This window comes from Kribbella ginsengisoli, assembly GCF_039537185.1.
In the GTDB taxonomy this organism is placed as follows: domain Bacteria; phylum Actinomycetota; class Actinomycetes; order Propionibacteriales; family Kribbellaceae; genus Kribbella; species Kribbella koreensis.
Map to the genome: position 1 here is coordinate 1 of NZ_BAABAA010000024.1, position 51964 is coordinate 51964.

Genomic DNA, 51964 nt, shown 5'->3' on the forward strand with positions numbered 1-51964 from the left:
CATCAGCTGGCAAGACGGCGGAGTCACCAGCCTCACCAACCTCGTCCTGCTCTGCCGCGTCGACCACAACTCACTCCACGACGGCCACTGGACCATCACCATCATCAACAACCAGGTCCAGGTGACCCGCCCCACCTGGGCCAACCCACCACCCCGAAACACCAGCCGAAAACCCGACCAGCCCAGCACTGCCGCCACCGCACCCGCGCCGACGGCCACTACCCCCTGGCCGCCATCGATCACAACAGCTGACCGACCACCCACAGCGACCACCACCGCCCCCTTACCGCCACCATCCACCACGGACACCCAGCCACCATCCGACACGGACAGCCGAGCACCATCCACCACGGACACCCAGCCACCATCCGACACGGACAGCCGAGCACCATCCGGCACGGGCGCCCGGCCACCATCGGGCACGGACGACCTGCCACCATCCGGCACGGATAGTCGAGCACCATCCGGCGCGGACGCCCTGCCACCATCCGGCGCGGACGGCCTGCCACCATCCGGCACGGACGGCCGACCACCGAGGGCGACGGACAGCTGGCCAGCGGCGGCGACGGATGCTGACCCCTGGGGGTCATTGGCTGGTGCGGTGGTGGGTGGAAGTACCGATCCCATGCCAGCAAATACACCCATCCAGCCCGTAGCTACCGTGACGACCTCGGGTTCTGCTCATGTACCGGGAGCGAACTGGCCCTACGACGGCGATGCCGCCTGGATCACCACCGAGGAGACGGCAGCGCTCGACCCGTGGTGCGACAACCTCAAGAGCCCAGGAACCTCGCGCTCCAGCTCCAGCTCCAGCTCCAGCTCCGGACCCGAGCGCGAGCGCGAGCGCGAGCCCGAGCCCGAGCCCGAGCCCGAGCCCGACCGCGAGGCCGAGCAGACGACTATCCCCACACGCGATGGACTCAGCGCTGCTCCGTGGACCACGCCCGAAGAAGCGGCCGTTCTTGACCCGTGGGGTGACAGGCCCGGGGGTGCGGTGGCTTGATGTGGAGCCAGGTCCAGCGCGCCGAGGCCCGAAAGGTGCAGGCAAGACAATGCTGCTCGCTTGGTCTCGGCCGGCTGGTAGGGCTTTGCGGGTCGGTCCGGTATCGCCGACACAACGCAGAGGGTGGTCTGGGCACCGAGGCAGGTGTGCTCGCGACGGCCGGCGTCTGGTGTGCCGTGCCCGAGCCGTGCCCGTGCCCGAGCCGTGCCCGTGCCCGAGCCGTGCCCGAGCCCGAGCCGTGCCCGTGCCCGAGCCCGTGCCCGAGCCCGTGCCCGAGCCCGTGCCCGAGCGCGAGGCCGAGCCCCAGCCCGAGTGCGAGCGCGAGGCCGAGCCGACGGCTATTCCCGCACGCGATGGACTCACCGGTGCTCCGTGGACCACGCTCGAAGAAGCAGCCGCTCTCGACCGGTGGGGCGAGATGTCTGAGGGTGAGGTGGCTTGAGGTCGGGCCCCGTCCGATGCCTCTTGGCGTTGGACGACGACCTCTGGCCCCTAACCGGCGGTGCCCGGGGTATTCAGCGCAGACGGCCGCTTCACCCGGACTCGCCACCCGAGACAACCGATGCTGCGGCTTGGTCGCTAAAGCTAGCCGCCGCTTCCGATACGGCAATGCCTGAAGCAGTGGCCGCTCTCGATCCCGGGGTTATGGGGCCGGGGGTGCGGTGGCTTGATGGCAGGCCCGTCCGACGCCACTCGACGGAGGGCGGCGAGCTCTGGTGGGTGAGAAGGCCGACCATGGTGCGCTGATCACCGGCGACCTCACTGGTGGCGCTTCGGGTGTTCAGCACCGACAGCCCCTCACCCGGATTCGCCACCTGAGACACGCAGTGCTGCGCCTTGGTTGTTAGCGATCGGCGCCGCCTCGGATACGGCGCATTTGGTGGTGGAGGGGTCTAGTGATGCCAAGCTGGCTGGAGCGGCTGCGCGGCCGGAGCGGCGGCGGTGGCTTCGAGTTCTGCTCACGTACCGGGACAGAACTAGCCCCAGGCCAGTGATGGCGGCTGCATCACCGTCGAGGAGACGGCTGCGCTCGGTGCCTGGCGCGACAACACCACGAGCGCAGTCACTCCACGCTCCAGGCCCGTGCTCGGACCTCAGCCCGAGCGCCGAGCCCCGATCCTGAGTGCGAGCCCGTGCGCGTGCCTGAGCCTGAGTGCGAGCCCGAGCCCGAGCCCTGAGCCTGAGTGCGAGCCCGAGCCCGAGCCCGAGCCCGAGCCTGAGCCTCAGCGCGAGCCCGTGCCCGGGCCTGAGCCTGAGCCTGAGCCTGAGCCTGAGGTGACAGTTGTGTCCACGCGTGCCCGCGCGGGTGCTCGGTCAGTTGGTTCCCGACGGTGAGGTGGACAGGCTGGGGGTGACCGACTTACTGACGCACCCCGTGGGCCACCCTCGATGATCGCTTGCTGGATGGTGAATCGCGCCGACATCGGTGGGACCGCGACGAAGTGGACGTTCTCGGCCCGCGGGGTGACAGGCCCGGGCGACGCGGTCTGGGCTTGGGTCTGCCGGTGCCAGTCGAGCATCACGCCGACGTCGGCGGTTTGAGGCCTTGGTGGGTGGTTGGCGTCGGTCGATTCGGATGGGGCGGTGGGGCGCTACTCGGGTTGTAGCGGAGGAGGACCGTGCGCTGGTTGATGGCGGTGGCTTCGAGCAGGTCAGGTCTGGGGGCTCGAAGATGGGTTTCCCTGGGGGCGAGTTGTCGGCGATTTGTGGTCGAACGGTTCGGCCGAGATGAGGCTGAGGCCGCCGGTTCCCCGGCGGTGATGTTGTCGCCGGTGACGCATTGCTGAGCGATCGCCAAGGGGAAAATCGGCTGACGTATGCCGGGGGTGCGACCTACTCTGGAGGCATGGCTACTTGCCTCTGTGTCTAGCTGCGGACTCGCTTTCACGCCAGGAGTCTGTCCAGTAGTCATCACAGAAAGTAGTCACCATGATCACCGTTCGCGGTGTGGATATTCGTGTCGGGGCACAGTTGTTGCTGGCCGGCCTTTCGTTTCATGTCAGTCCGGGGGATCGGGTCGGTCTGGTCGGGCGTAATGGGGCCGGTAAGACGTCGTTGATGAAGGTGCTGGCCGGGGAGGATCGGCCGGCGGCGGGGACGATTACGGCCACTGGGTCGGTGGGGTATTTGCCGCAGGATCCGCGGGCGGCCGATCCCGCAGTCAGTGTGACCGCGCGCATTTTGTCTGCTCGGGGGCTGGACCTTGTGGTGCAGAGGTTGCGGAAGGCTGAAGTCGCCATGAGCACCGCTACCGGCGAGGAGCAGGAGCGGGCAATGGCGGCGTACGCGCGTGCCGAGGCGCAGTTTCAGGCGGCCGGTGGGTATGCGGCGGAGGGTGAGGCGGCGCGGTTGGCGGCTGGGGTTGGGTTGCCGACGCGGGCGCTCGAGCAGCCGGTCGGGGAACTGTCGGGTGGGCAGCGGCGGCGGGTTGAGTTGGCTCGGGTTTTGTTCGCTGAGCACGAGACCTTGTTGCTGGATGAGCCGACCAACCACTTGGATGCCGATTCGGTGGGGTGGCTCCGGTCGTTTCTGCTCGGGTACTCCGGAGGGCTCGTCGTGATCAGCCACGACCGCGACCTGCTCGCCGCGACGGTCAACCGTGTGTTCCACCTCGACCCGCACCGGACGACGATCGACATCCACAACACCGGCTGGAAGAAGTACCTCACCCAGTTGGAGCTCGACGAACGCCGTCGTACCCGCGAACGCCACACCGCCGAGCGCAAAGCCGCTGTCCTCAACGCCCAAGCCGACAAGATGCGCGCCGGCGCATCGACCGCGATGGCCGCCAAGAACATGGCCAGGCGCGCCGAGAAGCTCCTCACCGACCTCGAGCCGGTACGCCGTACAGCCCGAGTAGCCAAAATCCGCCTACCCGACCCGGTCCCCTCCGGCCGCACCCCACTCACTGCCAGCGGGCTGACCAAGTCGTACGGCGCATTGCAGGTGCTCAACGGTGTCGACCTGGCCGTCGATCGCGGCAGCCGACTGGTCATCCTCGGCCTCAACGGCGCGGGCAAGACGACCCTGCTCCGCATCCTGGCCGGCCGGGAACAACCCGACAGCGGCCAGGTGGTGCACGGTCATGGGCTGCGACTCGGCTACTTCGCGCAGGAGCACGACACGCTCGACCTGGCCAGTACGGTCCGGCAGAACCTCTCGACCGTCGCACCCGCCCTGACCGACGGCGAGGTCCGCAACGTCCTCGGCTCGTTCCTCTTCACCGGGGACGACGCGGACAAGCCTGCCGGCGTACTGTCCGGCGGCGAGAAGACCCGGCTGGCGCTGGCCGGCCTGGTCCACTCCGGCGCCAACGTCCTGCTCCTCGACGAACCGACCAACAACCTGGACCCGGCGTCCCGCGGCGAAGTACTAGGTGCTGTCAGCAACTACCCCGGCGCCATCATCATGGTCACCCACGACGAGGGTGCGATAGAGGCGTTGAGGCCGGACCGGGTCCTGATCCTGCCGGACGCCACCGAGGACCTCTGGACCGACGACTACCTCGAGTTGGTGTCACTCGCCTAGCCCAAAATGAAGGTGTCACTCACCTAGCCCAAAGTGAAGGTGTCACTCGCCTGGCCGAAGACACACAGAGGGCCCGCGCCGACCAGAGGCGCGGGCCCTCACCAAACCTCAGCGACCTTGGAGAGACTTCACGTTGTCGCCGAAGGTCCAGTTCTTCGAGCCGTCCCAGTTGATCGACCAGGTCATCAGACCCTTGAGCTGCCCGTTGAAGCTGTTCCACGACTGCGATACCAGCGACGGAGCCATGTACCCGCCACCCGCGCCGTTCTGCGCCGGCAGCCCAGGCACCTGCTTGTCGTACGGCACGCGGATCGTCACGCCCTGAACGACCAGCCCGGTGTTGAGGCAGGTCGTCTGGGCGACGAAGCCCTGCACGGTTCCCGCGGAGTACGAGTCGCCCGAGCAGCCGTACATGCTGCCGTTGTAGTACTGCATGTTCAGCCACCACAGCCGGCCGTTGTCGGCGTACTTCTTGATGATCGGCAGGTACGAACCCCAGATCGACCCGTAGGTGACGCTGCCGCCGGTCACGTACGCCGTCTCCGGCGCCATCGTCAGCCCGAAGTTCGACGGCATCTGCGCGAGCACCCCGTCGATGATCCGGATCAGGTTGGCCTGCGAGGTGGAGAGCTGGCTGATGTTGCCGCTGCCGGTGAGGCCGGTCTCGATGTCGATGTCGATGCCGTCGAAGTTGTACTTCTTCAGCAGCGGCACCACGGTCGCCACGAACTTGTCGGCGACGGCCGACGAGCTCAGGTCGATCCCGGCGGCAGCACCACCGATCGACATCAGGATCGTCTGCCCGGCAGCCTTCGCCGCGCACATCTCAGCCGGGGTGGCGACCTTCACGCCCGCGTCCATGCCGTCTTCCCACTTCACCGTGCCGTCGGACAGGATCACCGGGAACGCCGCGTTGATCACGTTGTACCCGTGCTGCGCGATCCGGGAGTCGGTGATCGGCGTCCAGCCGAACGGCGGGTGGACGCCGTTGGACGAGCCGTCCCAGTTCTCCCAGTAGCCGTGCAGCACCTTCCCGGCCGGCCGCGACTTCACCGGGCAGGTCGTCGACCCAGGCGGCGGCGTAGTAGGCGGGGTAGTGGGTGGCGTCGTCGGCGGAGTGGTCGGAGGTGTCGTAGGAGGGGTGGTAGGCGGCGTTGTGGGCGGCGTGGTCGGGGGAGTGGTCGGCGGCGCGCCATCACAGGCGCCGAGGTCGAGCCACAGGGAGGCAGCCGCGACCGGGTTCCAGCCAGAGCCCGGCGGCGCGGTGTGCGCCTGCCGGGCCTGGTACGTCCTGTTCTGGTAGGTCACCTGGGCACCGACGGCATAGGCGACTCCCTCGGCCCACGCGGGCGCAGTACAAGCCGCCTGTACCGCGGCCTGAGCCGACTGGCCGGCTTGGACCGCCACCACTCCGGCCCCGGTCAGGAGTAACCCCGTAGTGATGGCACCCGCGAGCAAACTGCCGAGCCGTCGGTTCATGGCCACTCCGATCTAATACGCAAGGACCTTTCTTTTAGTCACGGTAGGGGCTGGGCCGACTGCCTGCTACGACATGTCGGAAACCCGCCATCAGCGCAGGCCGAGCTCGGCGCCGACCCAGGCGAGCCGGTCTTCCTTGGCCTGCTGGGTGAGGAAGTGGTCGGACTTCTCGTAGAGGCTGACCTTCGCGCCCGGCTTCGCCGCGCTGAAGGCGGTCCGTACCTCCGGCGTGACGAAGATGTCGCGGCCGGCCCACTGGAAGTAGACGTCGTGAGCGCGTGCGACATTGTCGACCGGATCGAGGCCGGCGAAGACCTTGCGGTAGGCAACGGCCTGGTCGGGCTCGAGCCCCAGCCAGTAGGTGTCGAACCAGTTGGCCCAGGTGGCGTCGCCCGCCATGAAGACCATCGCGTGGGCGCGTTTGCCGATCAGCGACGCATACATTGCGCCGTAGTCGTGCCCGATGACGGCAGTACGCCGTGAGTCGACCCCATCCTGGGCAAGCAGTGCCTGGTACGCCGCCTCGACCGCCGCGAGCTGATCCGTCACCTTCACCCGATCCGTCTTGTCGCCGATCGGATCGCCGGCCCACGGGAACGTGAGCTGCGGCAGGATCGCGACCGCGCCCTTGCTCGCCAGCGCGATCGCCTCGGACAGGAACTCGGTCCGGTTCTGCGTCGAGCTCGGCGGCTCGAACCAGTGCAGGTAGAGCGCCCCCGCCAGCTGCTGATGCTTCTTCGCCACCGGCCTGACCAGGTACGCCGTGACCGGCGCCTGCCCGTGCACCGGGATCTGGATGTCCGTCACCACCACCGGCTGCGGCTTGCTCGAATCAGTCACCGCCGACGACGCCCCGGCCGCTGCCACCCCCAGCAGCAAGGCCCCGATCATCGTCGCCACCGCGAGTCTTCTCATCGCTCACCCCTCCCAATCCATCAGTTGATAAACTCTATTAACAACTGACGACCGTAGAGCGGCTGGGCCGGACGGTCAAGACGGTGGAGGATGTGCGGAATGAGCAGCGTGCCGGCGACCGACCCCTGGCTGGGGTTCGTGCTGGACCTCTGCAACACGTACGACCTGCTCGAGGACCCGCCCGACCAGCTGACCATCCCGCTCGTCACCCGCATCGCTGCCCGTCACGAGCTGGCCGATCCCGGGCTCACCGACGCCGACCTCGAGCCGGTGCGCGGCGTGCGCGACCGCCTCTACCGGGTCTTCGCCGAGGCGGAGAGCGACGCGCAGTACGGCGTACTCAACGAAATCTTCACCCGGTACGGCGCAACGCCACGCCTGGTCCCCGGCCCGCGCCTTGCGGCGACAGGTGGCGGCGATGCCGTCGCGCGACTGGCCGTGTCAGCAGCCGATGCCTTGGCCCGGGCAGTCGCGGATGGAGCTGCCGACCGGCTCCGGACCTGCGCCGGCGACCCCTGCCGCTGCGTCTACGTCGACCGCACCAAGGCCAACCGCCGCCGCTACTGCTGCGAACTCTGCAACGACCGAATGGCCTCCGCCGCCTACCGCAGCCGCAAGGGGTAGGGCGACCCAACCCGGTCGGCCCGACCCCCACCTCGGGGCACCAACGGGCGGCCGTCTCAACCCACGGGTTGAGAGCGGAGATCCATCCGGGTCACACCTGAGGACCGACGTACCAGCGACCGATTCCGACGACTCTGGAGACATCCAGAAAGTGTCATCCAGAAGGGCGCCGGAACCCACCGGCCATCGTCGGAAGGACAGTGCAATGTCGGTCAACCTCCTGCTGGGCATCCTGATCGGGATCCTGGTCGTGGTCCGCGTGATGGGCCGTCAGCTGCTTGGCTCGATGGTGACCCAGCGGTCGCTGGTGGTGATGCCGCTGGTCCTCGTGATCGTCGGTCTGCTGTCGGCCCGCGACGCTTTCACCACCGCCTCGCCCGGTGAGCTGGCCTTCTTCGTCTTCGACGTCGCCGTGCTGATCCTGATCGGCTTCGCCCGTGGCGCCAGCACCAAGCTGACGGTCCGCGACGGCGGCCTGCACCAGAAGGGCACCGCCGCGACCTTGGGACTGTGGCTGCTGACCATCGGCATCCGCGTCGGCGCCGGCTTCGCCGGTGCGGCGATGGGCCTCAACGGTTCCCTCACCACCGCGGCCCTCCTGCTGACCTTCGGCCTGAGCATCGCGGCCCAGAACGTCGCCGTCTACCTCCGCGCCCAGCGCCTGCACATCCCACTGGCAGCCGAACGGGCATGATGTTGCCCATGACCGTCCCGGCCCGATCGACCCCCGAACGCCCTGCGGGCACACGGGGGCCCCAGGCGGATCGCCGCGGCACCTCGAGGACGGTGCCGCGGTTGCTTTCTGCCGGCCGGCAGGCGGCCGTCGACATCTGGAGATCACCCGGCTTCACTACGTTGCTGCGGCTGGTTCCGGCGGTGCTGGTGATCGTGGCGGTGACCGTCGCCTGGGATTCACCCGAGGACCGGAAGTTGCCCTGGGCCCTCATCTTGGTACTGGCGGCGATCATCGTCGTCGGCGCCTTCGTGATCATCCGGTTCGACGAGAGATCGACCGAACGCACCGCCGGACTCCTGGTGTTCGTGGTGGTGGGATCGCTGCTCTGGTACGCCCTGCCGAACAGCGTGCTGATCGTCCTGCCGTTCTGGGCGGTCCGGGCCGCCGTGAGGTATCACCGGCCAGGGCGTGGCGAGACGGTTGTCATCTTGCTCGGCATCGCCGGCGCCAGCCTGCCGTCCTTCGCGGCGACGGGTTCGCTGAGCGGCGCGATCGGTATCGCGGTCGGCGTTATCGCCCTGCTGCTGGCCTCCACCAACCGCCGTGCCCGGGAGGAGCAGCTGGACGAGTTGCAGGTGTCGCTCGCCCGCAAGCAGGCGGCGATCGAGGAGCACAGCCGGGCGGCCGCGTTGGCCGAGCGGGCAAGGATCGCTCGCGACGTGCACGACGTACTGGCGCATTCGCTGGCCGGGTTGTCGCTCAATCTGCAAGGCGCGCGGCTGATGCTGGTGCGGGATGGTGCGTCGGAGGAGGCGATCGAGCAGGTGACCCGGGCGCAAGGGCTGGCGGCTGATGGGTTGGCCGAGGCCCGTCGAGCGGTGGCGACGTTGCGGGAGGATTCGGTGCCCGACGCTAGGGCGATGGCCGATCTCGTGACGGCGTACAGGTTGGAGGTGGGGAGCGAGGCAACCTTCGACATCGAGGGGCAGTCACGCGAGCTTCGGCCCGAGGCGATGGCGGCGCTTTATCGCGCGTTGCAAGAGGCTCTGACGAACACCCGCAAGCATGCGCCGGGAGCCCCGATCAATGTCGTACTCCGGTACGCCGATGCCCGCACCGTCCTCACGGTCGCCGACCACCCCGGCAGGCCGCCCGCCCGGGCCGTCACCGGGGGCTACGGTTTGCTCGGGATGCGCGAACGCGCCGAACTGATCGGCGGCACCCTCGAGGTCGGACCGACGAACGACGGATGGCGGGTTGAGCTGGTGGTGCCGGGATGAGTGATCTGCGGGTGGTGGTCGCCGATGACCAGACGGTGGTGCGGGACGGGCTGGTGACGTTGTTGCGGTTGTTGCCGGGGATTGATGTGGTCGCCGCCGGGTCGGATGGGGTGGAGGCGGTTGAGCTCGTTGCGGAGTACAAGCCGGATGTCTTGCTGGTGGACCTGCGGATGCCGCGCTGCGACGGGGTGGAGGCGACGCGGCGGGTGCGCACGGAGTACCCGGGGACTGAGGTGGTCGTGCTGACGACCTACAGCGATGACGATTCGGTGCTCGGGGCTTTGAAGGCCGGTGCGCGAGGGTTCCTCACGAAGGACGCCGACGCGGAGTCGATCGGCCGGGCGTTGCATGCGGCCGCGGCGGGGCAGTCGATCATCGACGGCGAGGTGCAGCGACGGTTGATCGAGGCAACGACCGCCGTACCGGTGCCGCAGGAGTCGGACGGCCTCACCCCGCGCGAGCTGGACGTGTTGCGGCTGATCGCGGCCGGCCTGTCGAACACGGAGATCGCCCGCCGCCTGGTGGTCAGCGAGGCAACGGTCAAGACCCACATCAACCATCTCTTCGCGAAGGCCGGCCTGCGCGACCGGGCCCAAGCAGTCGCCTACGCCTATCGTCTCGGCCTTGGTTAGATGGTGAAGTGAAGATTCGGCGTGGTGAGCTCAGCGACGTACCGGCGGTGCTGGGGCTGCTCGACAAGGCGACGGAGTGGCTGGTTGCTGCCGGGCGGACCGATCAGTGGGGGACCGAGGCGCATTCGACCAATCCGCGGCGGATCGCGCAGATCGAGGAGTTCGCGTCGGGCGACGGGCTCTGGGTGGCCGAGCTTGATGGACGGGTGGTGGGCGCGCTGGCCGTGGGCGACGCCATGTCCTACGTCCCGCCGGCGACCGAGGCGGAGCTTTACATCCGGCTGTTGGTGACGGATCGCGCGTTGCAGGGCAGTGGCATCGGTACGGATCTGCTGGATCATGCGCGGATGCTCGCACGCGGTCTTGGCGTCGAACTGCTTCGTGTCGACTGCTTCGGCGGTGGCGACGGGGCTTTGATCCGGTACTACGAGAAGCAGGGGTTCACTCGCGCGGAGCCTTTCGGCGTACCGGTCAGTGACTCGGTATGGCCTGGTCAGGTGCTGTTCCAGCGCCTGTGATCTCGACCGGCCGATGGACGACGCCGTGCGCGTCGCTGCAGTGGGCATCCTGTACGTCGCCTGACGCGTGGTCGACCTGGAGCGTCGAGTGGGTCAGGTGATGCCGGTCAGCGAGCAGCGTCTCGATCTGGCTGCGGATCAGGTGGCAGTCGAGCCCTTCGCTGACCAGGATGTGCGCCGACGCGGCCGGCTCGCCCGACGTGATCTCCCAGACGTGCAGGTCGTGCACCTCGACCACACCCGGTACTGCGCACAGCTCGGCGCCCACAACAGCCGGGTCGATGCCTGCCGGGGCAGCCTCGAGGAAGATCCGCCCGGAGTCGCGAACCAGCCCGATGCCCGCCTTGAGCATCAGCGCGGCGACGATCAAGGCGGCGATCGCGTCCGCGCGGGCGAAGCCGGTGAGCAGGACGACGAGCCCGGCGATCGCGGTCGCGACGAAGGCGAAGAGGTCGTTGAGGATGTGCTGGAACGCGCCTTCGACGTTCAGGCTGGAGCGGTTCGCCTTGCTGATCAGCCAGGTGGCGATCAGGTTGACCACGATGCCGACGACGCCGGTGATCAGGACGAGCGCGCCCTGGACCTCTGGCGGGTGGATCATCCGGTTGACCGACTCGTACACGAAGAACGCGGCGAGCAGCAGCAGGGTGATCCCGTTGGCCTGCGCCGACAAGATCTCGACCCGCTTGAGCCCGTACGTGTAACCACCGGCCGGCGGCCGCGCCGACAGCCGAATAGCAATCAGCGCCAGCGCGATCGCCGCCGCGTCCGTGAGCATGTGCGCCGCGTCGGTGATCAGTGCCAGCGACCCAGCCGCAAACCCCACAATCACCTCAGCCGCCATGAACGCCAAAATCAGCGCCAGCGCCCCACCCAACAACTTCCGATCCGCATCAGCGCTGACCCCATGCCCATGCCCGTGGCCGTGTCCCGCAGCCTTACCCGGCGCAGTACCGTGCTCCGCCACGAGCCCCTCCGCCTTGCCGTGGTCGGCGCTCACTGGGTGCGCTCCGGGTGGATGGCGTCGGTGTGTTCGGTGTGGGCGACGGCGAGGTCGACGAGCATGCGGACGTGGGCATCGTCCAGCCGGTAGTACGCCATCCGGCCGTCCCGGCGTACCGAGACCACCCGGTGCGCCCGCAGCAAGCGCAGAGCGTGCGAGGTAGCGGACTCACTCATCCCCGTCACCGCGGCGAGGTCGCAGACGCACAACTCCCCGTCCAGCAACGCCACCAGCAACTTCAGCCGGCGCGGATCACCAAGCAGCCCGAACACGTCAGCCGTGTCGACCACATCGGCTTCAGAAGGCATCCTGGCGTGGACGGCCGCCACCCGCTCCGGATCGACCAGCCGGACATTGCAGCTGTCGATCACGGCAGGAGCTTGCACATCTGCAGAACTCTTCATATGTTCACTGTAGGCCACGCCCCCGCCCACTGACCACTTCCGAGTGTCGGAAGGCGCTCAGGCGACGTGGGCGGCCGGCGGCTCGGCGAGGGTGAAGAGGCGGTCGAAGACCGCGACCCGGTCGAACTGCAAGGCGTACGCCCGGGCTTGCTGTTCGGCTGCCGCTCGCTGTTCGGGGGTCCAGTCGCAGACGACCTCGTCGAGCACGGTCCGTAGCGTGGCCGGATCGCGCTGCGGTACGAGCAGGGCCGTGTCACCGACCGCCTCGGGTACGCCGCCGGTCGCGCAGGTAATGATCGGACCGCCGCCGGCGAGCGCCTTCTCGACCAGTGCGATCCCGAACGTCTCGACGAACTCGGGCTGCTCGCGGGTCGGCAGCACGAATGCCGCGCTGCCGGCCATCAGGGCCGGCTTCTCCGCATCGTCCACGTCGGTCAGCACCTGCACCCGCTCGCCGAGGCCCGCGGCCGCCACCCGCGCGACCACCTCGGCCTCGTGCGGCCCGCGCCCGGCCAGCACCAGTCGCACCCGCTCGGCCGACCGCGACCCGGCGTACGCGTCGATCAGATCGTCGATCCCCTTCGCCGACGCGATCCGGGACAGGAACAGCACGTACCCGTCCCGCGAAAGGCCGCGCCGGGCGAGTGTTTCGGTGACGGTGTCGTCGGTGAGAGAGAGGTAGGCCCAGGAATCGACGGCCGGGTAGGAGATGGCGATCCGCTCCCGGCACCGCTGCGCGAACGTCGTGCCGTGCATGCCGTCGAGGGTCGCCGCCGAGGCCACGATCAGATCTTTGGTGTACTCCGAAACGGCCACGCAGTGGTCGGCCTCCAGGTAGACCGACAGGATGTGCGCGGCCGCCCCGAACCGGCCGGTGGTCACGCATTCGCGCACCACGTTGGTGATGTCGGAGCCCACTGCCTCGGCCACCGTGGTGACCCGGGCAGGCCCGATCCGGCGCGCCACCTGGACGGCCTCCTGGACGGCGATCGCATGCGGGCTCAGGTACAACGACATCGCCACCGTGGGCACCCCGTCGCTGAACAGTTCGACCAGCCGCCCGATGAGTCCGGACAGGTAGCGTCCGTCCGGAACCCGGTAGTCGCCGACGGGATCGGGTCGCTCCACGGTGATACCGGGGCTGTACGGCAGCACGCGGTCGAGTGGTTTCATCGGCAGCCCGGCCGCCTCGAGCGCGTCTAGCGGCCAAGTCACGATCCGTACGTCGTCGAAGCCGCGGGTGAGCGCCACCTCCGCGAGGCACCGTGCCTCACCGGAGTGCCCGCAGATCACCGGGTCGGCGCGGACGACGATGACCAGACGGCGGTTGGGTGCGGACGGGACAGGCGTGTCGTCGATGCTCATGCCTCACCTCCAGCGGTGTGCAGCGGGTCGGATGTGGATGGTGGTCTGATCTTGGCGCCCCAGCCGGATGGCCGTGGGCCCAGCTCGATGTGCAGGTTGCGGATGCGGCGCAGTTCGCGGCCGGAGACCCAGGGGCGTTCGAGTGTCCTGCCGTTCACCGCGATGGACTGGACGTAGGAGACCGGTCCGCCTGGCTCGACCGGCTCGAACCCGGTGGTGGTGATCGACAGGTCGCCCTCCGGCAGCCGGATCGTGGATTCCGCCACGGCCGGCGCACTCACCAGGAACAGGTTCTGCCCGGCGACCGGGAACAGCCCGAGCGTCGCCCACACATACCAGGCAGACAGCCCGCCAGAGTCGTCGTTGCCCGGCAACCCACCCCGGCCGGTGCCGAACTGATTCGCGACGGCTGCGTGCACCACCTCGGCGGTTCGGTCCGGCCGTCCCGCGTAGTGGTAGGACCACGGTGACTCGTAGTCCGGTTCGTTGTTCAGTCCCTCGAACCGGCGCAGGGCGTACCCGGCGTCCATCTCGGCCACGCTCGGCCGTACGCCAGGCTGGGTGACCGGTGCGGCCTCGTACCCGAAGAACCGGTCGAGCAGCCCGATGAAAGCCTCGTCGCCGCCGGCCAGCGCGATCCGGGCCCGCATGTCGTGCAGCAGCCGGAAGGAGTAGTTCCACCGGCCGCCCTCGTAGAAGGTCGAGTCGCGCAGCAGGCCGGTGCCCGGGTCGTACGCTGCCCGCCAGCCCTGGGCGAGGTCGCGCATCTGCTTGGCCAGCGTCCGGTCCCGGAGTTTGTGGGCGATGGCAGCGGTGCAGTGGTAGGCGTACGCCAGGTCCAGGGTGTGGCTGATCGGGTGCGCAACACCATGCACCAGATAGTCCTCGCCGTAGGTCCTGCGCAGGTCCATCTCCAGGTGCACCATCGCCCAGTCCCAGTCGATACCGGGCAGGTCCAGCTGGCACAGGTCGGCGAAGAAGGTGTGCGCCAGAGCGCTGCCCTGGCGGGAGAACCGGTCGGCGCCCTTGGCCATCCGGTAGCCGATCGGCAGGTTGCCCTCCTGCTCGGCGATCGACAGCAGTGCGCCGGCCAGCGCGACCGAACGCTGCGGGAACAGGGTGGTCATCAGCGGCAGCTGGGTCCGGTAGATGTCCCACATGGTGCAGATGTCGAACGCGTACGGGCCTTCGGTCGTCCACGACGGGCTCTCGTCCGGGGCGAAACACGGCTTGACCAGCGAGTGGTAGAGCGCGGTGCCGAAGACCGTCGCCTGGTCATCGGACTCCGCCATGATCTCGACCTTGCCGAGGTGGTCACGCCAGCTGGCCGCCGTCTGGTCGCGCCGTCCGGCGAACGTGGCCTGGGATCGGCCGACGTCCGTGTGCAGGTTCTCCCGGGCCTTCTCACACCCGCGCAGGGAGAACCCCAGCCGCACCTCGATGGTCTGTTCGGCCCGCGAGGGACCCATGAACATCAGCCCGAACGGCCGCAGAGTGGTCGGCCGGATGTAGTCGAAGTCGAGGCGGGTGCCGCCGGGCATCAGGCGCCGGTCGTACCAGAGCAGTTGCCGCCAGCCGGGGGCGTCGACCTCCAGGTGCACGGCCAGCGGCACACCCTCGACGTGGATCTCCCCTTGAGCCACCCCAGGCTCGAGCATCGCCAGATGCGCCTTCAACGGCACGGTTCGGCTGTGCGGGATGGCCAGGCCGCCGGTCGAGGCGTCGATGACGATCCGGGCGGCGTCATTGGCCGGGAAGGTGTACCGGTGGACGGCCGATTTGGGGCCGACCGTCACCTCGCAGTGCACCCCTGAGCTCAGCGTCGCTGCGTAGTACCCGGGCTCGGCCACCTCGTCCAGCAGGTCCCATGTGGTGCCCAGGTCGTCAAGCGGGCCCAGCATGGGCGTGACCCGGAAGTAGTTGTAGTACTTGCGGATCGCGCCGGTGCCGGACTGCTGGAAATGGGTGAAGCCGGAGGCGACCGGGCGGTCGTACAGCTGGTCGGGCACACCCTCGGTGTTGAAGTCATACAGGCCGTAACCGGTCGGGTAGGCCCCGGAGTACGGGCAGGCCGACACCATCCCGAACGGGTGCATGGCGCCCGGGTGGGTGTTGCCGGTCTGCGGCTTGGGCCACCACCAGGTCGCTGCCAGGCCCTTCGGCGTGGGCAGGTCGGTGGCGCCGGTCCCGATGAACGGGTCGACGTGCTCGTACATCGGCTCACCGCCTCATGCGGCTGACATGGACCCTCAAGGTAGGCGGACCCCAAGGTAGGAGGGGCATGTTTCAACTGCGGTAACCGGAGAAGACGCGCAGGTTACGAGCGGACCGGGGCCACGCCGATAATCTGTGGTGCATGCCCTCCCGCGTCCTGAGTCCTGATGCCGTCGAGCCCGTTGCTTGGCGCAACGGGGCCGGGGCTACCCGGCAGCTCGTCGATGATCCGGGTGGGTGGCGGCTCAGTGTTGCGGACCTGGAGGTGGATGCGGCTTTCTCGGACTTCACGGGGCTGGACCGGGTGTTTCTGCCGCTGGTCGACGTGGTGCTGAGCATCGACGGGGAGCGTCGGGCGGTGGCGCGGGGTACGGCGGTCGAGTTCCGGGGTGAGGCGAAGGTCGCGGTGGAGCTGGTCGCGGGGCCGGGGCGGGCGGTCAATCTGATGACGGTCCGGGGGCGGTGCAGCGGTGGACTCGCAGCGATCCCGCGCTCGGAGTGGGAGGAGCAGACGGCGCGGTCGGAGTGGGATGAGGGTCAGCCGGGGGTGTTCGTCGACTTGGGTGAGGTGGTCGTCGAGGTGCGGATCTCGTACTCGACCTGATCGATCGGCTCGCCGTCGCCGAAGTCGCGGGTGGTGGTCTCACCGGTCTCCGTGAAGCCCGATTTCGTGTAGAAGCGGCGGGACTGGGGTGTGTCGCGCAGGGTCCACAGGTGGACGCGGCCGAAACCGTCGGCTCGCAGCCGGCGCAGCGTCTCGCTCATCAACGCTCCCGCCACGCCGGTGCCCCAGCCGTCCGGGTGCCCGTAGAAGCTGTTGATCTCGGCGAAGCCCGGCCGGCTCGGCGACGGTACCGACCAGGAGAAGGCCAGGACGCGCCCGTCGACGGCCGCGACCAGCACCAGCCCTTCCGGCGAAGCGACCCGCTCATGCCAGCGGTCCAGCCGGGACTTGATCTGCTCCGCCGCGAACGCTTCGTCGAAGAACGGCGAGTAAGCCGCCTCCCACGAGGCCGCATGCACGATCCCGACCCCCTCACCATCAGCCGCCGTAGCCTGCCGTACCTCGATCATCTGCCCACCCATCTCAGCTCGCGAGCGCCTTGAGTGCGAGCGACAGTCGCTCGGTCATCCAGTCCAGCTCGTCGGTCGTGATCACCAGCGGCGGCGACAACCGGATGGTCGAGCCATGGGTGTCCTTCGCCAGTACGCCGTACTCCGCCAGCTTCTCGCACAGCTCCCGCCCGGTCCCCAGCGCCGGATCAAGATCCAGCCCGGCCCACAATCCGTGCACCCGTAGGCCGACCAGCCCCTGCGCCCGCAACGGCTCCAACCGCTCGCGCAACTCCGGCTCCATCGCCAGCGCGTGTGCCTGCAACTCACCCGGCTCGAGCAGCTTGATCACGGCCCGCCCGATCGCCACCGCCAGCGGGTTGCCGCCGAACGTACTGCCATGCGTCCCAGGCGTGATCACGTCCATCACCGGCCGGTCGGCAACGACGGCCGACAACGGCATGATCCCGCCACCGAGCGCCTTCCCGAGCACGTACACATCAGGCACCACACCGGCCCGCGAGCTGGCGAAGGTCGCCCCCGCCCGCCCCAGCCCGGACTGAATCTCATCCGCCATCATCAATACCTCGTGTCGGCTGCATGCCGAGCGAACCGCCGCCAGGTACCCGTCCGGCGGCACGACGACGCCGGCCTCACCCTGCACCGGCTCGATCAGCACGGCGACGGTCGTCTCGTCGATGGCCGCCTCCAGCGCGGCCGCGTCGCCGTACGGGACCGAGCGGAAGCCAGGCGTGTACGGCCCGAAGCTGTCGTGCGCCTCGGCGTCGCCGGAGAAGCTGATGATGCTGATCGTCCGCCCATGGAAGTTGCCATCAGCAACGATAATGGTCGCCTGCCCGTCCGGCACGCCCTTGACCAGGTACCCCCAGCGGCGGGCCAGCTTGAGCGCCGTCTCGACCGCCTCGGCGCCCGAGTTCATCGGAAGGACCGCGTCCTTACCGGACAATGCGGCCAGTTCGGCACAGAACGGGCCGAGCTGGTCATGGTGAAACGCGCGACTCGTCAACGTCACCCGCCCGAGTTGCTCGACTGCCGCAGCGATCAGCGCCGGATGCCGATGCCCGAAGTTGAGCGCCGAGTAGCCGGCCAGACAGTCCAGGTACCGCTCACCCGACGTGTCGGTGATCCAGACACCCTCCGCGGTCGCGACGGTCACCGGCAACGGATGGTAGTTGTGCGCGCCGTAACTGTTCTCCAGCGCCATCGGATCAGTCACGGATCAACCTCTCGCTCGTAGCTACCTTCCCTGTGCTGCTCACGGTAGTTCCAGTAGCAGCCGCGGCCGTGCCCAACTCACCCGGCCACGCGGCGGCAGCAGGCCCACCCGGGTGGCGCCCATCGCGAGGTAGAACCCTTCGGCCGGCGGATGGGACACGATGTGGATCCGCCGGAGTCCGAGCGCCGCGGCCTCGGTCCGCAGATCGTCCATCAGCATCCGCCCGATCCCGGATCCCTGCCGGTCGTCGGCGGCGAACAGGTAGTCCAGCTCGCCCTCGCCAGGTCCGCCGAGGCCGGGGATCAACAGCGTGTAGAAGCCGGCGACGCCGCGGTCGTCCTCAGCCACCCGGGCCGGGTTGTCCGCCAGGTAGGCGGCGTCGATCGTCTGCTCCACGATCACCGCCCGGTAGTCACCGCCGTACGCCGCGGAGGTCCTCGTCAGCTGCGTGAGCACCGGTCCGTCTGCTGCGACCGCGGCTCTCAGGGTCAACGTCACCCAGGCATCATATGCGACCCAGTCGCACCAAGGGCAAGGCGTCCAGGACCGCGGCCGGCCGCGTGATGGTGGTGCCGAGCCTGTTCGAGACCTTTGCCGAAGGCGGCGTGCAGTCCGGCGCTTTTGCGGACGCGCAGAAGCCCACCGACCAACAGATGGTCGATGGGCTGACGGTGAGGCCCATGCCGGCTGTCGGGGAACTTTATAGCCCGAGCCCTTGTCGGTGACAGCGGAGTGTGCAGCAATGTAACTGCACGTAACGACCGCTGAGCTGTGGGGGCGAATGGGCAATGGTCGCGGTGGTGGGGGAACCTGTGGTGCAGGCAGTGGTGGAGGAGGCGCCGGAGCCTGCTGATTTCCGGTGGGTGGGGGCGATTCTGGCCGGGCTGACGGCAGTCTGGCTGGCGATGAACGAGATCAGCCTGCTGGCGGCGGGGTTCCTCGCCGAGGGCGGCTCGTCGTGGGCCTTCAACGGGATGAGCGGACCGCTGGCCCTGAAGCAGTACAGCGGCTGGCACGACAAGCTCACCGGCGAACAACTGGACGGCTGGTTGCCTTTGCTGGCGATCTACCTGGTGCTCGACCTCGTCTTCATCGCCATCTATGTGCCGGCCCTGCGACGCTTCATCGCCACCGGCCCGGTGCTGGTACTAGCCGGAATCGACGTGGTGGAAGACCTCCTCATGTACTGGCTGGGAAGCCGGCGCTGCGGCGCGGGTGACTGTGTGCCGGCCGCGTCCGCGGTCATCCTGGCAGTGGTCACGACACTGAAATGGCTGGCGTTCCTTGCCGTGCTCTTCCTCCTGGTCCGCGACCACTGGTCGACGATCAAGGCAGCCGTACCGCGGATCCGCCGCGCACTGTGGATCCAGCGCTTCAGCCTGCTCGCGTTCCTGCCACTCGGCCTGCTCGCGATCGTGCCCGGTACCGACGTCCTCGACCAGCTGCCGGACGTCCAGCGCAGATGGCTCGACAACGGCACCGGCGTCGGCCAGGCGCTCATCGCCGCCTTCCTGTACTACGCGGTGCTGCTGCCCGCGATCTTCCTGCTCGGCCGGCTCCGCGCCGACTGGGCCGTCCGGCGGGTCCGCGGTGAGGACCACGAATGGCCCTTCTACAACCAGAACGGGGACAAACGCCGGCACAACTTGATGCTCTGGCTGATCGGGCCGATCCTGTTGCCGGCCATCGCGGTCGTGATCGCGGTGTCCGGTCAGGGTGAGGTGTTCAAGCGGCGGCTGATCGTGTTCTGCCTGATCCCCCTGCTGGTGCTGGGGCTGTCGCAGCTTCTCCGGGACAGGCCTGGCGTGCATCCGAAGGCGTTGCGGCCGGTCGGCAGCTGGTTCCCGCGCGACGTGATGATCGCCGGCGACATGATCTCGGTGACCGCGGTCTCGCTGGGCGGTCTGGGGATGGTCCGCGCGTTCGCCGCGCTGGCGGCAGGCGATGCGGTGGGTCTGTTCGATTCGTCGTACGCCGTGCATCCGACGGTGGCGCTGGTGACCGGTGTGGTGCTGGCGATCGGTACCTGGCTCGTCTCCTGGCCGGTGCTCAAGGCAATCAAGAGGTGGGGGCAGCCGGAGACCACGGGAGTGCTCGGCTGGTACGGGCGGATCGCGACGCCCGGCGTGAATCCGAGTGGTGCGACCGTGGTCGACGTGGCGCCGCGGAGCAAGATCCGGGTCGGGTTCGTGCTCGGTGCGAGTGCCGCGATGCTGTTGCTGGGGTTGTTCCCGCGGCGGTTCGCCGACGCTCTCGGCGTACTGGCGTCGACGCTGCTCGCGCTGGCGACGCTGGTGATTCTGGTCGGGGTGATCGTCGCCTACGCCCAAGAGCGACAGCCGCCGGAGGTCTTCCAGACCAAGTGGTTGCGGATGCGTGCGACGCCGATCATCAGCCTGCTGGTCTTCGCGATGGTGGCGACTGCGCTGATCGGCGGCAAGACCGAGGTCCATCCGTTGACGGGCACTGGCGCGCTGCCTGATCGGCCGACCATGCAGAAGGCGTTCGACGCGTGGGTGGCTCAGGCGGGATGCACGGTGCCATTGGATGGTGGGCTCAGTCTGCGGCCGATGATGATGGTGGCCGCGGAGGGTGGTGGCATCAGAGCGACGTACTGGACTGCTTCCGCGCTCGAGACGCTCAGTAGCTCGGGCACTGGGTGTGCGAAGAAGTCGGTGCTGTTCTCGGGTGGGGCGAGTGGTGGCGCGTTCGGGCTGACCGTTGCGCGGTACACGGACAAGCCGTTGGCGGCGGTCAAGGCGATGGCGGGGCATGAGGCTCTCGGGGCCGCGACGATCTCGTTGCTGTCGAGCGATCTGCTGGCCAGTACGGTGGGGCTGCGTTTCGATGCTGCCGCGGAGTACCGGACACCGTCGCGCCAGCCGCTGGACCGGGCCGGGCTGATGGAGACGGCTTGGGAGCGGAAGGTTCCTGAGCTGCGTCGGCCCTTCCTGCCGGACGACGGGAATGCTGACGGGGCGATGACCGGGCAGCTGATTCTGACTACCTCGGCTGTTCGCAATGGGTGCCGGGCGCTGGTCAGTCAGGTGGATCTGAGCGAGGGGGCCCGGTCCGCGGATGGCGCGCCGGTGTGTGGAGCCGGGGTGGCTGGGGCACACGACTACGACCTCTTCGCTTCGTACGGCCGTACTGCGGAACGCTCCGACGCGGGCTGTCTCGGCAACCCGCAAGCGCTGACTGCTGGGTTGCTGGCCTCTCGCTTCCCGTATGTGACGCCGTCCGGGGTAGTCGGCAGCTGTGGTGAGCTCAAGCCGGCGCAGTTGGTGGATGGTGGGTACACCGACAACACGGGGATCGGGACGATCGTCGATCTCGCGCCGTCGTGGGGTGCTCTCGTCCGCGCGCACAACGACAAGGTGCTTACTGCCGGTACTGGCGAGGTCATCGTGCCGCTGGTCATCTACATCGAGAACGGCACCGGCAAGGACTACAGCGTCGGCAACGACGACCCGGTCGACGGCATCGGCAACACCTTCAAGCCCGGTACGAATCTGCCGGCCGTACCGGAGCTGTTGGTGCCTCCGGCAACCAAACTCATCTCGGCCAAGGAGGACGGCACGAACGACCGGGCCTTGCTCCGAGAGGCTCGGACGGCCGCGGCCGCCCAGCTCTGCTCGGAGTCATCCGCCTGCGCGACCCTCCGTGGCGACCTGCCCAACCTCGTCTACGTCATCAGCCAAAGCACCCAGCCGTCCTTGTCCGCGCCACTCGGCTGGACCCTCTCGCAATCCAGCCAGAACGACCTCGACCAGGACCTGGCCCTGCAACGGCAGAACCAATGCGGTCCCACCTGCCCCGGCTACGGAACCCTCAAAGACCTCCTCACCACCCTGGGCCAGGACCCGCACGCGTAATCGGCACCCTCGTCCTCGGAGCCCCACGCACGCACAACCCTCGCCAGTCGCCCCGACACGCCGGGGTAAGCGGTTGCCTGCCGAGTTGTGTGTGCGTGGCGCTCCGGCCGTTGTCCCAAGCAACCAATCCCAGCGCCGGTCGCCCGACGCGAGGTTGGGGAGGATCGTCACCGAGACCGGGGAGGCAAATCTCCCGATTCGGGGGCAAAATCCGCCCCAGCCCCCGCGAAGGGGTCCGCCCATCGGAGTGGTCGCGCGGGGCCTAGCTGAAGATGGGGGTGAGGGCTGGCCAGCGGTCGGCTCGGCAGTAGACGGGGACGAGGTCCAGCGGGACGTCTCGGGTGACCAGGCCGGGCTGGACCGGATCGCCTGTCCAGGCGTCGATCCAGTCGCCTGCCGGGAGGTAGGTGGTCCAGGTGGTGGCGCCCGGGTCGAGCACGGGGTTGATGAGGAGGTCGTTGCCGAGGAGGTACTGGTAGGGGTGGTTCCAGATCTCCTCGTCGGTGGGGTGGTCGAAGAAGAGGGGGCGCATGAGCGGGCGGTCGGTGGTGATGGTGAGGGCGGCTTGTTCGGTCAGGTACGGGACCAGGCGCTCGCGGAGTTCGGCGTACCGGCGGAAGAGCGGGACGATGCGGTCGTCGCCGGTGGTTTCGGCGACGTGCCACGGGGTGCGGTCGCGGAGGGGGAGCTGGTGGTGATTGAACTCCGAGTGGTACTGCATGATCGGCATGAAGACCGAAGCCGCCGCGGCGCGTAGATAGAGCTCGGCGTCGGGGACCGGTCCGGAGAAGCCGGCCAGATCCCAACCCCAGTAGACGATTCCGCAGGACGCCGCGGACAGCCCAGCAGTGACCGAGGCGCGGAATGCCTCCCAGGTCGAGTCCTCGTCGCCGGCCCAGAAGATGCCGTGCGCCTGCGATCCGGTGAACCCGGCGCGAGAGAACGTCACGGGCGCCTTGCCGACCGACCGGAGCAGGTCACCGAAGGCGCGGGCGTAGTGCACCGGGAACAGGTTGTTGCCTTCGTCGCCTCGTTTGCCGTCGGCGTACTGGAGATCGTGCCCCCATGCATGCTCGCCACCGTCGGTCTTGAAGCCGTCCACGTCGAGATCGTCGACGAGGTACCGCCGCTTCTGCGTCCACCAGTCGCGCGTGCGCTGGGTCGACAGATCCGGCATCAGCGCCTTGGGGAACCACCAGCCACGGTTGTGGTACGCCGTACCGTCGGCTTCCAGTACTGCGTGCCCTTCCCGCACCATCGCTTCCGCGTCGGCCGCCACTTGACCCGTACTGAACTCCGTCTTCTGCAACGGAATCTGCCACAGAATCACCTTGATCCCGCGCGCATGCAACTCATCGATCATCGCCTTCGGATCAGGCCACGCACCGTCCGCCCGATACTCGAAGTCTCCCGCGCTGTGTGCCTCCCCATCCGCGTTGACCTCATAACGGGCATCCCTCCAGATGGTGATCCCCTCTTCATCGCTCCAGGCCTCGATCACCACCGCCCCCACCGGAATCGCCAGATCCCGATGAGCATCCATCCGGGCCATCACCAGCTCCTGGGTATTCCACTCGTTCCCCGAAGCCCATAGCCGGAACACCCACTCCGGCAGTTCCTCGGCCCGCCCGGCCTCATCCAGGAACTGCTTCAGTACGACGTCAGCCGACCCCTCATAAATCCCCAGGTCAACCACCGCTTCATCACCCAAAGCCACCTCGACAACCAGCTTGTCGCCCTCCGACGAGTACCAGGTCCGCCGAGAAGTCCGCACATGAAACCCCCACCCGTCCCCACCCACCACATGCGCGAACGGCATCGGCATGTACGTCCGCCCATGCACCCCCTGCGACTTGTACTGCTCGAACACCACCGCATCCAGCGTCTTCCCCCGCTGATCCAGAGCGTCATACCGCTCCCCAAACCCCACGAGGTGCTCACCGTCCGCCAGGCGCAGGGCGAACCGAGCCCGGTGAACCCCTTGCGAGGAGGTCAGCCACTCGATCCCACTGACCCGATCACCCCCACCCCGCAACTCCCCACCAGTTGCGCTCCAGCTAGCCGGAGAGACCTCGAACCATTCCGTGCTCTCAACCAACCCGAGGTTGGTGTGGGTGGAAGAGGCCTCGCCCCCGACGCCTGGGCCCGTCGGCCCGGCGAGGCTGTGCGCAGCTCCGGCGCCGGCTGACGCCGGTTCGCGGTAGGCGTGGAAGCGGTACTTGACTGGCTCTGACAGCGGCGGTGTGACCACGGACCAGCCGCCGTCGCCACCGAGTGCGCTGGCTTGGGCTTCGGCCAAGTGGCCCTCACCTCCTGCCAGCGCTGCGGCCTCCGCGGCGTTCGCCTCGGCCGGCGAGAGATGCAGTTCGGTGGAGCCCCACTCGCAGACCACCCGGGTGATGTCGGGGGAGACGACTACGCCGAGGTGGACCTGCTGGCCGGTCAACGGCTGGACGGGGATGCGTTGGTCGGGGGAGGTGGCGTAGGGGTGTTCTATGCCGTGGGGGCGATGGGTGAGCATCAGGCGTCCTTGCTTTCGAGGTAGTCAGCGATGGTGAAGCCGAGTTCGTCGGCGAGGATCAGGTACATGCCGTGGGACCACAGCAGCGGGCTGGCGACCGGTCCCCAGCGGGCTACCCATTCGTTGCGGGAGCCGGGGTGGAGGAGGTGATGAGGGACTTGCTCGGGGAGGTCGCCGTGCTCGTCCACCTGGTCGGCTATCCAGCGGAGGTGCTTCAACGCACCAGCTGTGTCGCCGGCAGCGGCTAGGTTCCAGCCGAGGAGGGCGGAGAGCAGGATCCACTGGCCACCGCCGTAGAAGACGTCGGCGGTGAAGCGATGCACGCCGCCGTCGAAGTCGAGGTCCTTCGCGACGGCCGCTCGTGTCATGGCCGCCAGTGAGTCGTCGGGAGAGACCAGGCCGAACGGCACGATGCAGGCCGGCAGCGAACCGTCGACCGCCGAACTGCCGAGCCACTTCACCAGATGCCCGTCGACGATCCCTTCTGCCGTCACCAGCGACCGGATGTCGGCGGCAACCTTCAACGCCGCCGCCGACCAAGGCGCCGACCGCAACGACGAGCAGGTGCCGACAGCAACCAATCCACCATGGATCGCGCCGAGCGTCGACACGTGCCGGTGCTCGACGTGCTCCTCCCACCAGTCGTAACAAGGCCGGTCCCAGAACGCCACCAGGTAGTCGACCGCAACATCGATCCCTTCCCGCCAGCGCGCCAGATCCAGCCCGTGCCGCGCCGCGTGAGTGACCACCGACCACAGCCACATCCCGTAGCCGTCGGTCTGGAAGTCCCACCAAGGATCCGACCCGTCCTCACCGTCGAAGGTGAACCGCGTCGGCAGCATCGCCTCGTTCGACGGCACCTCACCCCGGGCGAGCGCCGCGCGCAGGTCGTCCACCTGCCCGCGCCGCCGCCGCAGTACGCCGTCGACCCAGTCGTGGAACCGGCCGGCCGACGCGACATCGCCGTACCGGGAGATCCCCTCGGCGGTGAACGAGCCGTCGCGCAACCACGCATACCCCTTGTACGCCGAGAAGGTCGGCGAAGCGGGATAGGCGCCACCGGCATCCTGGTACTGCGTGATGACGGCGTGACTGTGCTCGGCCAGTGCCCGCAGCCGGGTCAGCTCTTGCAGGTCAGGGGCGGGAGAGATCATCGGTTCCTTCACTTCTTGAGCAGGCCATTGACCTTGGTCTGGGCATCCGCGAGCGCCTTCTCGACCGGCTTGCGACCGGCCGCGGCAGAGGTCAGCTCGGCGGTGACCAGGTCCTGCATCTCCTGCTGACGCTCGATCACCGGCGGCAGCACGGTCTCCTCCAGCGCAGAGAACACTGCCTTGCGGTTGGCGGGCTTCTTCTGGTCGAGGTACGGCGCGAGCTTCGCCTCGTCAGCCACCGGCGGCAGCTCCCACGAGGTCGCGAGCCGGGTCTTGGTGGTGTCGTCCGAGGAGGCCAGGAAGGTCACCCACTTCTGTGCCGCGTCCGCGTTCTTCGAGGCGGCCGACACGACCAGCCCGTTCACGAACATCGCCGACGCCTTCTTGGTGTTGCCCGGCTCGACCACGACGTCCCAGTCGAACGGCGCCTGCGCCATCGCGCTGAACATCCAGATCCCGGTGTGCCACATCGCGAGCTTGCCCGACTTGAACAGCTTCGAGTCGAAGTCCGGCGTACCGGCGCCGTCGGCCTCGGTCGGCATCGTCTTGCCGACCTTGTCGATCAGGAACTTCGCCGCCTCGACCCCCTGCGGGGAGTTGAAGGTCGCCTCGGTCCGGTCGGCGTTCAGGAACTCGCCGCCGTTCTGGGCGAGCACCTTGTAGAACTCGTTGTACGAGACCGGCTGGTAGTCACCCCAGACCTTCGCGCCCTTGTCGGTCAGCTTCGCCGCGGCCGCCTGCTCGTCCTTCCACGTCCACGCGTCGGTCGGCTCGGCCACGCCGGCCTTCTTGAACAGCGCCTTGTTGTAGAACAGCACGACGTTCGAGAACGACTCCGGTACGCCGTACTGCTTGCCGCCGTCGTTGAACGCGTCCACCAGCGACTTCTTGTACGCCGCCGTGTCGACCCCCTTGAGCTCGGCCAGCGAGCCGTTCTTCGCGTATGTCACGAAGTTCTCGTAGTTGAGTTCGAACGCGTCGGCCGCGGTGCCACCAGCCACCGAGGTCTGCAGCTTCGTGAAGTAGTCCGCGTACGGAACCGTCTCGACCTGGACGGTGATGTTCGGGTTGGCCGTCTGGAAGGCGTTGACGATCGCCGTCAGGTCCTTCTCGTGGCCGTCGTTGGAGGAGAAGTTCATGTACCGGACGACGCTCTTGCCCTCCGGCGCGGCGGCTTGCTTGGTCGCCGAGCCCTGCCCGCAGGCTGTCAGCGTGAGTGCGAGCGCGGCGGTCAGTCCGAGGCCCACTGTCTTGAGATGGCGCATGGCGGTTTCCTTCGCTTTCAGGGGTTACTTGATGCCGGTGTGGGCGACACCGGCGATGATGTGGCGCTGCGCGAGCAGGTACACGATGGCGATCGGGACGATCGAGACGACGGAGCCCGCCATCACGACATCCCACTGAGTGGTGAACTGGCCCTGCAGGGTGGACAGGCCGAGCGGGAGCGTCATGAACTCCGGCGACCTGATCACCACCAGCGGCCAGAGGAAGCTGTTCCAGCTGCCCATGAACGCGAACACGGCGACGGTCGCCAGCGCGGGCCGGATCAGCGGCAACACGATCGTGGTGAAGATCCGCAGATGGCCGGCGCCGTCGATGGTGGCCGCCTCGTCCAGCTCCATCGGGACGGCGGTCACCGCCTGGCGGAGCAGGAACACCCCGAACGCCGACGCGATCGTGGGCGCCAGCAGGGCGAAGTACGTGTCCTGCAGGTTGAAGGTCTTCATCTCGATGAACAGCGGGACGACGAGCACCTGCAGCGGCACCATCAGCGTCGCCAGGTAGAAGCCGAACACGACGTTCTTGAGCGGGAAGTGCAACCGGGCGAACCCGTACGCCGCCATCGACCCGGTGATCAGCTGGAGCACCGTCGACGCGATCGCGATGCCGAGCGAGTTGACGATGATCCGCCAGATCGGGATCGCGTCGACCAGCGTCCTGTACGCGTTGAGCGTCGGGTTGTCGACGACCAGCTTGGGGCCGTCGGCCAGTGAGCCCTCCGGAGTGATCGACGTGATCACGGTCCAGAGGAACGGGAACAGCATGATCGCGGCGCCGGCCAGCACAGCGGCGTACAGGGCGATCTTCGCAGGGAGGGATCTGGTGTCACGCATAGTGCACCCACCGGCGCTGGCCGCGGATCTGGAAGACGGTGATCAGCAGGATGACGGCGAACAGGATCCAGGACAGCGCGGACGCTTCACCAGCGCGTCCGTACCGGAAGGTCAGGTCGTAGATCTGCCCGACCACCACCTGGCTGGAGCCTTGCGGGCCGCCGCCGGTCATCACGTAGACCTGGTCGAAGACCTGGAAACCGTTGATCAGGGAGATCACCACCACGAAGAAGGTCGACGGGGAGAGCAGTGGGAGGGTGACGCGCCAGAAGCGCTGCCAGGCGCTCGAGCCGTCCACCTTCGCGGCCTCGTAGAGGTCGGACGGGATGGCCTGCAGACCGGCGAGCAGGATGACCATCACGAAACCGAGGTCCTTCCACGCCGAGCTGAGGATGACGGCGGGCAGGGCCCAGTGCGGGTCGGTCCACCAACCGGGCTGGGGGACGCCGACCGCGCCGAGGACCTGGTTGACCAGGCCGTTCGTCGGGTTGAGCAGCCACTTCCAGACCAGCGCGACGACGACCCAGCTGGTGACGACGGGGAGGAAGTAGGTCGCCCGCAGGAACGAGCGGCCCCTGAGCTTCTGGTTGAGCGCCAGTGCGAGGCCGAGCCCACCGGCGTACACGATCGGGAGGTAGCCGGCGACGTAGATCAGGGTGTGCAGGAAGACCCGGCGGGTGTTCTCGTCGGTCAGCAGGTTGGTGTAGTTGCCGAGGCCGACCCACTCCATCGGCGAGATCAGGTTCCACTTGTGCAGGCTCACCCACAGCGAGGAGACCATCGGCACCAGCGTGAAGACGAAGAGCGGGATCGCGCTCGGCAACAGGAAGAACAGCACCCAGCCGAGCCGCTTCCAGCCACCCGGCCGCTTGGTCCGGCGGCGGGTGACGGTCGCGTTCGCCTTCATCGGGTCTCCAGCCGGGCGCGGACGAGCCGGCTCTGCTCGCCGCCGTTGCCGGCCGAGTCGAACGGGGAGCTCAGCACCAGCGACGCCGCGCCGCGGGCCCACTGGTCCTCCGTCCACGGCTCCACCATCACCGGTACCGCGCGCCGGGCCGGTAGCAACGATCGCCGGAACGACGGCTCGAACCCGGTCTGCCAGAACTCCCATCCGTCCACTCCCTCACCCATCAGCACGACGACCTCGGGGTCGACCGTGTGGATCACGCCGGCGAGCGCCCGGCCGAGCATGCCGCCGGCTTCCTCGAAGATCTGCTGTGCCGCGACGTCGCCGGTCGTTGCTGCCCGCAACAAAGTGGCGAGCGTGCCGCGCGGTCCGATCGCCTTGCGGGCGCGGGCGGTCCGGGCGATGCCTTCCGCGCCGATGTACGCCTCGAGGCAGCCGGCCGAGCCGCAGGTGCACGGCGGCTGCTCGGTCCCTGGCGACCAGACCGGGATGTGGCCGATCTCGCCGGCGCCTCCGTTGGCGCCCCGGTAGATGCCGCCGTCGACGACGATGCCGCAGCCGATGCCTCGCCCGATCGTGACGACCAGGTACGCCGAGTGCGCGCGCCCGATTCCGTACAGCCGCTCGGCCGCGGCGAGGGTGTTGACGTCGTTGTCGACCAGGACGGGGGTGCCGATCGCGGAGCGCAGTACCGGTCCGACGGGAGCCGACTGCCAGCCGAGGGTCGGGGCGTCGACGATGCCGGAGGCCTGCGAATCGACAGCACCCGGTACGCCGACGCCGACGCCGAGCAGCCGGTCGTCGAGCTCGGCCACCTGCTTGGCGAGGATCTGGCCGAGGCGCTCGATCGCGTCGGGAGCTGCCGGGTCGTACTGCAGCTCGGTCGACGAGCGGACGGTGCCGTCCAGCTCAACGGTCACCACCGCGACGTGATCGGCGGTTACCTTGGCGCCGAGCGCGACGCCGGCGTCGCGGACGAGCCCGAGCAGGCGCGCCGGGCGGCCGCCCTTGGACGGTACCGACTCCAGCTCCTCGATCAGCCCGCGGGCGATCAGGTCCTTGGTCACCTGGGTGACCGTCGCCGGACTCAGCCCGAGCCCCTTGGCGATCTCGGTCCGCGAGGTCGGCCCCTGGGTCCCCAGCAACCCGACGATCCCCGACGGCACCAGATCACCGCGGGGGATCGGACCCTGTCCACTCGCCACGTTCACTCCCGACTTACTTCGCCACTAAATTTAGCCAAAAAGTAAGCCCCCGGCGGAGACGTGTCAAGGGTTCACCTCACCGCGCCCAGCCGCTCACCCTCGGCGATCGACCACCAGCCCGCCCCGAACACGCAACGCTCCGCCCGCGCGCGCACTGCCTCTACGCGCCCCACACCACGCCGCCCACACCTCACCCCGACCGGATCGGCCCGAAGCCCAGGAGTCGGTTGCTGGGGGCAACGGGCGAAGCGCCGGCCCGTCAAAGCCTCCTGGAGTGGCGTTGGTCTTGGCGTGTCGAGGTGGTCCTGCGGGCGTTTGATGGCGCGGCGGTCCGCCGTCGCTCGGGCCGGTCCGCCAGTGCACACCAAACCCACTCGGCAATCGCTTACCCCGGGCGTGTCGGGGCTGTTCGCGGTGGTTGTGTATGCGTGGCGATCCGGGCGGCTCCCTTCGTCGCGGCGCGACAGGTGCGCAGATCGGGGGTCGGCTGGCGGGTTGTTCGTCGGCTGGCGGCCTGTAGCGCGTCAGTCGGCGAAGAAACGGCGTTCGATGGCGGGTTTTGGTGTCGCTGGCGTGATGTTTGACGCCATCGGTAGGAAGACCCGCCAGTGGCCAAGCGAACTGCGTCCCGGGCCGGGTGGGTCCGCCAACAGCGCCTCACCCCCGCGCAGATGTCGGACCGTGCGAGGTGTTGACGGAGCTCGCCTGCCGGGGTTAGCTTCCGGGGACTTCCTTCGGTGACCTTAGTAAGGGGCGTGAGGCGGGTGCAGCCGGTTCGGGTGGGGAGCAAGGAGCTGATCCGGGAGATCAACTCGTCGCTGGTTCTGGGGGAGCTGCGCGGTGGGCTGGTGTCGCGGACGGAGCTGGCCAAGCGAACCGGGTTGAGCCTGCCGACGGTGTCCGAGATCGTCGCCGAGCTGATCGGCTCGGGGGTGATCGAGGAGCGGGAGACGGCGTCGTCCGGAGGTGGCCGACGACCGGTGCTCCTCGGGTTGAGGCCCGACGCCGGGTATGTGATCGGCATCAAGGTCACCGAGACCCGGGTCATCGCAGTCCTCACCGACCTCAACGCCGGCATCGTCGAACGCACCACCGTGAGTCTTGTCGGCGATGACGTCGACACGGTCGTCGAAGCAGTCGCCACGGTGGTCAAGCAACTGCGCGCAGGCACGGCAATCAGCTCGCCGCGGCAAGCGGCCGCCCCGGCCGCCGCCTCTGGCGGCGCTGCGGACCGCGCTCCCGCTCCGGACGCCGCTCCGGACGCCGCTCCGGCCGCTCTGGGCGGCGTTGCGGGCGGCGCTCCCGCTCCGGCCCCGGTGTACGGGGTTGGGGTTGGGTTGGCAGGGGTGATCGATCGGGCTACCGGGGTGGTTCGGCATGCGACTTACGCCGACTGGCGTGATGTCGACCTGGCCGCGGAGCTGGAGCGGCGGATCGGGTTGCCGGTGGTGGTGGACAACGATGTGAACACCCTGGTTGCCAATGAGCAGTGGTTCGGGGCCGGGCGGGGTGTGTCCGATGTGGCTGTCGTGAGTATCGGGCGTGGTGTCGGGCTCGGGATGGTGCTTGACGGCCGGCTGTATCGCGGTGCCGGGGGCGGCGCGGGTGAGTTCGGGCATACGAAAGTTGTTGCCGATGGCCCGCTTTGTGACTGCGGGGGGCGTGGGTGTCTGGAAGCTCTGATCGGTGAACCGGCCATCCTCGAGGCTGCTGGATGCGACACCGTCGAGGAGGCCGCTGAGCTTGCTCGCGGCGGTAACCAAGGTGTGAAAGATGTTTTCGATCAAGTCGGCCGGACGCTGGGGACGGCCGTCGGTAACCTCGTCAATCTGCTGAATCCGAAGCTGATCGTGCTCGCGGGTGAAGGGACCCGGTCCAGCGATCTGTTCCTTCCCGGCTTCGAGGATGCCTTACAGCACGCCGTGTTCGACGGACTCCAGCGCGAGCTGGACGTGGTCGTCGACGACTGGGACGACGAAGCCTGGGCGCAAGGCGCCGCCGGCCTGTTCCTGGGAGAACTCTTCCAGCCGAACCTCCGCCCGGACGAGGCCGACCGCCCGTCCCTCACCAAACGCTCCGCCTGATTCTTCTCTCTCTTTCTTCTGCCCTGAAGTGAGGCCTGTACATGTCCCATGCCCTGAACAAGCCAAGAAGACGGTGGGTCGCTGCGCTCCTGGTGCTCGCAGCGGTCATCTTCCAGTTCACCCCGACGCCCGCGTTCGCCGGCACGCTGACCGGCGTCTTCCACGCCCCGTACGGCGCCGACGAGCTCTACAACACCGCCCTCACCGAGCGCGCTCCCCGCGACCCGATGGCCGGCGAAGCAGTCCAGATCAAGGCCACCACCTGGCCGATCTCGTCGGGTCAGACGGTCTGGATCACCTGGACCAAGAACGGCGTCAACCAGACTCCGATCGGCGGCGCCTTCGACTACAACAGCGGCAACAACACGTACTGGAAGGTCGCGCTCGGCACCTTCGCGCGCGGTGACCAGATCACCTACACGGTCAACGCCGACGTCGACGGCGCCAACCAGAAGACGACCGGCCCGTTCTCGTTCGCGGTGACGAGCTACTCCGGGACCGGCAACGTCTCCGGCTTCGTCAACAACGGCACCAGCGTCGACGTGACGACCGGCGATACCGCGGGCAGCTTCACCCCGAAGGTGCGGTTCGCGTTCCCCGCGATCGACCGCTTCCACGTGCAGGTCGCCCCGACCGGCAGCGGCCTCAACATCACCGGCTCATCGGCGTACACGGTGACCGACACCGCGGGCACCCTCCAGATCGCCACCACCAAGGTCGTGCTCAAGATCCAGAAGTCGCCGTACCGGGTCGCCGTCTACAAGGGCGACGGTACGACGCTCATCGCCCGGCAGTACGACCCGGCGACCTTCCGCAACACCGGCTGGGCCAGCGACGGCAGTACGACGGTGACGAAGGTCGAGGACCACTGGCTCTCCCCGGCCGGCGAACGCTTCGAAGGACTCGGCGAGCGGTACGACGCGCTCGACCAGCGCGGCAAGGACGTCCACAACTACGTCTACAACCAGTACCAGGACCAGGGCCCGACCGCCCGTACGTACCTCAGCGTCCCCTTCGTCACGAACACGGCCGGCTACGGCATCTACGTGCCCAGCACCCGGTACTCCGTGTTCAACCTCGGTACGCACCTCACCGACATGGCCGGCTTCACCGTCGACACCGGTGGCGCGCTCAACTCGACGGTCGACTACTACTTCTTCACCGGTACGCGGGCCGAGATGCTCGACCAGTACACCGCGACGACTGCGCGGCCCAAGCTGCCGCCGAAGTGGTCGTTCGGGCTCTGGGGCTCCGCGAACGAGTGGAACACCCAGGCCGAGGTCAACTCCGAACTCGCCAACATGACGTCGAACCAGATCCCGCACACCGCGATGGTGCTCGAGCAGTGGAGCGACGAGGCGACCTTCTACCTGTGGCACGGCGCGACGTACACGCCGAAGCCCGGCAACCAGGCGCTCACCTATGCCGATCTGACCTTCCCGGCCGGAGGTGAGTGGACCGATCCGAAGGCGATGGTGACGGCCGCTCACAACCAGGGCGTCAAGATGGTGCTCTGGCAGATCCCGGTGCTGAAGCAGGACTTCGACACCAACCCGCCGACGGCGCCACAGCAACACGTCAACGACCGTGACTATGCCGTTGCCCAGGGCTACGTTCTCGGCGATGGCGCCGGCGGACCGTACCGGATCCCGTCCGGGCAGTGGTTCGGCAACAGCACGGTGCCCGACTTCACCAAGACGGCCGCCACCAACTGGTGGATGAGCAAGCGCTCCTACTTGTTCGACGACGTCGGCATCGACGGCCTCAAGACCGACGGCAGCGAGGCGGTCTTCGGCCGCAACGTGACCAGTGGTTCCGGTCGTAAGGGCGACGAGCTGCACAACGCCTACCCGAACGAGTACACCCGGGCGTACAACGACTTCGTCACCACGAAGAAGGGTGCCCAGGGCACCTTGTTCAGCCGCGGCGGTACTTCGGGAGCGCAGGCCAACTCGATCTTCTGGGCCGGTGACCAGGCGTCCACGTTCGATGCGTTCCAGCAGGCGGTGCGCGCCGGCCAGAGTGCGGGCGCGTCGGGCATCCCGTTCTGGTCGTGGGACATGGCCGGATTCACCGGTACGTTCCCGAGCAGCGAGCTGTACCTGCGGGCGGCGGCGCAGTCGACCTTCTCGCCGATCATGCAGTACCACTCGGAAAAGTCGAACCCGGGCGTCTCCGAGGCGCGGACGCCGTGGAACGTGCAGGCGCGGTCCGGCGACACGACCGTCATCCCGAAGTTCCGCAAGTTCGCCAACACCCGGATGAACCTGATCCCGTACCTCTACACCGAGGCCAAGAACGCTTCCACCACAGGCCTGCCGATGATGCAGTCGATGAGCCTCGCCTTCCCGGGGGACACGACGGCGGCGGCACAGGACCAGCAGTACATGTTCGGTCGTCAGTTGCTGGTGGCACCGATCACGACCCAGGGCGCGACCACTAAGAACGTCTACCTGCCCGCGGGTGAGTGGTACGACTTCTGGAACGGCGGCCGGGCGCAGGGCGCCGGCACGAAGGTCTACAACGCCGACACCGGCACCATCCCCGTCTACGCCAAGGCCGGCGCGATCGTCCCGCTCAACCTGAACGCGGACTACGACCTGGGCGGCACGATCGGCAACAGCGTCGACAACTACACCAACCTGTCGTTCCGGATCTACCCGGCCGGCACGACCAGCTACGGGTACTTCGAGGACTCGGCGAACCAGACCCGCACGGTCACGTCGACCGAGAACTTCGCCGGTCACCAGGTGACGGTGAGCGTTCCACCCCTCGCCACCAAGAGCACGCTGCAGGTGGCGTCGAGCAAGCCGACGTCGGTGACGAAGGATGGCGTGGCGATGACGGCCCACGCGACGCTCGCCGCGTTGCAGGGCGCGACCGAGGGCTGGTTCTGGGATCCGGTGCAGCAGTTGACGCTGGTGAAGACGGCGTCGAGTGCGGCGGCGCGGAGCGTAGTACTGAATGGTGTCGACAAGGCTGCGTATGAGGCTGAGTTCGGCAGCAACACCGGTACTACGGTGAACACCGACCACCCGGGTTACACCGGGACCGGATTCGTCGACGGGTTCGAGACGGCGGGCGACGCCGTACAGGTCGACACCAATGCGGCGGTGACCGGCAGCCATGTGATCAAGCTCCGGTACTCCAACGGCGCGGCGACCACGGCGACCCGCACGATCCAGGTCGACGGCGTCAGCGTCGGCTCGGTCAACCTGCCGAGTACGGGCAACTGGGACACGTGGGGGACGGCCACGCTGACGACCAGTCTCACCGCAGGGAAACGGGTGGTGAAGGTGGTCTACGGCTCTGGTGGAATCAACCTCGACAACATCTCGGTGGCACGGCCATGAGGGGCCGGAAGAGCATGCTCGCGCGGCTCCTGGGGTTGGTGCTGTTGGTGCCGACGCTGGTTGTGCTGCCAGTGGAGGCGGCTCAGGCCGCAGTACAACGGGTGCAGTTCACTGCCGGAGGCAACTACTTGGTGGTCGAGTTTCTCGACGACGATCTGGTGCACTTCGAGATGGGTGCGGGGGCGGGACCGGGCACGGGCTCGCCGATCTTCACCACCGATCAGATCGCCAAGACGGACTATCCCGGGCCGACCAGCCTCAACCAGGTTGGTGGAGTGCTGACGACGCCGGGGATCAAGGTCGACGTCAACACTTCGACGCTGTGCGCGACGGTCTACGACACCGCGCGGACGCCGCAGCTCCTGCTCAACACGACCTGCCCGCGCAATCTGAGCCAGGCGTGGAAGGGACTGAGCTTCACCAAGTCGTCCATGCAGAACGCGTACGGGCTCGGTGAGCAGTTCTTCATGGGGGGCAGCGCCGACGGTGACTGGGTCGGCCGGCAGCGGACGAGCGGCACCTACGGCAACGCGATGCTCTACGACACGGACAACGGGCCGGTCGGCAACGCGCAGATCCCGGTGCTGTTCGCGGTCGGCGCCAGCACCACCAACTACGGCATGTTCGTCGACCAGGTCTACAAGCAGGACTGGAACCTGACCGGCGACCCATGGACGATGGACACCTTCGGCGATCAGCTGCGCTGGTACGTGATGAGCGGACCCGATCTGCCCGATCTGCGCAAGGACTATCTCGAGCTGACCGGGCGGCCGCCGGTGCCGCCGAAGAAGGCGTTCGGCCTGTGGATGTCGGAGTACGGCTACGACAACTGGAACGAGATCGACACGACCCTGTCCGGTCTGCGTGCCAACAAGTTCCCGACCGATGGCGTGATGCTCGACGTCAACTGGTTCGGTGGGGTGACGGCCGGCTCCGACAACACTCGGATGGGCACGCTGGAGTGGGACCCGGTCAACTTCCCCAACGCGGCGACCAAGCTGGCGGCGTACAAGAACACCAACGGCGTCGGCGTGATGACGATCGAGGAGTCGTACGTCGGCAAGAACCTGCCCGAGCACACGTCGATGGCGTCGTCGGGCTACCTGATCCGGGCGGGCTGTTCGACTTGCAGCCCGGCGTACCTGACCGGGAACGACTGGTGGGGTCGCGGCGGGATGATCGACTGGACCCAGCCGGCCGCGAGCGCGCAGTGGCACAACACGCAACGGCAGCCGCTGATCAACGACGGCGTCATGGGGCACTGGCTCGATCTGGGTGAGCCGGAGATGTACGACGCGGGTGACTGGACGTCGGGGCTCCTTGCGGGCAAGCACGCGCACTCCGACTACCACAACCTGTACAACCTCGAATGGGCGCGCGGCATTGCCAAGGGCTATACCGACAACGCAGTACAGCAGCGGCCGTTCATGCTCGCTCGATCGGCGGCCGGTGGCATTCAACGGACCGGTACTGCGATGTGGTCCGGCGACATCGGCTCCAAGCTGACGGCGCTCGCGTCGCAGCAGAACGTGCAGATGCAGATGTCCATGTCGGGTATCGACTACTTCGGCTCCGACATCGGTGGCTTCCGGCGGGAGATGCTGGACAGCGACCTGAACGAGCTCTACACCCAGTGGTTCGCGAACTCGTCCTGGTTCGACGTGCCGATCCGGCCACACACCGAGAACCTCTGCAACTGCGCGGAGACGTCGCCCGACTCGATCGGCGACGTACCGAGCAACCTGGCCAACCTGCGTCAGCGGTACGAGCTCACGCCGTACTACTACTCGCTCGCGCATCGCGCCAACACGACCGGCGAACCGCTCATCCCGCCGCTGGTCTACCAGTACCAGAACGACCCGAACGTGCGGGAGGTCGGCCACGAGAAGCTGATCGGCAAGGACCTGCTCGTCGGCGTCGCGGCCGGGGCGAACCAGCGCAAGCGGGACGTCTACCTGCCGGCCGGTACCTGGTTCGACTACTACACCAACACCAAGACGGTCAGCACCGGCCAGAACCTGACCGATGTGCCGCTGTGGCGCAACGGCAAGTTCCAGCTGCCGGCGTATGCCCGGGCCGGCGCGATCATCCCGAAGATGTACGTCGACGACCAGACGATGAACGTGGTCGGCAAGCGGGCGGACGGGACGACCCGCAACGAGCTGGTCGCCCGCGTCTACTCGGACACTGTTAGCTCCTCGTTCACGCTGGCCGAGGACGATGGCGCGACGATCGGGTACCAGACCGGCGCGAAGCGGACGACCGACCTGAGCCAATCGCGGTCGGGCAACACGGCGACCGTCGGCATCTCGGCGTCGGCCGGTACGTACACCGGGGCGCCGTCGTCGCGGCAGAACGTGGTCGAGTTGGTGGCCGACACGCAGGCATCGGGGGTCACGCTCAACGGGAGCGCGCTCACGCAGTACGCGAACAAGGCGGCCTTCGACGCGGCGGGCAGCGGCTGGTACAACGCCGGCGGCAACCTGGTCGTCGCCAAGTCGGCGTCGCTGGCGGTCGGTACGGCGAAGTCGTTCGTCTTCACCCTCGGTCAAACGGTCGTTTCGAAGACCTTCAGCTGCTCCGGCGGGACGACCACGACCGGGCAGTCGGTCTATGTCGTCGGCAGCGCGCCGCAGCTCGGGGCCTGGTCGGTGGCGAGCGCGGTCAAGCTGGCGCCGACCGCATATCCGACCTGGACCGGCACGATCAGTAACCTGCCGCCCAGCACGACCGTTGAATGGAAGTGCATCAAACGCCAGGAAGCGAACTATCCGGCGACCGCCGACCAGTGGGGTCCGGACCCGAACCTCTCGTTCACGACCCCGGCAACGGGCAGCGGGGGGACCGCCTCGGGCGGGTTCTGAACTCCTCCCGGCAACGCGCTCTCCGGTATCCGGAGAGCGCGTTCCGGGTTCTGGACAGTCGTCCAGTTACTGGCACAGTGATGCCAGTGTCACCGGCTGTCGCGCCCTCTGAGACCATCGTCACGCGCAGGTATGTCCTGAGTAAGGACTGTGTGAAGAATCGCTGCTGACGGCCGTCCGGGCGTGGTTACGACGACCCGGGACCGTAAGTTCGGAGAGGTGTCGGTCGAAGTCAGGAGTGAACGAAGTGCAACGGGGCAGTCGGGTCGTGCCGTCGGCATGCCCGTCAGAACAGGCATCACCAGCGGTGCCGGCATGACGGCGATCAACAAGATCCTGATCGCCGCCGGCGTCATCCTGCTGCTGGGAGGCCTAGGCCTGGGCTTCCGCTCAGTCTCCGCCACCGGCACCGACTGCGGCTCGGTCTTCCAGCCAGCCGCCGGCATCACCCCCATGGCCTGCGACGCCCGCCTGAACAACTCCGGCACCCTGGTAACCCTGATCCTGGTAGCCGGCGGCCTATGCCTAGCCGCCGCCCTGACCGTCAAGGTAGTCCGAGACCGCGTCACCGCCTGATCGTCAGCACTGGCCGCGCCGGCTCCTCGTTGTCCACAACAACCTGAACCAACGCCCGCGGCCGGATCTGATCGACGTACATGCGCTCGCCAGGGATGTACCTCTTGCGGTAGCGCTCCTCGGCTGCGGCTGCCGAGGGCATCCAAGCTTGATCCCGGGCCGAGCCGCGCCGGAGGACCTCGTCGAAGCTGACCTGCACGTAGATCCGCAGGTCCCAGTGGTCGACAAGCGCCGGTACCTGCAGGAACGCACCGTCCGCCAGCAGTACCGCGTCAGCGCTGGCCTTGTGGACGGATGACTCGGCCAGAGGCTGTCCGTTGGCATGCCTGATCGCGGTGGTGTACCGGCGATCGCCGCCCGGGCCGAGAGGTACCAGCAGGCGTTCGCGGATCGCGTCGTGATCCCAGGTGTCCAGGTAGTAGCTCTCCGGCGACTCGATCGGGTACGCCGTCCGCAGCTCAGGAGCACGCTTGAAGTAGTCGATGCCGACCCGGATGATCTCGCGGCCGGTCCGGGCGCGCAGCATCCCGGCCAACTCGTCCGCGAGCGTCGTCTTCCCCGCCGCAGAACAGCCGTCGATCCCAACCCGCACCGGATGCCCCCGCTCAACGTCCAGCACGACACCGGCCAATTCAGTCAGAGCATCGGTACGCCGACTCATCCCGTCTCCCGTCGCCTCAAGGCATTGCCTGAAGTGTCTCCAACCCCATGGCCGGTTGAGCCTCCAGGAGTCCGCGAGGGTAGACGAGTCAAGCAGTCGGTCCGGCTGCAGCCGCGCCGACGATGGGCCGCCTCGGGTGGCTGAAGGCGCACGCAGCGTGCAGCAGGCGGATGGAGCCCGACTCCGCGCCTGGCCCGCTCACGCTCGCGACCTTGCCGCTCTCGTTCCCGCTCTCGGAGTCTGGACTCCGCGAGCCCGGAGCAGACGAGAGAGTTGCACAAGGCAATGAGTTCTCGATGACACGGATCGCAGCGGCCAGGTGACCCGGGTGCCTCGAGGTGCAGCTCAGTTGTGTGTGTAACCGCCCGCGGCGTTCGCTGTGCCGCCTCCGTGCCATGCGGTGCACGTGCTAGTAGCCGGGTATGGCTCCGCTAGGGATAGTGGCTGTCGCAAGGTGGTGGTGAAGGATCAGGGCGTTCTAAGGGGATGTTTTGCTAAGTGCGTTCATCACATCCGCCACGTGCGTGCGAGCGACTCGGTCGATGGCCCTGCAGCTCAATTTGTACTGCAAATACGCCCGGATGACGTACACAATCAGACTGGCCAGTCCAAATGCGAGCAAGGCGCCCCACGGCATCCCCGAGGCGGCGCCGACCGCTGTCACTGCACCGCCGGCGCTCAATGGAATCCATCGAGTCACGAGTCGTCCTTCCGTGACCATGAGGCGCTGATCATGCTAAGTCACCGCACCTCATCGCGAATGGACTGAAGCCGTTTGCCGGTTGAGGTAACCGTCCAGAAGCCCCAGCCGTTGCGATTAGGGCTCACTGACGGGTTCAGTGCGGAGACGACAGCGATCGCCGCAGCGCTCGGTGACCTGTATTTGTGACCTTCTCCCGGACCTTTCGTAATCGTCAATGCGAGGGAAGCGGGGTTGTATGCCCCTTCCACTCGAATCTCCCTATACACAGCGTGTACGGGGACAGAGTCGCCGCCACTGGAGACAGCTGGACCGGGAGTGCGATCGCGTCTGAATTCGTCCAGCAAGCGGTCCACGACCTCGCCCTCGGTCACCTTCCATGCTCTTGCCAACAGCTCTATCTCGGATCCAGTGCGATCCCCGACCGGTATGTTTCTCATGTTGAGCACCTCCTCTGCTCAGAGTAGCAGATTTCCTCAGAGTAGCACGCTGTGGCTCAGCGTGAAGCGCGGGCTAGCGCCACGAACGCCGCAAACGATTGGCCGGTTATCAGGGTGCGTCGGGCGAGGTGGTGGGGGAGGGTGTTGCTATGAGCATCGAATCGTTTCGGGTGGAGATTTCGCAGGGGGAGCTTGACGACCTGCATAGGCGGCTCGAGTTGACTCGGTGGCCGGAGGAGTTGCCGGGGGTTGGGTGGGATTACGGGGTGCCGGTGGGGTATTTGCGGGAGTTGGCGGAGTACTGGCGGGATGGGTATGACTGGCGGGCGGCTGAGGGGCGGTTGAATGAGTGGGAGCAGTTCACGACCACCATCGACGGGGCTCGGGTGCATTTTGTGCATTTGCGGTCGGGTGAGGTGGATGCGACGCCGTTGCTGATCACGCATGGGTGGCCGGGGTCGGTGGTCGAGTTTCAGGAGATCGCGGGGCCGTTGACGGATCCTCGGCGGTACGGGAGCGATGGGCCGGCGTTTCATCTGGTGATGCCGAGTATTCCTGGGTTCACCTTGTCGGGGCCGACGACGGAGACGGGGTGGGAGCAGGTCCGGGTGGCGCGGGCGTTCGCGGAGTTGATGGCGCGGCTGGGGTATGAGCGGTACGGCGTACAGGGTGGGGACTGGGGTGCGGGGATCTCGCGGGAGATCGGGCGGTTGTATCCCGAGCGGGTGATCGGGGTGCATCTGAATCTGATTCCGGGCGCGGGGGCTACCGCGGAGCCGACCGACGAGGAGTTGGCAGCGCTGCCGCCGGGGGAGCGCGAGCGGACGGTGGCGTCGTGGCGGCGGTTCGAAGGGTGGCTGAAGGAGAAGCAGGGGTATGCGGATCTGCAGTCGACCCGGCCGCAGACGGTTGCCTATGCTTTGACGGACTCGCCGGTCGGGCAGTTGGCGTGGATCGCGGAGAAGTTCGAGGAGTGGTCGGGAGACGGGGCGATCGACCGGGATCACCTGCTCACCAACGTGTCGCTGTACTGGTTCACCAGGACGGCGGGGTCGGCCGGCCGGATTTACTACGAGCGCAGTCACGCCGCTTACTGGGGACAGCCGCTGCCCGTGTCCACAGCGCCGACTGCGTTCGCGGACTTCCCGGAGGACAACTTCATCCCGCTGAGGCACATCGCCGAGCGGACGAACAACATCGTGCGCTGGACCGGGTACCCGCGCGGCGGTCATTTCGCCGCGCTCGAAGTACCTGATCTGCTCGTCACCGACATCCGTGCGTTCTTCGCCAGTCTCTGAGGATCCCCGCCATGACTCACCCTGTCGACGACATCGATCCGTTGATCGGTGCCCTCACCACGCTCCCGGACACCGCTTGCGGCAAGACCTTCCCAGGGCCGGTACTCCCGTTCGGGCTCGTGCAGCTCAGCCCGGACACGATCAGCGGCGGCGACCACGGGAGTGGGTACTCCGCGGACATGGACACCATCGAGGGGTTCAGCTTCACGCATCTCGGCGGGATCGGGTGTTACGGGGACCTCGGCAACCTTCAGGTGATGCCACAGACCGGGCTGTTGATCACCGACCGGGTCGAGGCCAACAGCCCCTACAGCAACCAGGTCGTCAAGGCCGGCTACTACTCGGTGGACCTTGACCGCTATCAGGTCCGCACCGAGCTGACGGCCAAGGAGCGGGCCGGGATCATTCGCTTCACGTACGCCGCTGCGGGGCCGGCCCGGATCAAGGTCGACCTGGCTCGCCGGGTCGGCTTCGACGGGTCGCACTCGGTCGAGCAGTCCGTGGAGCTCGTCGACGATCACACGGTCGAGGGGTGGATGCGGTGCGATCGGTCCGGTGGCGGATGGATCTGCGGCAACGGGCCGGAGTACACGGTCTTCTTCTCGCTCCGGCTCTCCCAGCCGATCGCCGCTTTCGCGACCTGGGACGGCGACGACATCCGTCACGATGCAGCCCGTACTACGGCAAGCGCGGCAGCCGGCTTCTTCCTCGAACTGGACGTGTCCGGCCCGGTCTTGCTGAAGGCAGGCATCTCGTACACGAGCGTCGAAGGTGCCCGGCGGAATCTCGCCCATGACCTGCCGGGGTGGGACTTCGACGAAGTTGCTGCGGATGCGCGGGCGGCATGGGCGGCCGTGCTCGAGAAGGTCGAGATCGAGGGCGGTACGGCTGAGCAGCGGCAGATCTTCCGGACCGCGCTCTACCACACGATGATCGAGCCGCGACGGTCGAGCGATGCCGGGGACGACATCGGGTATGAGCGGCGCACGGTCTTCAGCGGATGGGATGTGTTCCGCGCGCAGCTGCCGTTGATGACGATCATCGACGAGAAGGTCGTCACGGATCAGATCAACACGTTGCTCGACCTGACCGCGTCGGGACGGGTGAAGGGGCTGGCGCGGTGGGAGCTGCTCGGCGTCGACACCGACACGATGGTGGGGGATCCGGCGATCAACATCATCTCCGAGGCGGTGGTGAAGGGGATCTGCGGGTTCGATGTCGATACGGCGTACCGGTTCTGCCGGGAGGTGGCGCTGGGGCCGGTGGCGCGGTCGAACCGGAACGATCTGGAGAACTGGCTGTCGCTCGGGTACTCGGTGGACATCGGGTTGTCGACGACGCTGGAGAACTCCTACAGCGATCACGCGTTGGCGCGCTTCGCCTCGGTGCTTGGGCTGGACGACGATGTGCGCTTGCTGGACGCGAGTGCTCAGAACTATCGCAACCTCTTCAACCCCGAGGCCGGCTGGTTCCGCGGCCGCAATGCCGACGGTTCCTGGATGGGCTTCGACGAAGGCTGCACCGAGAGCAACCCGGACCAGCAGGGCTGGTTCGTTCCGCACGATGTTGCCGGCCTGATCTCGCTGGCCGGTGGCGAGATTGCGTTCATCGAGCGGCTGAACGCGATCTTCGAGAACACCCCGCCGGCCGACCTGATGAAATGGAACGACTTCTACAACCACTCCAACGAGCCGGTCCACCAGATGGCCTTCATGTTCACCTACGCCGGCGCGCCCTGGCTGACCCAGAAGTGGTCCCGCTACGTCTGCGACCACGGCTACGGTACCGGCCCCGAAGGCCTCGGCGGCAACGAGGACTGCGGCCAGATGTCCGCCTGGTACATCTTCGCCGCAGCCGGCCTCTACCCGGTCTCCCCGGTGGACAAGCAGTACATCCTGGGCAGCCCGATCTTCGACAGGACCACCTTCCGCACCTCCCGCAACACCACCTTCACCATCACCCGCGAGGGGGACGGCATCTACGTGGCGCAGGCACGGTTGAACGACCACCCCACCGACCGCCCCTGGCTGACCCACGAAGAACTGATTGCCGGCGGCAACCTCCACCTCACCATGTCCCCAACCCCAACCGACTGGGGCACAAAGCACCGCCCGCAGGCGGGCGACTGCCACCTCCCGAGTGGTTGCTGATAGCAACAACCGGTCGTCCGCGCACACATAACTCGCCATGCAACCGATTTCCACCGGCGCGTCGACCCCACCGCCACGACTTATGCATGCCTGGCGCCACCAGCCACCAGCCACCAGCCACCAGCCACCAGCCACCAGCCGCCGGTTCTGCGGGGGCCACCGGCTGCATGGTGCGGGGCGCCCCGGCCCGCCGCGCGCCCGCCGGCGTTGGAGGCCATGGTGATGTGGGTGGGTCGGATCGACGGGGTGGTGGCTAGGGGCGGAGTACCAGTTTGCCTGTGGTGCGGCGGGCTAGGAGGTCTGTGTGGGCTTGGCGGGCTTCGGCTAGGGGGTACTCGGCGACTACTGGTTCGAGTTTGCCGGTGGCGACGAGGTTGAAGAGTTCGGCGAGGGGTTCTCGGTACATGCCGGGGAGTTGGAGGGCGGGGCGGAGCCAGAAGCCGGCGACGGTGAGATTGTGGTCGGCGAGTAGTGCGGGGTCGAGCAGGGGGCGACGGCCTTCGCGAGCAGCGTTGCCGTAGGTGACCAGGCGGCCGAAGCCGGCCAGTGCGCCGAGGGCGGCGTTGAAGGTCGAGCCGCCGGTCGACTCCAGGATCACGTCGACGGGCTGATTGTTGTTGGCGGCAACGACTCTGCCCGCGTACCCATCGGGGTCGCTGCCGATCGCGACATCCGCGCCGAGGGAGAGCGCCAGCTTGCGTTTCTCGTCCGTCGACGCGACCGCGATCACCCGGCCGGCGCCGAAGAGCCGGGCGAGCTGGATGGCCAACGTACCGACTCCGCCGGCGGCGGCGTTCACCACGACAGATTCACCGCGTGACAGGCGAGCGCTGTTGCGGAGGAGGTGCCAGGCGGTGAGTCCTTGGACGAGAAGGGCGAGCGCCTCGGCGTCTCCGACCGGGCCGGGGACGTCCACGGCGTCAGCGGCGGGTACCACGGCCAGTTCGGCGTACCCGCCGCCTTCGAAGGTCGGGGCGAGGACCCGGCGACCATCGGCGGTCCTTCCGATGACCTCGGAACCGGGGATGAAGGGCAGTTGGGTGATGGTGGTGTAGGAGCCGTCGGTGCGGTGGGTGTCGGCATAGTTCACTCCGGCGGCGCCGACCTCGACCAGGAGCTCGCCCGCGGCCGGGACCGGCGCGGGGACCTCTACGTGTTCGAGGACCTCGGGCCCGCCGTACCGGCTGACCTGGATGGCGCGCATGGAATGGTTTCCGTTCTCTCGGTGGGGTTCCACCGTAGGGCCGGAAACCTGCCGCTTGGCAGAGTTGCATCTTGTTGCAACGGGCCGCTTCCATGAGCGCCGTTCATGGAAGCGGTTAGGCTGCTTTCGTGGACCTCACCGCCGCCGAACTCCGCGTCCTCGACGCCGTCGAACGCACCGGTAGCTTCTCGGCCGCGGCAACGACGCTGGACCTGACCCAGTCGGCCGTCTCGCACTCGGTCCGGATGACCGAACGCAAGCTCGGTACCGTCCTGTTCGACCGCGGCCGGCACGGCGCCCGCCCGACCCCGGCCGGCGAACGCGCGATCTTGCATGGCCGTGGCGTCCTCCGTTTGATGGACGTACTCCGCGCCGACACACGCGCGGCCGCGGGTGGTTGGCTCGACACCCGTTTGAGGATCGCCGCCTTCCGCAGCGCTGCCGCGCAACTGCTTCCACCCGCGCTGACCCGGCTCACCGCCAGGCATCCGCAACTCTCGTACGACGTGTCGATCGTGCGGGACGTCGGCGGCGGTACGGCGAGCGAGGTGGTCGAGGGCCGCGCCGACCTCGCGATCGTGAACCTCCCGCACCGGCTCCCCGCATCGGCCGGCCTGGTCGGCGGCGAACTACTCGACGAGCCCTACGTGCTGATCCACCCGGCTCGATCGGCTGATCCGCGATCCCTCCCGCTGATCGACTGGACCGAGAACTGCTCCACCGAAACCCAAGCCTGGTTCCGCACCCAGGATTGGTTGCCCCCAGCCACTATCAACGTAGCCGACGACACCGTCCTGCTCTCGATGGTCGCCCTTGGCCTCGGTATGGCCGTGGTCCCCGAAACCACCGCCGCCGACCGGGCCCCCGAAGTCACCGTCGAACCCCTCGGCCCGACCGCCCCACGCCGAACCATCGGCTACCTCACCACCCCAGCCCTCTCCCGCAGCACAGCCCTCCGCGAACTGGTAGCAGAACTCCGAGGTCCACGCGCCCCGCGAGCCGGGTAGCGGCCGGCGAACGCAATGCGGTTCAGGCGTTGGTGGTGATCCAGTCGAGGAACGGGGCGACGGTGCGCCAGTCGGTGCGGATCTGGTCGGCGAGGGCCGGGGTGTGGATGATCGGCTCGAAGCCGTAGGACTTGCCGAGGGTCATCGACTTGTGCCGGAGCAGCTCGATGCGGGGATGGCTTGCGTCGTACCCGCGCGGTGTCGTCTTGAGCTTGTCGCCGCCGAGTGTCCACCCGGCCGCTTCCAGCTCGGCCAGCAACTTCTCGAGCTCCTTGCCCCGCCGGTCCTCGTCGATCGCACTGCGAACTCTGGCAAGCCGCTCGCCCGACGCCTCGTAGAAGCCGGCGCCGACCCGGACACCGGGCGCGGCCACCTGGACGTAGTACCCAGTGGACGGCCCGAGCGCGACGAAGGCACCCTGGGCCGTCTTGTACGGCGTCTTGTCCTTGGCGAACCGGACGTCACGGTACGGCCGGAAGATCTTGGCCGCCCCGAACTCCTCCTCCAGTGTCGCGAGCAGCGCCACCATCGGCGCCCGCACAGACTCTTCGTAGACGTGTTTGTTCGCCGTCCAGAACGTCTTGCTGTTGTCCATCTCGAGATCGTCGTAGAAGTCCAGCGCCGCCGCCGGGAAACCGGTGAAACTCATCCCGCCACCATAGTTCGCCCCGCCTGAGCGCAGGACAGGTGGAGCGGTTCAGGTGTAGTCGTGAAGGATGGCGGCCAGCTTGTCGCGGGTCTTGCTGGGCGGGGGAGCGGCCACGCAGAGGGCTTCCATGGTGGCTGTGTACTGGTCCAGGTCTTCGAGCTTGTCCAGGTACAGGGCGCTGGTCAGGTGCTCGATGTAGACGATGTCGGGCAGGTCCTGCTCGGGGAAACGCAGGATGCTGTACGCACCGCCGGTGGCCGCGTGGCCGCCGGAGTCGAAGGGCATCACCTGGAGCGTGACGTTCGGCATGTGGGATGCCTCGATCAGGGACTCGAGCTGGACGCGCATCGCCTTCAGGCCGCCGATCGGGCGGCGTAGTACCGACTCGTCGACGACCGCCCAGAGGCGGACCGGGTTCGCGCGCTGCAGGACCTCTTGGCGGTTGACGCGCAGGGAGACGCGGCGCTCGACCTCCTCGGCCGGGATCAGCCCGCGGCCGAGCTGGACGACGGCGCGGACGTACTCCGGGGTCTGCAGCAGGCCCGGGACGAACTGGAGCTCGTAGGTACGGATCAGCTGCGCCGCCGACTCGAGCCCGAGGTAGGAGTGGAACCAGCTGGGCAGTACGTCGCCGAAGCGGTGCCACCAGCCGGGGTTGTTCGCATCGCGCGCAAGAGCAAGCAGCCGCTCGCGCTCTTCGGGGTCGTCGATGCCGTACAGCGTGAGCAGGTCGCGGACGTCGCGTTCCTTGAAGCCGACCCGGCCCAGCTCCATCCGGCTGACCTTGGACTCCGACGAGCGGATCTCCCAGCCGGCATCGGACCGGGTGATTCCGGCCGCCTCACGCATTCTCCGCAGGTGTGCGCCGAGGATGATCCGCAGTGCGGTCGGCCCGCCTGGCGCGCCCGACTCCGTCACACTCACCTCCGACGCCCCAGCTGGATCCAAAACGGCGGCCTGCCCACCCCGACGAATCATCTCACGGACGGACCGTGATCTGTCGAAGTTCTTACATAAGAGTCGTGGGTGCTGTCCGGCACCCGGGCATCGATTCCAGCTTTCTCACTGTGCGTGACGGCCGACCGGTGGGCGACGGGATGCGCGCAGCGGGCCGAAGTACCGGTAATCGCTTCCCGCTCAGCTGGTTCGGCCCGTTCGGGGCCCGAATCGGCCTCTCGAGGGGATCTGCTGAGCCTTCAGTTGGTCACAAGTCGAAAACGTGCGAATGCACGTGCATCGGGCGCTTGCATTCGTTTCGTGCGACCGCCATGATTGCTTCATGCACAGAAGGTGAGCTGTATCTCGCAAAAAGTGACATCGCGTGATCCAGCAGGCCGGTTCTACAGATCCGTCGGGCGGTACGCCGGCATGACTGGTTGGGGAACCCGAGTCGATGAATGACGACGACACCGAAGCCGTCGATTTCGCTGCCCGCCCTACCGGCGAGCGAGCGCCCGGCGAGCTGACCGAGCGGGAGATCCAGGAACTGGTGGCGCGCTGCCCCGAGCAGCAGCGCTGGGCCTTCGAAGGCTGGCTCCGGGGCGAGCGCCTGCTGGACGGCGATCCGATCGTGAGCCTGGGATGACCACCGAACGAGCGGGAGGACGGAAAATGGTGCGGATCTGGTTGGGCGACCACCTGATCGCCGAGTACGTCGCGGAGCCCGACCGGGCCTCGCGTTACCAGCGGGTGATGACGCCGAAGTTCACCGGTCTGCGGATCACCGTGGACGGTGCGGCGACCGCGGGTGCCTCTGAGCTCCCCAGTGAGCAGCTCTGGCCGCTCACTGTGCAGTAAAGGCAGTAGTAGTAGGCAGTACTGGCAGCAGTACAGCAAAAGGCCGGCCTCCTAGCGGAGGGCCGGCCTTTGCTGTTTCCGGGCGAATGATTGCCCGGTACGCCGTGATCGCCTGCCCCGGCATGTCGCAACGGAACTGTGTGGCGCCCGCGACCGGATCACGCGGCGCCCGTAACAGGCAGACGTCCGTCAACAGTAAGAGGCCCCCGCACCACTCGCCTGGTGAAGGGGCCTCTTACTGCTCTGTGGAATGAATCAGGCGAGATCGTCGAACTCGCCGTCGTGAACGCCACCGAGAAACGCTTCGATCTCGGCCTTGGTGAAGACCAGCGCCGGTCCGTCCGTGTGACGCGAGTTCCGCATCGCCACACCGCCGCCAGGAAGCTTCGCTACCTCTACGCAGTTCCCGTTCGGGCCACTTCGCTGACTCTTCCGCCAGGTCAGCTCGTCGTCGGCGTCTGCGGGCATGCCGTTGTAGACAGCAGTCATCAGCTGCACCTTCCGTACGTCTTTGGCATATGCACGTGCATTTGGGCTTGCATTTGCATCGTACACGCCGAAGGGCCATGTGTCTGGTCCACTACCCAACGTGCTCAAACGTCCGTTGGGCAGGCCTGTTACATCGCTTTGCGTGACTGATTCCGGGGTCTCCGAAGAGGGTTGTCGGGTGTTCGGACGACGATCTGCCGGGCATTCGGCGTAACCCCGCGGGGGCTCGTTCAGTTGAGGAATCAGGCGGGTGCACAGGCTTCGTTAAATCGGCTCCTGAACACTCCAGGAAGGGCCGAACCAGGCTGCCGCTGGTATGCAAATGCACTACGATGGCGGCAACGATTCCCTACGACACGAAGGCTGCGCCGATGGCTCCCGACAGCCCGGATCCCGCTCCGGAGTTCGACACTTCCCAACCGACCATCGCGCGCGTCTACGACGCTTTGCTCGGTGGCAAGGACAACTTCGCTGCCGACCGTGAGGGTGCGGCGACCTACCTGAAATACGTTCCGGACGCCGGCCGGTGTGCGATCGAGAACCGGGAAGCGCTGATCAAGGGCGTGCAGTACCTGGTGCGCACGGCGGGGATCGACCAGTTCCTCGACATCGGCAGCGGTCTGCCGACGCAGAAGAACACCCACCAGGCGGCGCAGGAGATCAACCCCGACGCCAAGGTGGTCTACGTCGACAAGGACCCGATCGTGCTCGCGCACGGCCGCGCGCTGCTGGCGACGAACAACAGCACCATCGTCGTCACCGCCGACCTGAGCAAGCCGCAGGAGATCCTGGACAACAAGGAGATCACCACGCATCTGGACTTCACCCGTCCGATCGCGCTGATGATCGTCGGCATCCACATGCACTTCCACGACGACGAGCAGCCGGACGAGTGGGTCCGCACCATCATGGACCAGCTCGTCCCGGGCAGCTACCTGTTCATCACCGACTTCGTCGACACCGGTGAGCCGCTGCAGAAGGCGATGGAGCAGGCCGGCCTGGAGAGCCTGGGCAACGGCTGGATCCGGACGCCCGAGCGGATCACCGAGCACTTCCTCGGTCTGCCGCTGGTGCCGCCGGGCCTGGACTTCCTGGCCCGCTGGTTCCCGGAGGACCCGGACGGCGACGTACCGGAGGTCGAGGACCTGCAGCCGTACCAGCGGATCCTGATGGCCGGAATCGCCAAGAAGGGCTGATCCGCAGCCGATCGGCATCGAAGGCGCGCATCCCGCACGGGGTGCGCGCCTTCTGCGTTTCCCACGGTACGTCGTTGTTTCAGCGGTACTTCGTTGCCAACTCGCCTTTGTCGATTGTCGGCGTGAGCGCCGGGTACCTGCACAATGAGCAGTGAAACCCTCTCTAGTAACGGAGTACTGAAGTTTCTGCGTTCCGGATGATCAGGACGGTGCCCGCCGACGCGGTGGCCATCGTGCGGTTCTACCCGCCGATGGTGATCTGCTTCGCGGCCGCGCTGGCCGGTACGGCGCTCGTCTTCGACGTCTTCTACCTCGCCGCGAACCCGGGCCTCGGGCTGGCCATGGTCTACACCGTTCCGGTGCTGGCCGGGCTGATCGCCGGTCTGGTCGCCGCGGCCGACGACGTCGAGCTGGAACGCCGGGTGCTGGTCTGGACGATCGCGGCAACCGTTGCCGTCGGCATCACCAACGCCGTCCTGGTGGCGATGATCGCGGCGATGCGCCGGACCGACCCGTCGGACTGGAAGTCGGGCGGGCAATCGGTCCTGTTCGCCGCCTGTCTGGTGGTCGCGGTCGCGGTGATGGTGGTGGTGATCGGCGGACTGATCAGCACCCTCGGCATCGACCTCAAGACAAAACTGCCGAAGAAGAAGTACGTCGCTCCCGCGCCGGCCGCTGTCCTGCGACCGAAGCCGCTGGTCAGCAAAGAAGCAGCCGCCCGCGCGAAGGTCCGCGCCGAGTCGCCCGACGAACTGGATGAACCGGACGAGCCGGCGGAGTCTCGCGGGGGCCGCCAAGGCGAGTTGTACGACCGCGAGCCCGACCAGCCGATGGATGGCGAATCCGGCCGCCGGGTAGAACCGGTCCCCGCCCTCACCCCACCCTCTTTCCTCCCACCCCTCCCCAAGGTCATCGACCTCGACGAGGCCCGCCCCGTCACCCCCTGGACCGAAGGCACCGGCCACGCCGACCGCCGAGGCTCCCGCACCCGCCGCATCCCAGCAGTCCCCCCAACCCGCCGCCCCGGCCGCCGCGGCAACCGCTAACCCCCAACACCCCCAGCGCCCCGCCACCCTCGCCACCCCGCCACAGCCGGCACGCCGGCCCCTGCCACCCTCGGCCCCCGCCATCCTCGGCGACCCCACCAAAGGCGCCGGCCTCACCAAAGGCACCGGCCCCCGGAGGCGCCGGCCCCCGGAGGCGCCGGCCCCACCGAAGGCGCCGGCCCCACCGAGGCGCCGGGCACGCCGACCGCCGAGGCTCCCGCACCCGCCGCATCCCAGCGGTCCCCCCAACTCGCCGCCCCGGCCGCCGCGGCAACCGCTAACCCCCAACACCCCCAAGCGCCCCGCCACCCTCGACGCCCCGCCACCGCCGGCACGCCGGCCCCTGCCCCCCTTCGGCCCCCGCCATCCTCGGCGACCCCGCCAAAGGCACCGGCCCCCCGAGGCGCCGGCCCCACCGAAGGCACCGGCCCCACCGAAAGGCGCCGGCCCCACCGAAGGCGCCGGCCCCACCGAGGCGCCGGCCACGCCGACCGCCGCGGCTCCCGCACCCGCCGCGGCAACCGCTAACCCCCAACGCCTCGCCGGTCGCCCCGCTGCCTTGCGGCCCCGGACTGCGCCGTTTCCGCCGCCCGCGCTACCACTCGCGCCCGCTGCCTCGCGGCCCCCGGCTTGCGCTGCTCCCGCCACCGGCACTGCCACTGTGGCTCGCCCCGCAGCTCCCGCACCGCAGCAGTCCCCCCCCCCCCCCCCCCCCCCCCCCCCCCCCCCCCCGCCCCCCCCCC

Annotated in this window: 42 protein-coding genes; 21 read left to right on the plus strand and 21 right to left on the minus strand. The window is 67.8% G+C overall.

Translation table 11 applies throughout. The features are described 5' to 3' along the window. The coding region (locus ABD768_RS41520) for a hypothetical protein (protein WP_344850285.1) at positions 1-357 on the minus strand (357 nt) is incomplete at its 3' end. Positions 358-661: 304 nt separating this feature from the next. Here ABD768_RS41520 and ABD768_RS41525 point away from each other — a divergent pair. The 3 genes from ABD768_RS41525 to ABD768_RS41535 all read left to right on the plus strand — a co-directional run bounded on the left by ABD768_RS41525 (position 662) and on the right by ABD768_RS41535 (position 4531). Next, positions 662-1003 (plus strand): hypothetical protein, encoded by a 342-nt coding sequence (locus ABD768_RS41525; RefSeq protein ID WP_344850286.1) that lies wholly within the window; start codon positions 662-664, stop codon positions 1001-1003. 244 nt (positions 1004-1247) lie between these two features. Then, positions 1248-1445 (plus strand): hypothetical protein, encoded by a 198-nt coding sequence (locus ABD768_RS41530; protein WP_344850288.1) that lies wholly within the window; start codon positions 1248-1250, stop codon positions 1443-1445. A 1487-nt stretch (positions 1446-2932) separates the two neighbouring features. Further along, the gene (locus ABD768_RS41535) at positions 2933-4531 is read left to right on the plus strand and encodes an ABC-F family ATP-binding cassette domain-containing protein (RefSeq protein ID WP_344850290.1); all 1599 of its coding nucleotides are present in this window, start codon (positions 2933-2935) and stop codon (positions 4529-4531) included. A gap of 108 nt (positions 4532-4639) precedes the next feature. Here the strand turns inward: ABD768_RS41535 and ABD768_RS41540 are convergent, their stop codons facing one another. Beyond that, the gene (locus tag ABD768_RS41540) at positions 4640-6010 is read right to left on the minus strand and encodes a carbohydrate-binding protein (RefSeq protein ID WP_343973972.1); all 1371 of its coding nucleotides are present in this window, start codon (positions 6008-6010) and stop codon (positions 4640-4642) included. Between the two features lie 90 nt (positions 6011-6100). Next, entirely contained in the window at positions 6101-6925 is an 825-nt protein-coding gene (locus ABD768_RS41545; protein WP_344850294.1) for an alpha/beta hydrolase family protein, read from the minus strand. 99 nt (positions 6926-7024) lie between these two features. Here ABD768_RS41545 and ABD768_RS41550 point away from each other — a divergent pair, with 99 nt between their 5' ends. From ABD768_RS41550 to ABD768_RS41570, 5 genes are all read left to right on the plus strand, one after another. Further along, entirely contained in the window at positions 7025-7549 is a 525-nt protein-coding gene (locus tag ABD768_RS41550; RefSeq protein WP_343973978.1) for a CGNR zinc finger domain-containing protein, read from the plus strand. A gap of 205 nt (positions 7550-7754) precedes the next feature. Continuing rightward, on the plus strand, positions 7755-8243 hold the full coding sequence (locus ABD768_RS41555; protein ID WP_343973981.1) for a hypothetical protein: 489 nt from the start codon (positions 7755-7757) through the stop codon (positions 8241-8243). 101 nt (positions 8244-8344) lie between these two features. After that, complete coding sequence (locus tag ABD768_RS41560) at positions 8345-9505, plus strand: sensor histidine kinase (RefSeq protein WP_344850297.1); 1161 nt, start codon at positions 8345-8347, stop codon at positions 9503-9505. After that, positions 9502-10137, plus strand: a complete 636-nt coding sequence (locus ABD768_RS41565) for a response regulator (RefSeq protein WP_343973987.1) — start codon at positions 9502-9504, stop codon at positions 10135-10137. Before ABD768_RS41560 ends, ABD768_RS41565 begins: the two co-directional genes overlap by 4 nt. 8 nt (positions 10138-10145) lie before the next feature. After that, positions 10146-10655 (plus strand): GNAT family N-acetyltransferase, encoded by a 510-nt coding sequence (locus ABD768_RS41570; protein ID WP_344850299.1) that lies wholly within the window; start codon positions 10146-10148, stop codon positions 10653-10655. Here ABD768_RS41570 and ABD768_RS41575 read toward each other — a convergent pair. From ABD768_RS41575 to ABD768_RS41590, 4 genes are read right to left on the minus strand one after another with little or no spacing between them, the layout of a single operon-like run. Next, positions 10609-11655, minus strand: a complete 1047-nt coding sequence (locus tag ABD768_RS41575; RefSeq protein ID WP_344850301.1) for a cation diffusion facilitator family transporter — start codon at positions 11653-11655, stop codon at positions 10609-10611. The two genes, ABD768_RS41570 and ABD768_RS41575, sit on opposite strands and share 47 nt — an antisense overlap. After that, positions 11652-12062: an ArsR/SmtB family transcription factor gene (locus ABD768_RS41580; protein WP_344850303.1), complete on the minus strand. Its 411-nt coding sequence runs from the start codon at positions 12060-12062 to the stop codon at positions 11652-11654. Before ABD768_RS41580 ends, ABD768_RS41575 begins: the two co-directional genes overlap by 4 nt. Positions 12063-12119: 57 nt before the next feature. Next, positions 12120-13427 carry a glycosyltransferase gene (locus tag ABD768_RS41585; protein ID WP_344850305.1) on the minus strand — a complete coding sequence of 436 codons (1308 nt, stop codon included), beginning with the start codon at positions 13425-13427 and terminating at the stop codon, positions 12120-12122. Next, positions 13424-15643 carry a glycoside hydrolase domain-containing protein gene (locus ABD768_RS41590; protein WP_344850307.1) on the minus strand — a complete coding sequence of 740 codons (2220 nt, stop codon included), beginning with the start codon at positions 15641-15643 and terminating at the stop codon, positions 13424-13426. Before ABD768_RS41590 ends, ABD768_RS41585 begins: the two co-directional genes overlap by 4 nt. Before the next feature lie 140 nt (positions 15644-15783). Between ABD768_RS41590 and ABD768_RS41595 the strand changes: the two genes are divergently transcribed. Beyond that, positions 15784-16245 carry a HutD family protein gene (locus ABD768_RS41595; RefSeq protein WP_344850309.1) on the plus strand — a complete coding sequence of 154 codons (462 nt, stop codon included), beginning with the start codon at positions 15784-15786 and terminating at the stop codon, positions 16243-16245. On the opposite strand, the gene ABD768_RS41600 is transcribed toward ABD768_RS41595, so the two are convergent. The 3 genes from ABD768_RS41600 to ABD768_RS41610 are packed head-to-tail and all read right to left on the minus strand — an operon-like array spanning position 16179 to position 18429. Then, positions 16179-16715 carry a GNAT family N-acetyltransferase gene (locus ABD768_RS41600; RefSeq protein ID WP_344850311.1) on the minus strand — a complete coding sequence of 179 codons (537 nt, stop codon included), beginning with the start codon at positions 16713-16715 and terminating at the stop codon, positions 16179-16181. The two genes, ABD768_RS41595 and ABD768_RS41600, sit on opposite strands and share 67 nt — an antisense overlap. Before the next feature lie 13 nt (positions 16716-16728). After that, on the minus strand, positions 16729-17919 hold the full coding sequence (rocD, locus tag ABD768_RS41605; protein WP_343974413.1) for an ornithine--oxo-acid transaminase: 1191 nt from the start codon (positions 17917-17919) through the stop codon (positions 16729-16731). A gap of 51 nt (positions 17920-17970) precedes the next feature. Next, positions 17971-18429: a GNAT family N-acetyltransferase gene (locus ABD768_RS41610; protein ID WP_344850313.1), complete on the minus strand. Its 459-nt coding sequence runs from the start codon at positions 18427-18429 to the stop codon at positions 17971-17973. A gap of 302 nt (positions 18430-18731) precedes the next feature. Between ABD768_RS41610 and ABD768_RS41615 the strand changes: the two genes are divergently transcribed. Then, positions 18732-21806, plus strand: a complete 3075-nt coding sequence (locus ABD768_RS41615) for a hypothetical protein (RefSeq protein WP_344850315.1) — start codon at positions 18732-18734, stop codon at positions 21804-21806. 262 nt (positions 21807-22068) lie between these two features. Here the strand turns inward: ABD768_RS41615 and ABD768_RS41620 are convergent, their stop codons facing one another. The 6 genes from ABD768_RS41620 to ABD768_RS41645 are packed head-to-tail and all read right to left on the minus strand — an operon-like array spanning position 22069 to position 29707. Continuing rightward, positions 22069-24327, minus strand: a complete 2259-nt coding sequence (locus ABD768_RS41620; protein WP_344850317.1) for a glycoside hydrolase family 31 protein — start codon at positions 24325-24327, stop codon at positions 22069-22071. Beyond that, positions 24327-25481, minus strand: coding sequence for a glycoside hydrolase family 15 protein (locus ABD768_RS41625; protein WP_344850320.1), 1155 nt, complete (start codon positions 25479-25481; stop codon positions 24327-24329). Before ABD768_RS41625 ends, ABD768_RS41620 begins: the two co-directional genes overlap by 1 nt. 8 nt (positions 25482-25489) lie before the next feature. Next, the gene (locus tag ABD768_RS41630) at positions 25490-26746 is read right to left on the minus strand and encodes an ABC transporter substrate-binding protein (RefSeq protein ID WP_344850322.1); all 1257 of its coding nucleotides are present in this window, start codon (positions 26744-26746) and stop codon (positions 25490-25492) included. A gap of 24 nt (positions 26747-26770) precedes the next feature. Further along, entirely contained in the window at positions 26771-27595 is an 825-nt protein-coding gene (locus tag ABD768_RS41635; protein ID WP_343974027.1) for a carbohydrate ABC transporter permease, read from the minus strand. Beyond that, on the minus strand, positions 27588-28502 hold the full coding sequence (locus tag ABD768_RS41640; RefSeq protein WP_344850324.1) for a carbohydrate ABC transporter permease: 915 nt from the start codon (positions 28500-28502) through the stop codon (positions 27588-27590). Before ABD768_RS41640 ends, ABD768_RS41635 begins: the two co-directional genes overlap by 8 nt. Further along, complete coding sequence (locus ABD768_RS41645; RefSeq protein WP_344850326.1) at positions 28499-29707, minus strand: ROK family transcriptional regulator; 1209 nt, start codon at positions 29705-29707, stop codon at positions 28499-28501. The genes ABD768_RS41640 and ABD768_RS41645 overlap by 4 nt, the downstream gene beginning before the upstream one ends. Before the next feature lie 755 nt (positions 29708-30462). Here ABD768_RS41645 and ABD768_RS41650 point away from each other — a divergent pair. From ABD768_RS41650 to ABD768_RS41665, 4 genes are all read left to right on the plus strand, one after another. Next, entirely contained in the window at positions 30463-31791 is a 1329-nt protein-coding gene (locus tag ABD768_RS41650; protein WP_344850329.1) for an ROK family protein, read from the plus strand. 41 nt (positions 31792-31832) lie between these two features. Beyond that, the gene (locus tag ABD768_RS41655) at positions 31833-35144 is read left to right on the plus strand and encodes a TIM-barrel domain-containing protein (protein ID WP_344850331.1); all 3312 of its coding nucleotides are present in this window, start codon (positions 31833-31835) and stop codon (positions 35142-35144) included. Beyond that, positions 35141-38008 (plus strand): TIM-barrel domain-containing protein, encoded by a 2868-nt coding sequence (locus ABD768_RS41660; protein WP_344850333.1) that lies wholly within the window; start codon positions 35141-35143, stop codon positions 38006-38008. The genes ABD768_RS41655 and ABD768_RS41660 overlap by 4 nt, the downstream gene beginning before the upstream one ends. Positions 38009-38287: 279 nt before the next feature. Then, the gene (locus tag ABD768_RS41665) at positions 38288-38584 is read left to right on the plus strand and encodes a hypothetical protein (RefSeq protein ID WP_343974042.1); all 297 of its coding nucleotides are present in this window, start codon (positions 38288-38290) and stop codon (positions 38582-38584) included. Here the strand turns inward: ABD768_RS41665 and ABD768_RS41670 are convergent. Further along, the gene (locus tag ABD768_RS41670; RefSeq protein WP_344850334.1) at positions 38574-39245 is read right to left on the minus strand and encodes a nucleoside/nucleotide kinase family protein; all 672 of its coding nucleotides are present in this window, start codon (positions 39243-39245) and stop codon (positions 38574-38576) included. The genes ABD768_RS41665 and ABD768_RS41670 overlap by 11 nt on opposite strands. Positions 39246-40534: 1289 nt before the next feature. On the opposite strand from ABD768_RS41670, the gene ABD768_RS41675 reads away from it, so the two are divergent. Together ABD768_RS41675 and ABD768_RS41680 are read left to right on the plus strand one after the other, a co-directional pair. Further along, a complete protein-coding gene (locus tag ABD768_RS41675; RefSeq protein WP_344850335.1) occupies positions 40535-41683 on the plus strand; it encodes an epoxide hydrolase family protein in 1149 nt (382 codons plus the stop codon). An 11-nt stretch (positions 41684-41694) separates the two neighbouring features. Then, on the plus strand, positions 41695-43833 hold the full coding sequence (locus ABD768_RS41680) for a GH92 family glycosyl hydrolase (RefSeq protein WP_344850337.1): 2139 nt from the start codon (positions 41695-41697) through the stop codon (positions 43831-43833). Between the two features lie 253 nt (positions 43834-44086). Here ABD768_RS41680 and ABD768_RS41685 read toward each other — a convergent pair whose 3' ends face one another. Next, on the minus strand, positions 44087-45037 hold the full coding sequence (locus ABD768_RS41685; RefSeq protein WP_344850339.1) for a quinone oxidoreductase family protein: 951 nt from the start codon (positions 45035-45037) through the stop codon (positions 44087-44089). Positions 45038-45165: 128 nt separating this feature from the next. Here ABD768_RS41685 and ABD768_RS41690 point away from each other — a divergent pair, with 128 nt between their 5' ends. Next, entirely contained in the window at positions 45166-46044 is an 879-nt protein-coding gene (locus tag ABD768_RS41690) for a LysR family transcriptional regulator (RefSeq protein ID WP_344850341.1), read from the plus strand. 22 nt (positions 46045-46066) lie between these two features. Here ABD768_RS41690 and ABD768_RS41695 read toward each other — a convergent pair whose 3' ends face one another. Then, a complete protein-coding gene (locus ABD768_RS41695) occupies positions 46067-46693 on the minus strand; it encodes a DUF2461 domain-containing protein (RefSeq protein ID WP_343974062.1) in 627 nt (208 codons plus the stop codon). Positions 46694-46741: 48 nt separating this feature from the next. Then, positions 46742-47611 (minus strand): helix-turn-helix domain-containing protein, encoded by an 870-nt coding sequence (locus ABD768_RS41700; RefSeq protein ID WP_344850347.1) that lies wholly within the window; start codon positions 47609-47611, stop codon positions 46742-46744. Positions 47612-48086: 475 nt separating this feature from the next. On the opposite strand from ABD768_RS41700, the gene ABD768_RS41705 reads away from it, so the two are divergent. Both ABD768_RS41705 and ABD768_RS41710 read left to right on the plus strand, forming a co-directional pair. Next, a complete protein-coding gene (locus tag ABD768_RS41705) occupies positions 48087-48278 on the plus strand; it encodes a hypothetical protein (protein ID WP_343974068.1) in 192 nt (63 codons plus the stop codon). A 26-nt stretch (positions 48279-48304) separates the two neighbouring features. Further along, a complete protein-coding gene (locus ABD768_RS41710; protein ID WP_112249279.1) occupies positions 48305-48490 on the plus strand; it encodes a hypothetical protein in 186 nt (61 codons plus the stop codon). Positions 48491-48745: 255 nt separating this feature from the next. Here the strand turns inward: ABD768_RS41710 and ABD768_RS41715 are convergent, their stop codons facing one another. Beyond that, entirely contained in the window at positions 48746-48979 is a 234-nt protein-coding gene (locus tag ABD768_RS41715) for a DUF397 domain-containing protein (RefSeq protein WP_343974075.1), read from the minus strand. Positions 48980-49311: 332 nt separating this feature from the next. Between ABD768_RS41715 and ABD768_RS41720 the strand changes: the two genes are divergently transcribed. Both ABD768_RS41720 and ABD768_RS41725 read left to right on the plus strand, forming a co-directional pair. After that, complete coding sequence (locus tag ABD768_RS41720) at positions 49312-50175, plus strand: SAM-dependent methyltransferase (RefSeq protein WP_344850342.1); 864 nt, start codon at positions 49312-49314, stop codon at positions 50173-50175. 209 nt (positions 50176-50384) lie between these two features. Further along, positions 50385-51221 (plus strand): hypothetical protein, encoded by an 837-nt coding sequence (locus ABD768_RS41725; RefSeq protein WP_344850344.1) that lies wholly within the window; start codon positions 50385-50387, stop codon positions 51219-51221. Positions 51222-51964 lie beyond the last annotated feature (743 nt).

What these genes read in the sequence shown, in the direction of transcription:
- ABD768_RS41695 (WP_343974062.1), bottom strand. Translation starts at nt 46,693, where the DNA reads ATGAGTTTCACCGGTTTCCCGGCGGCGGCGCTGGACTTCTACGACGAT.
- ABD768_RS41660 (WP_344850333.1), top strand. Translation starts at nt 35,141, where the DNA reads ATGAGGGGCCGGAAGAGCATGCTCGCGCGGCTCCTGGGGTTGGTGCTG.
- rocD (WP_343974413.1), bottom strand. Translation starts at nt 17,919, where the DNA reads ATGGCGCTGGAGAACAGTTACGGCGCGCACAACTACCATCCGTTGCCG.
- ABD768_RS41680 (WP_344850337.1), top strand. Translation starts at nt 41,695, where the DNA reads ATGACTCACCCTGTCGACGACATCGATCCGTTGATCGGTGCCCTCACC.
- ABD768_RS41540 (WP_343973972.1), bottom strand. Translation starts at nt 6,010, where the DNA reads ATGAACCGACGGCTCGGCAGTTTGCTCGCGGGTGCCATCACTACGGGG.
- ABD768_RS41600 (WP_344850311.1), bottom strand. Translation starts at nt 16,715, where the DNA reads ATGATCGAGGTACGGCAGGCTACGGCGGCTGATGGTGAGGGGGTCGGG.
- ABD768_RS41555 (WP_343973981.1), top strand. Translation starts at nt 7,755, where the DNA reads ATGTCGGTCAACCTCCTGCTGGGCATCCTGATCGGGATCCTGGTCGTG.
- ABD768_RS41640 (WP_344850324.1), bottom strand. Translation starts at nt 28,502, where the DNA reads ATGAAGGCGAACGCGACCGTCACCCGCCGCCGGACCAAGCGGCCGGGT.
- ABD768_RS41710 (WP_112249279.1), top strand. Translation starts at nt 48,305, where the DNA reads ATGGTGCGGATCTGGTTGGGCGACCACCTGATCGCCGAGTACGTCGCG.
- ABD768_RS41620 (WP_344850317.1), bottom strand. Translation starts at nt 24,327, where the DNA reads ATGCTCACCCATCGCCCCCACGGCATAGAACACCCCTACGCCACCTCC.
- ABD768_RS41595 (WP_344850309.1), top strand. Translation starts at nt 15,784, where the DNA reads ATGCCCTCCCGCGTCCTGAGTCCTGATGCCGTCGAGCCCGTTGCTTGG.
- ABD768_RS41585 (WP_344850305.1), bottom strand. Translation starts at nt 13,427, where the DNA reads ATGAGCATCGACGACACGCCTGTCCCGTCCGCACCCAACCGCCGTCTG.
- ABD768_RS41705 (WP_343974068.1), top strand. Translation starts at nt 48,087, where the DNA reads ATGAATGACGACGACACCGAAGCCGTCGATTTCGCTGCCCGCCCTACC.
- ABD768_RS41565 (WP_343973987.1), top strand. Translation starts at nt 9,502, where the DNA reads ATGAGTGATCTGCGGGTGGTGGTCGCCGATGACCAGACGGTGGTGCGG.
- ABD768_RS41590 (WP_344850307.1), bottom strand. Translation starts at nt 15,643, where the DNA reads ATGTACGAGCACGTCGACCCGTTCATCGGGACCGGCGCCACCGACCTG.
- ABD768_RS41635 (WP_343974027.1), bottom strand. Translation starts at nt 27,595, where the DNA reads ATGCGTGACACCAGATCCCTCCCTGCGAAGATCGCCCTGTACGCCGCT.
- ABD768_RS41655 (WP_344850331.1), top strand. Translation starts at nt 31,833, where the DNA reads ATGTCCCATGCCCTGAACAAGCCAAGAAGACGGTGGGTCGCTGCGCTC.
- ABD768_RS41535 (WP_344850290.1), top strand. Translation starts at nt 2,933, where the DNA reads ATGATCACCGTTCGCGGTGTGGATATTCGTGTCGGGGCACAGTTGTTG.
- ABD768_RS41675 (WP_344850335.1), top strand. Translation starts at nt 40,535, where the DNA reads ATGAGCATCGAATCGTTTCGGGTGGAGATTTCGCAGGGGGAGCTTGAC.
- ABD768_RS41665 (WP_343974042.1), top strand. Translation starts at nt 38,288, where the DNA reads ATGCCCGTCAGAACAGGCATCACCAGCGGTGCCGGCATGACGGCGATC.
- ABD768_RS41720 (WP_344850342.1), top strand. Translation starts at nt 49,312, where the DNA reads ATGGCGGCAACGATTCCCTACGACACGAAGGCTGCGCCGATGGCTCCC.
- ABD768_RS41625 (WP_344850320.1), bottom strand. Translation starts at nt 25,481, where the DNA reads ATGATCTCTCCCGCCCCTGACCTGCAAGAGCTGACCCGGCTGCGGGCA.
- ABD768_RS41685 (WP_344850339.1), bottom strand. Translation starts at nt 45,037, where the DNA reads ATGCGCGCCATCCAGGTCAGCCGGTACGGCGGGCCCGAGGTCCTCGAA.
- ABD768_RS41715 (WP_343974075.1), bottom strand. Translation starts at nt 48,979, where the DNA reads ATGACTGCTGTCTACAACGGCATGCCCGCAGACGCCGACGACGAGCTG.
- ABD768_RS41545 (WP_344850294.1), bottom strand. Translation starts at nt 6,925, where the DNA reads ATGAGAAGACTCGCGGTGGCGACGATGATCGGGGCCTTGCTGCTGGGG.
- ABD768_RS41550 (WP_343973978.1), top strand. Translation starts at nt 7,025, where the DNA reads ATGAGCAGCGTGCCGGCGACCGACCCCTGGCTGGGGTTCGTGCTGGAC.
- ABD768_RS41670 (WP_344850334.1), bottom strand. Translation starts at nt 39,245, where the DNA reads ATGAGTCGGCGTACCGATGCTCTGACTGAATTGGCCGGTGTCGTGCTG.
- ABD768_RS41630 (WP_344850322.1), bottom strand. Translation starts at nt 26,746, where the DNA reads ATGCGCCATCTCAAGACAGTGGGCCTCGGACTGACCGCCGCGCTCGCA.
- ABD768_RS41580 (WP_344850303.1), bottom strand. Translation starts at nt 12,062, where the DNA reads ATGAAGAGTTCTGCAGATGTGCAAGCTCCTGCCGTGATCGACAGCTGC.